Genomic DNA, 57,671 nt, shown 5'->3' with positions numbered 1-57,671 from the left:
TAAATTTGGTAATTCGATGTTATTTTGTTTGATATAATTCCAAACATCTAATTCTGTCCAATTACTAATCGGGAAAACACGAACATTATGTCCTTTTTCAATTTTTCCATTCAAAATATTCCACAATTCTGGACGTTGAAGTTTCGGATCCCATTGACCAAAATCATCTCGAACCGAGAAAATACGCTCTTTTGCACGTGCTTTTTCTTCATCTCGACGTGCTCCTCCGATACATGCATCAAACTCATTTTCTTCGATCACATCTAACAACGCATACGTTTGTAAGGCATTACGAGAAGGAAAACGACCAGCTGTTTCTTTCAGATTATATTTTTTTATAGCATCTTCTACAGAAGCTACTATCAATTTTTCGCCGATTTGGTCGACCAAATAATCTCTAAATTTTATCGCTTCAGGAAAATTGTGTCCTGTATCTACGTGTACCAATGGAAAAGGAAATTTCCCTGGACGAAAAGCTTTCAATGCTAAATGAATCAAAACAATAGAATCTTTTCCTCCTGAAAATAACAACGCTGGACGCTCAAATTGAGCCGCTGTTTCTCTCAAAATGTAGATTGCTTCGTCTTCTAATTGATTTAAATAATTTTTTTCTTGACTTGACATTCTTTTCTAAATTTCTAACTTTCTAACTTATTTTTTGACAATAAAAAACTCCTCAACAAGCTGGAGGAGTTTATGAATTATTATTTTCGTTATTAATACGTCACAACAATTTCCTCCTCTTGCAAAGAGCGACACATATACATTGACATATTAAAGACTAAATTTTTCATTTTTCTTGTTTCATTTCTGACTTCAAAATTATATTATTTTTCTAAATTATTATAATTAATAGGATAATTTAAATAACAAACCTATTTTCTACCTTATTTAAAGAAAAAAATTCTGTATAAATTATTTTAATAAAATAATAATCTATAAAACCGATAGATTTTATGTTGTAAAAATAAAAATTTTATTTAAAATACAACGATCGATTTCAAAAAAGATAAAAAATGAATATTCTACAATTAAACCTATTGTACAGGTTTTATACAACCCATCTTGAAAAAATGAGCTACAGTTTCTTCTTATTATCTTTTTATAAATGATATGAGAAGTAACATTATCTCATCATTTATAACAAAAGCATAACATGAGTTTTATATAAAATAAAAAATTATAAATTCCGATTTATTAAAACGTTAAACACTGAAAAACAATTAATTAAACTAAATTTATATTTAACATCTCTCTCACCATTCAACATAAATCTTCTTATAACACATACAAATCATACTTAATTTTGACAATATTTTTCGCTTATGTTTTAACAAAAGACGAAAACCAACCTAAATTTATTATGATAAAAAAACTTACACTTTTATTAAGTTTTTTCTTATTTGCCTATGCTTATAGTCAAATAGGAATAGAAACAAGTTTCCCTAAAGGAGTTCTACATATTGATGGAAATAAAGATAATCCCAAAGATGCTACTTCGGCAATTTCTAATGTGCAACAATCTAATGACTTCATTATTTCTCAAACCAATGGAAATGTTGGTATAGGAACTACTTCGCCAACTACCAAATTAGAGATTAATAATGGAACGACTAATGGAGCTATTAAAATTACAGATGGAACGGAAGGAGTTGGAAAATATCTTATGAGTGATAATTCAGGTTTAGCAAAATGGATTAAACCAAACTCTTTTAAATCTGCTATAATTTGGACATACAATGGAACACCACAACAAATAACCACTTCACCTGAAGTTGTAAATTCAAAAGGTGAATATTTATCAAATGGGAGTAATCTATATTCTAATCTCTCTCTCACGGGTTTAACTACAGGAAAATGGATTGTAAATATGGGTATAAGATTATCTACATCTAAAAATATTGCAAATGCATTTTGGTTACATGGTAAAATCTCAAGTTCTAATTCTGGTCAAAGTTATGTAGGTTGGAAAAATTTAGGTCCTGCAGGAAATGCTACTGGTTACGCAAGTGTAATCTATGGTGATGGAACAGCGAATGGAAAAGGTTTTTTTACTGGAACAACAATTATAGAAGTAACTTCTACATCTCCTATCAATTTGTATCTATTATTAGAAGATCTTGCTACATGGCAGTTTGATACCTCTTCTCCAGAGAATTATTTTTATGCAATTCCGATTAACTAACCATTAAAATTAAAAAAATGAAAAATAATTTATATTATTTAATCTCATTATGTCTATCTACATTAGTTTTTTCTCAAAATGGAAAAGTTGGAATTGGGACTAATTCTCCGCAACAAGTTTTGCATGTAGATGCATCAAATAACACAATAATAGGTACTCCTTCTACTAATATTAATGATGATGTAGTGATAACATCGCAAGGATATACAGGTATAGGAACACTAACACCAAGTAAAAGATTAGAAATAAAAAGTGCTACCAACGGAGCTATTAAGATTGTAGATGGTACGCAACAACAAAATGCTTTTTTACTAAGTGATGCTAACGGTGTAGGATCTTGGTATGTACAAGGAAGTATAAAGCAGATTGTATTAGGCAATTGGCAAAACATTCCGACAATTGTTTCTGATAATTCTGGAGGTACAAAATATATATCTGTTTCAATAAACCTTACTCCAGGAGTATGGATGGTAAATTTTGGAGGAACTTTTAAAATGAATGATGTTAATACCCCTTATTGGCTACATATTTATTTATCTGACTCTGAAACAAGCAGAACAAATTCAACTTTTGATTTTTTAGGTAGTGGTGGTAATAATACAGGTTACGCAGGATTGATGATAGCGAACAGGACAAGTAGCGTAGGTAATGCAAATCTTATTAGTGGATCTTCTATTATTAGGGTTAAACAAAATACTACAATTAAGGTATTAGTTGAAAATAATCAATCGGATACTGCCCCAAAAAGAAATTGGAATATAACTAATAATAATTGGGAAAACTATTTTTACGCAGTTCCATTAGATAGTAATTAATCAACCATTTTAAAAATGAAAAAAAATATTTTAACTCAAATAACATTCCTTCTTAGCTTTTATACTTTTGGTCAAGTGGGGATAGGTACAACAAATCCACAAGGTACTTTACATATAGATGCTGCAACAAATACAGTTTTAGGAACACCATCAACCCATACTGATGATTTTATAATAACTTCTACAGGAAATGTTGGAATTGGCACACTTGCTCCAAGTACAAAATTAGAGATTAATAGTTCTAGCGCTGGTTCAATAAAAATTGTAGATGGAACTCAGGGTGTAGGAAAAGTGTTAGTAAGTGATGCAACTGGTATCGGAACTTGGCAAGATTTACCTGTATTTAAGTATGTAACAAGTGGTAATTTTAATTCATCTTCTGGTGATATTAATTCGGATACATCTACAACTCCTATCAAATATTCTCAAGCTTCAATCGTATTATCTAAAGGTAAATGGATGATAAATACCGGACTAACAATCATGTTAAGAACTACCAATGCTACAACAAATTTAAACCCATATTGGTTATCATTATATCTGTCATCTTCTCCTACTACAGTATCCAATACTAACTTTACTTATGTTGGTAATGTTGCTAAAAATTTTGGAGGAAATATGATTAAAAATCAAACAGCAAACAATCCTAATTTCATTACAGGTTCAACAATTGTAGATGTTCAAAATGACAATACAACACTATATCTTTTGATACAAAACTTAAGTACTGATAGCAATAATAATGCTGTGGATTGGAAATTCTCTCCAAGTAATTATGAAAATTATTTGAATGCAGTACCAGCAAATTAACATTTTCTTTATTATATAAAACTCGTTTTTTTTAATAAGAAAACACTTATAAAAATTGCATGGACTTCCTTACCTTTGCAAAATGTCAAGAAAAGCGAAACAAAAAATCATATTAAATAATATAGAAGTTTTACGTGCTGGTGCAAAAGGTGTATCAGTTGGTAGAACAGAGGAAGGAAAAACAGTTCTGATAAAAGGTGCGATTCCTGGAGATGTTGTAGATGTACACGTTTTGAAGAAAAAAAGCAGCTATTTAGAGGGACAAGCAATCGAAATTCATACAAAATCTCCTTATCGTGTTCAGCCAGAATGTGAGCATTTTGGTGTTTGCGGTGGTTGTAAATGGCAAGATATGAGCTATGATGCGCAACTTAAATTTAAACACGACGAAGTGGTTAACAATTTGGTTCGCATCGGAGGTTTCAAAGATTTAGAGGCTGAAATTGTTCCAATTTTAGGTTCTAAAGAACAATATTTTTACCGCAATAAATTAGAATTTACTTTTTCTAATGCACGTTGGTTAACATTAGAAGAAATTCAGTCAGGTAAAGAGTTTGACGATCGTGATGTTGTTGGATTCCATATTCCTGGAGCTTGGTCTAAGGTTTTAGATGTTACAAAATGTCACTTACAACGCGATCCTTCGAACGCGATTCGTGTCGAAGCAAAACGTTTTGCACTAGAGCATAACTTAGATTTCTTCGATTTAAAAAACCAAGAAGGCTTATTGAGAACATTAATGATCCGTACTTCTCAGAATGGACAAGTGATGGTTTTAGTTCAATTCTTTCGTGAAGAAAAAGAAAATCGTGAAGCTTTTTTACAAAACTTAAAAGATAAATTCCCAGAAATTACCTCTTTATTGTATGCGATTAATCCAAAACAAAACGATTCTGTTTATGATTTAGACATCGAAGTTTTTGCTGGAGAAGATCATATTATGGAAAAGATGGAAGATTTGAATTTCAAAATTGGTCCAAAATCTTTTTATCAAACAAATCCAGAACAAGCTTACGAATTATACAAATTAACTCGCGATTTTGCCGGATTAACTGGAAATGAGTTAGTGTACGATTTATACACAGGGACTGGAACAATTGCTCAATTCGTTTCGAAAAAAGCGAAAAAAGTAGTTGGTGTAGAATCTGTTCAAGAAGCGATTGATGCAGCAAAAGCGGCAGCAAAATTTAATGGAATTGATAATTGTGATTTCTACTGTGGTGATATGAAAGATGTTTTGAATCAAGATTTCATTAACGAACACGGAATTCCAGATGTTTTGATTACTGATCCTCCACGCGATGGAATGCACAAAAAAGTGGTTGAAAATATTTTGTTCATGAATCCTGAACGTATTGTGTACGTTTCGTGTAATTCTGCAACACAAGCACGCGATTTAGAATTGATGAAAGAGCAATATAAAATTGTTAAAGTTCAGCCAGTTGATATGTTTCCACAAACACATCATGTAGAAAATATTGTACTTTTAGAGCGAATTTAAAATTCAATCCAAAAAAATGAAAAATATTCAACGTTTTCTAACTTATTCAATTTTTGCTTCTATCGTTGCTTTAGCATTCTATAGCTGTGAAGATGATGATATTTGTACAGACGAAGGTGAAGTACCGCGCTTGGTTACTGATATGTATTATACTGGTACAACAACTAAATTAGAAGATACAATCTATTATTGGTCTTATCGTTTAGCTGATACAATCAAAAATTTACCAACAGATACGATAAAAGTAGATTCAGGAAATGTCCAAAACAAAACAACTTTTGGGATGGCATTGCGCAACAATAAATACAAAAAAATGATTTATAAAGTTGCTCAAGGTCGTGATGTTTACGTTAGAGATTCTATTAATAAAGATAAAATCATTAGTGTTAAAAGAGCTAAAAGAGATGTCTTGGTATTAACATACGATGCAATATCAAACAGTTACACATCAAAAGCTTGTGGATTTGGAATTACTTTTTCTGGAACAAAAGTAGAATTAGTAAAACGAAATGGTAATACCAATTGGATAAAAAATATAGAAACTGTAAATACTGAAATTAAAGATGGCTCAACGACTATTATTAAGCTTTTTGCTGATCCTCGTAACTAGTTTTAGTTTCGCGCAAGAAAATAAAACAGATTCGACAAAAGTTTCTGTTTCAGATTCTATTCCGAAGAAAAAGTATCACGATATTTTTGTGGGAGTAGATTTATTTAATCCAATTGTTTCTGCTTTTAATGATAAAAAAGGCGCAAGCGCTTATGCTTCTTATCAAATCAATAATAAGTGGCATGCCGTTGTAGAAGCTGGAATAGAAAAAAATAAGTTCAATGAAATTAATTGGAATGTTGATGTTGATGGCGTTTTTGCAAAGCTTGGTGCAAACTGGTTTGTAACGCAAGATGTAGACAACCATTCGAACGGAATTTACATTGGTGGACGAATTGCTTATTCTAAATATTCGCAAACCATCAATAGTTATCCGATTAGAGATTTACAATCTAATGAGATTACAGGAACAGGAAGTTTGCCAAAAGCAAGTGTAAGCAGTTATTGGATAGAAGCTGTTGTTGGTGGACGTGTAGAGATTTTCAAGAATTTTTATGGTGAATTAGCTTTGCATCCTGCAGCTTATATTGGTGGTAAAAAAGATCAAGGAATTGATCCTTTGGTTATTCCTGGTTATGGAAAATACAATGGACCATTTAATATGCCTATTTTTTGGGGAATTGCTTATAAGATAAAGTAGGGTTAAGAATAGAAAGTATAAAAAAGGAGCTAAAAAATTTAGCTCCTTTTTTATACTTTCTTGACGCGAAGCTGAAATGAATTCAGCTTGACATTTTCTTTTTTATCATTATTAATAACTAAATTAGTTTTTATAACAAAGTCATCCTGAACTCGTTTCAGGATCACATTATGTGTAAGGATTTGTCATGAAAATATATTATGTTTATATACTTACAAACAAATATCGAACTGTTTTCTATATTGGAGTTACAAACAATTTAGTTAAAAGAATAGAATCTCATAAAGAAGGAATGGGTTCAATTTTCACTCAAAAATACAATCTAAAATCACTAATTTATTTTGAAGAATTTACTTCAATTAGCCAAGCTATTTTAAGAGAAAAACAATTAAAAAACTGGAAACGAGAATGGAAAATCAATTTGATTAAATCTAAAAATCTTAATTTAAAAGATATTAATATTTTATAACATACAAAAAAAGGAACTCTAATTGAGTTCCTTTTTTAGTTTTGAGAAGATTTCAGACTAATCCAAAACCTTTGCTCCTTTTACTTTTTGATTTGTTAAAGCAATGTCTAAAACTTCTTTCATTTCTTTTACAAAATGAAAAGTCATTCCTTTCACATATTCTGCTTTAATTTCTTCGATATCTTTTCGGTTGTCTTCGCACAAAATAATCTCTTTGATATTTGCACGTTTTGCCGCCAAAATTTTCTCTTTAATTCCGCCAACTGGTAAAACTTTTCCACGAAGTGTAATTTCACCTGTCATCGCCAATTTTGCTTTCACTTTACGTTGTGTAAAAGACGAAACCAAAGACGTCAACATTGTAATTCCGGCAGATGGTCCATCTTTTGGTGTTGCTCCTTCTGGCACGTGAATATGAACTTTATAATTCTCGAAAACTTCTGGTTTAATACCTAACTCATCCGCATGCGCTTTGATATATTCTAACGCAATTGTCGCAGATTCTTTCATCACAGTTCCTAAATTTCCTGTAATCGAAAGTCCACCATTTTTCGCTTTAGATAAAATAGATTCGATAAACAAAATATCTCCTCCAACACTTGTCCAAGCTAAACCAACCACAACACCCGGAACTTCATTGTTCTCATATTGATCTGGCGTGATTGAAGGTCCTAAGATTTTCGAAATATCTTCGATTGAATATTTAGCATTAAATTCTTCTTCCAACGCAATATGTTTTGCAGCCGAACGAACTAATTTTGCAACTTTTTGATTCAATTTACGAACACCAGATTCGCGCGTATAACCCGTAATCAAATATTCGATTTCTTTTTTACCTAACACAACATCTTTCTCTTTTAAGCCATGTTCTGTTAATTGTTTTGGTAAAAGGTGACGTTTTACGATTTCAGATTTCTCCTCTATTGTATAACCTGCAATATTAATCATCTCCATACGATCGCGCAACGGACTTGGAATATCTCCAATATTATTGGCTGTCGCAATGAAAAATACTTTCGATAAATCGTAGCCAATTTCTAAGAAATTATCATAAAAAGTTGAATTTTGCTCAGGATCTAAAACCTCTAACATTGCTGATGAAGGATCTCCATGTGCACTCGCTGTCATTTTATCAATCTCATCTAAAACAAAAACTGGATTCGAAGATTCAGATTTTTTGATTGATTGTAAAATACGTCCTGGCATCGCTCCTATATAAGTTTTACGGTGACCACGAATCTCAGATTCATCATGTAAACCACCCAACGACATACGTACATATTTTCGTCCAATCGCTTCTGAAATAGATTTCCCCAACGATGTTTTACCAACACCTGGAGGTCCATATAAACAAAGAATTGGCGAACGCATATCTCCTTTCAATTTCAAGACTGCAAGATGCTCCAAAATACGTTCTTTCACATCTTCTAAACCATAATGATCATGATCTAAAATTTTCTTTGCATTCTTGATATCAAAGTTATCTTTCGTTAAGGTATTCCAAGGTAAATCCAACATAAATTCAAGGTAATTGCGCTGAATATTATGTTCTGGCATTTGCGGATTTAGACGAGAAAGACGATTAATTTCTTTATCAAAATGATTGGCTACATCTTCGCTCCAACTTTTCGTTAAAGCACGTTTGCGCATTTCATTGATTTCTTCTTCTGTCGAATTTCCTCCCAACTCCTCTTGAATCGATTTGATTTGTTGATTCAAGAAATATTCTTTTTGTTGTTGATCTAATTCTTTGCGAACTTTATTCTGAATTGTATTTTTCAACTCCAATTTCTGAAGCTCAACATTCATAAAACGCATCACTTCCATTGCGCGAAGTTTCATATCAGAAATCTCTAACAACAACTGTTTTTCATCTAAACTCAACGTCAAATTAGACGCGACAAAGTTGATTAAAAACGTGTTACTTTCGATGCTTTTTATCGCTCCTGCAGCTTCTGAAGGCAACATCGGATTTTCTTCTACAATCTGAAAAGCTAAATCTCTAATCGACTCTATAATTATTGGATACTCTTTGTTGCGTGAAGTCGGAACTTTTTCTGTCAAAATTTCTACTTCAGCCTTGAAATAAGGATCATCTGTGACAAATTCTTTGACTTTGAAGCGTTTCATCCCTTGTAAAATCACCGTAATGTTTCCATCTGGCAACTTTATCATTCGCATGATTTTCGCAACTGTACCAACTGTATACAAATCGTCTTGTGTAGGATCTTCCACAGCAATTTCTTTCTGCGAAAGCACTCCAATAATGCGATCTTCTTTATAAGCTTGTGTTAAAAGTTGTATAGATTTATCTCTACCCGCGGTAATTGGCGCAACCACACCCGGGAATAAGACAGTGTTTCTTAACGATAAAATAGGCAATACCGAAGAAATATCTTGCTTGCTCAGCTTGCTTTCTTCGTCTTTACTCATCAAAGGAATTAATTCGATTTCTTCTTCCATTACTTGTGCTAATGACAAATTGTCTATGTTCATAATTTTTTATACGTTCAAAGTGTCAGTAAAACTATTTTTAACTGACGAAAGCTTTTCATAATACCAGAAAAACTAGGATATAGTTCTTGTTTGAAGCATTTAGAAAAGCGAGTATAAATAAGACAAACGTTGTGCCAATAAAATGTATTGTCAGTTTTTCAATAAAGGTTTATGATAATAAAAAATCGGGATTTACCCGATTTTAGATTTTGCGATAACTTTGCGATAAAGTTCTTCATATTGCGGAAGAATTGCTGTTTTATCAAATCGTATTGCTTGTTCTTTTGCTTGATAACTAAATTCTGCCAAACGCTTGTCGTCTTCTAAGATATAAATTGCTTTTTCTGCCATCATTTCGACATCTCCAACTGGACAAACAAAACCTGTCACACCATCAATATTTACTTCTGGAATTCCACCTGCATTTGATGATATAACAGGAACACTTGCTGCCATTGCTTCAAGCGCTGCCAAACCAAAACTTTCTTGTTCAGATGGTAAAAGGAATAAATCTGCGGCTTTCAAAACATCATTCAAGTCACTTACCATACCTAGACTTTTTACTTTATCTTGAATGCCTAAATCTTGAATCATTTGATCTGCTAGTTCCCATTCAGGACCTTCTCCAGCAATAATCAGCTTTGACGGAATTTGTTTCTGGATCAAATTAAATGTACCAATTACATCCTGAATGCGTTTTACTTTTCTTAAGTTAGACGTATGTAAAATTACTTTCTCCTTTGGTTGAGCTAAATTCGCTCTACAACACACATATTTTTCTGGAGAAAATTGTTCGTTATCAATAAAGTTTGGAATTACTTTTATCTCATTTGTAATGTCAAATGCACAAAGCGTATCTTGTTTCAAACTTTCAGAAACCGATGTTACAGCATCAGATTCGTTGATCGAAAATTCAACAGCCGTTTTATACACAGGATGTTTCCCTACCAATGTAATATCCGTTCCGTGTAAGGTTGTTACAATTGGTAATTTATAGCCTTTTCGCGCCAACATTTGCTTCGTAAAATACGCTGCATACGCATGCGGAATCGCATAATGTACATGAACCAAATCTAATTCGTAATGCAAAACTTTATCATACAAAATTGTACTCAACGCCAAATCATATGGCTGATATTGAAACAATGGATACGTTTCGACATGAATTCGATGAAAGTATATATTTGGTAATTTGATGTTTAATCTCGCAGGAACATTTGTGCTAAAAAAATGTACTTCATGACCTTTTTCCGCTAAATCCATTCCCAGTTCTGTTGCCACAATCCCACTTCCTCCGTAAGTTGGGTAGCATACAATTCCTATTTTCATTTGCGATTTTTATTTAGACAAATTTAAGGTAAAATTGCTTCATAAATGACTTGTCGAATATTTTCTCGCACTTTTTTAATGGAAAGATAATTTGGCTCAACAGTTTCATTGACACGATTCGAAAGAAAAATATACACAATATTATATTTAGGATCAGCCCAAACCATTGTTCCTGTAAAACCTGTATGACCAAAACTTTCGGCTGATGGACCTATTTTAGACGTTGTTTGCATTTTATCAAAGCCAGCTCCACGATGATTCCCTTTGAATTGTTGTTTTGTAAATTCCGCCACCGTTTCTGGCTTCAAATAAACCTCATCACCATATTCGCCTCCATTCAAATACATTTGCATCAATTTTGCCAAATCAATCGAGTTAGAAAATAAACCAGCATGACCAGCAATTCCGCCCATCATTGCAGCTCCTTGATCGTGTACAAAACCATGAACGAGTTGATTTCTGTATGTTTTGTCATATTCGGTTGGAATAATATCTTCTAAACTAAATTTTTCTTTTGGATTGAACGTTGTGCGATACATTCCCAATGATTGGTAAAATTTCTCTTGCGTTAGTTGATTCAAATCTTTCCCAAAATCTTTTTCTAATTTCTTCTTGAAAATATAATAACCTAAATCTGAATATTCGTATGATTTACGACCTAAAGAAGATTTATAAATATCTTCATAAATCGTATCTTTTATAGAATTGATGATAAAAATGTTATCCGTAACTTTTATTTGATGTTCTTCATCTTGCTTTCTCGAATAGAAATCTAAATATAATCGCGCATTTTTTACATTGACGGTTTCATTATAAAAGCCAATCCAAGGTTTAAGACCGGCTTGATGCGCTAATACTTCACGAACTTTTAAAGAAGATTTATTCGAGTTCTTCGCATCATTATCAATTTCTCCAATTGTTTGATCGAGGTTTAACTTGCCTTCGTTAACCTCCAACATCAACAAAGGCAACGTCGCCGTCACCTTTGTTACCGAAGCGACATCATATAAATCTGTCCACTTCACTTTTTTTGAAGAATTTTTATCTTGTGTTCCGAAGCTTTTATCATACACGATTTTCCCGTCTTTAGCGACTAAAATTTGCATTCCAGGCGTGTAATGATTTGCAATTGCTTCTTCTGCAAGTTTATCTATTTCTAAGAGTTTTTTTTTCCTAAATTCACATTTTCAGGCGAAGTAAATCCTAAACGTTTGATATGTTTTGTTACAATTCCTTGTCCTTCTTTCAAATTTTGATTGATATCTACAGGAAACGTTCCATCTGCATCAATTGCTCCAAAAATAACTTGTGCAGCCGCTGCTTGAGCATCTTTTGTATTTTGATAATGAACTGTAACTGCGTCCAAATTTGATAAATCAAGATCTTTCAAACCGTAAGGACTTGTGAATAACGAAAAGATTTTCTTTTTGTCTTTTGGTAACGCTTTCAAAATTGCTTTCGAATTATCTGACAATTTATATGGTTTGTAAACCGTTTCATTCGATAAAAACGCTCCAGAAATAATCACATCATAATCATTTAATAAATTGATTTGATTTGGATTTGAAATTTTTACTAATTCAACATTTGCATATTTTTGTAAATGTGTCAAAAATTGATCATAATCTGTTTGTTCAAGCGGAACGAATGCTATTTTTTGATTCAATTTTTTAATTGGTAATAGTTTGTGTTCATTCTTTACAACCGTCGAAGCTTTCTCAAAAATCTTAGTTGTTAACGCTAAATTTTCAGGAGAATTCAAATCTTCTAACACATTTGTAGGATTTAAAGTTTTAATTTCATTTAAACCTGTGATATATTTCGCCATCAAAATTTTCTTCACACTTTCTTCTAAACGCGCTTCAGAAATTTGACCTTTATTTATTGCATCAATAATTTTTTGTTTCCCAACGTGTACATTTTGAGAAAACAATAAAATATCATTTCCTGCTACAAATGCTCTATAATCCACATCACCAGCAGGAAACATTTTTGCTACTCCATCCATATTCAACGCATCTGTAATTACAATTCCTTTAAATTGTAACTCTCCTTTCAAATAATCTGTAATAATATTCTTTGATAAAGTAGATGGAATTTTAGCATCTGGCTCCAAAGCAGGTACATTTAGATGCGCCACCATAATTGATTGTACACCAGCTTCAATCATTTTTTTGAAAGGTGCAATGTGATATTTCTCTAAATCTGCTTTATTATCTGGAATCAAAGGCAATGTTTTGTGCGAATCTTGGTCTGTATTTCCATGTCCAGGAAAATGTTTTGCAGACGATAATACGTTTTGCGCGCGCATTCCGTCCATATAAGCAATTCCTTTATCTGCAACGCGATCAGGATTTGAACCAAAAGAACGATTTCCAATAATTGGATTATTTGGATTAACATTAACATCAACCGAAGGCGAAAAATTAAACTGAACGCCCATTCTGTTAGCTTGTACACCAATTTGTTTCCCTACTTGATAAACCATTTTATTATCACGCAAAGCGCCAAGCGTCATATTCCAAGGAAAACGTTCTACACCTTTCAAACGCATTGCCAATCCCCATTCTGCATCCATACCAATCAATAATGGAATTTTAGAAATGGATTGAAATTTATTCGTCAACTCAATTTGATGAGCCGCTTGATCTTGCATAAAAATTAATCCTCCGATGTGTTCTTTTTCAATTAATTTTAAAATATCATTTTCGTGAATTGAATCTCTATTAGTATAGGCTGCAACGATAAATAATTGACCAACTTTCTCGTCTAATGACATCGAATTATATTTTTCGTCAACACACTTCATCTGAATTGAATCTTTATATAGAGGAGAAATTTGTTGTGCTCTTGAAGCGATAGGTAAAATAATTGTTAAGATTACCAATTGGATGACTCTTTTCATTCCGGAATAAATTAATTTTGTACGTTTTTTCTTATTAGGAAACATAAATTTAAGGCTAATCGGTTTGGATTGGTAAATTTATAGTAAATTGTGAAATTAAATAAAATTATATGAGTATTTTCAGTGTTGTGCAGGATAGTATGTTAAATCATCCTGGACTAATAACTGTTTTTGGAGTCGCAGTAATTATTATGTTACTGCTTGATTTAGGTGTTTTTAACAAAAATGCACATGCCGTTTCGAACAAAGAAGCTTTAATTTGGACTGTTGTTTGGATTTCTTTGGCAATGATTTTTAGTGGAGTAATCTATTTTGTGTTTAAAGAAGCTGATGGACATGCCTTTGCCATTAATAAATTCTCCCAATTTCAGGCTGCGTATTGGATAGAAAAAGCTCTATCCGTCGACAACTTATTTGTCTTTATCTTGGTTTTTGGGTTCTTCAAAATTCCGAAAGAGTATCAGCACAAAGTTCTTTTTTGGGGTATTTTAGGCGCATTATTTTTCCGTGCAATCTTTATTTTCGCAGGAGTTGAATTAATTAAAATGACTTATTTACCAGCTTTTTCTATTGGAGACTGGCATTTTAATTTAGCCGAAGACGCTGCACACGCTAACTTTGCTACAAAAGAATTTTTTAGACCAAATGTTGTTTTAACACTTTTCGGATTCTTCTTAGTTGTTGCGGGTATCAAATCGTGGAAATCTGATAATGATGAGGATGAGCAAGATTTATCAAAAAATATTGGCGTTAAATTGGTTCATAAATTCTTTAAAGTAACACCAAATTTTGATGGAGATAAATTCTTTTCTGTTCAAAACGGAATTAAAATGGCAACGCCACTTTTTGTTGCTTTAATGGTAATTGAAGTAACCGATTTGGTATTCGCTGTAGATAGTATTCCTGCTATTTTTGCTGTTGCACCAGATGATCCATTTATCCTATATTCATCTAATATTTTTGCAATTTTAGGTTTACGTTCATTGTATTTCTTATTGGCAAACTCAATGGATAAATTCAATAAATTACATTATGGATTGGCTATTATTTTAAGCTTTATTGGTATTAAAATGATTATTATGCCTTTCTATCATTTTGAATCAACAGTATCTCTCTCAATTATTGGAGGAGTTTTATTGATTACAATAGTTTGGTCGCTACTTTCTAATCGATCAGAAACATCAAAATAACTAAAAAGTCGCTCAATGAGCGACTTTTTTATTCAATTTTATAATCCATCGGAACCATGTTGGCAATTTTTTCCCAACTCCAATATCCTTCTACAATCAAATCAGCAGGATGATAATAAGTCCCGTTTTCTTCTATTTTCAATAAATCACTGCGTAACGCAAAAATAGATAATTGGTTGCTTATATATTTCGAGCCATTGTATTTTGCGTAATCCAAATCTTCTTTTTCTCTTTTATACTCAACCGAATACAATCCTTTAAAATTAAGGAATTGATTTTTTCCATCTACAACCTTTAAGCTATCGTATGGTACTTTTTGATTGACCAAATAAGTAATTATTTTTGGAGGAATTTTACCTTCAATCCTACCTCCTAACAACGTCTCTTCTTTAAACTTTACATATTCTGGATTATCTTTTCTTACTAATCGTTTTATATCATACCCTTGTTCTTCAAGTTTATTATCATAAATAGCTTTCATAAAATGATAAACACTTCCCAAATAAGAACTTTTTCTATTCTGATTCCATTTATTCTGCTTTGACGAACTTCCTTTTAATTCAGTAAAAAAAGCAGTTCCGAGCGTTAATACATAGTTAGTTTGATAATTTACATTAAAATCAATCAAATCATATTCAATCTTATAACCTAAATAATTATTGGTAATAATTAAAGGATTGCGCGAACTTGCTTTTAACTCCTTTGTTTGCTTATTATAATTAAATCGTAAGTCTTTTGGATTCTCTATCTTACATTTTTGCGCAGCTTCATTAGAACCTAAAAATAATTTCAAGAAAGTTTGATAAAAAAAAGCCCAATCTTCTTTAGAAATAGCTTGTACAGTAGTTTCTTGTAAAGAAATAACTTCTGTTTCTAAAACTATTTTGTAGTATTGATTTTGATTTGTCTTAATTCCGAGAATAAAGTTTTCGAACAAATCAGCTTTTGCAATTAGATTATATTGTCCGTTTGGAAGATTTAACTCAAATTCACCTTTTTCATTGGTTTTTGTTTGTATCGTAGAACCATCTACATAAATTGATGCATGAATAATTGGTTTTGAATTTTCGTCAACAATACTTCCTTTAATCTTGTTTTGAGAAAATACACTAACGGATAAAAGAAAAACTAACAAAAAGTAAGTTTGTTTAAAATTCATGCTCAAAAATTTTAAACAAGATAATAAAAAAACCGCTTTTCAGCGGTTTTGATTTTATTTTATGAAGTATAAAACACTTAATGATAGCATCGAAGATCTATTTGTTCCGTTATTCCAACGATTATAATCGTAAGTGTCAATCAAACCATATTGGTAACGTAAATTGAACTCTATTTGACGATTGATCGAATAACCACCACCTACATTAAGGGCTAAATCAAAAGATTTAGGAACGTTATTCGTACGCTCTGGCTCGTCTTCATCAAACTTTTCTGAAACTTTGAAACCTAGTTGTGGACCAGCTTCTACAAAGAAATCTTTTCCTTGATCATCAAAATAGTATTTGTACATAATTGGTACATTAACATAATTCAAGAATGCTTTATATTTTTCACCTCCTTCTTTGTACAAAGAAAACTCTCCTTGGTTAGAATATAAAACTTCTGCTTGTAAATAATGATTCTCATTTTTAGTTGTCAATTGATACTTAGCTACAGCTCCACCTGTAAATCCAAATCTTTCTTTTGAAACACCATGAACAACTGTAGTATTACTTAGACCTACACCTCCTTTTACACCAAATTCTATCTGAGCAAAAGATAAAGTAGATAAACTTAAAAGAAATAAACTAAGTAGATTGGTTTTTAAATTTTTCATAAGTTGTTGTATATTTTTTAACAAAATTAAAGATTTTTTTAATACAATTTTCATTCCGAAAAAAAAGCCCTTCACATGAAGAGCTTAATTTATCTAATTAAATGTTATTTACTTAATTGCGGTGGAAATTTAGCTAAAATTTCTTCTATTGCTTTTGGTATTCTTTCTGCTTTTGCACTAACATTACTCAAGTTAAGGTCAGATCCAACTCCTTGCCAAACCAAAATATTTTTTTGATCATCAATAATATCAATGATAATAGTCCCTGCTTGATAAGACGAAACATTAGAACCACCGTAATATCCACCATAATAACCATAAGGTCCGTACCCCCAATTGTTATTATTTACAGAAACTTGTTCTTTAGAACTAGTTAATAAATTAACAACTAAATCAGCTCCAGAAGATACTTTAGTGAAACCTTTTGCTGCCATTTGAGTGTCAATTGCTGTTAACAAACGTTTTTTATCTAAATCATTTACTTTCAGCTTTTCTAAACCTTTTTCGTGATACGAATAGGTTTTATAAGAAGAAAAATTTACTGATCTATCATAATCTGTACTAACTTGTACTGTTCCACAGCTAGTTACAAATAAAGACAACAAGATTATAAAAGTAAAATGTATAATTTTCATGACTTTAAATTTTTATTAAATTTACAATTATTATTACCAATTGTAAAGTTAAATTAAAAAAAAGAAGCTTGAATACCTCAAACTTCTTTTTAACTAATATTTACAATTTTATTTTGCTAATTCTAATTCGTGAACTTTCACTTCAACTATTCCATTGTGATTGATTCTAACCAAATCTACAATTTGCGTTTCGTTAACTAATTCTGGATTAAAATCTGTCTGAACTTTTACATAATTCTCTGTAAAACCAAACATTTTTCCATCTTTATTATCATGTTCCCACAATACTTTTTGAGTCGTATTTAATTGAGATTGATAAAAAGCTTGACGTTTTTTCTCCGATAAAATACGCAACATTTTATTACGACGTTTACGCTCTCCTTGACCCACAACTCCTTCAAATTCGATAGCTTCTGTGTTATCACGTTCCGAATAAGTAAATACATGTAAATAACTAATTGGTAATTCGTTCAAGAAATTGTATGTTTCCATAAATATCTCTTCTGTTTCTCCAGGAAAACCAACAATTACATCCACACCAATACACGCATTTGGCATCACTTCGCGAATTTTTGTAACACGATCTAAATAAAGATTAGATAAATAACGACGTTTCATTTTTTTCAAAATCTCATCGCTACCCGATTGCAACGGAATATGAAAATGTGGAACAAATCGATTACTTTTTGAAACAAAATCAATTGTTTCATTTTTCAATAAATTTGGCTCAATAGAAGAAATTCTGATTCGTTCTATCGCATCAACTTGATCTAATTCTTGCACCAATTCCAAGAAAGTATGTTCGTGTTTTTTATTCCCGAATTCACCTTTCCCGTAATCACCAATATTTACACCTGTTAATACAATTTCTTTGATTCCTTTTTGTGCAATTTCATTCGCATTTTTGATGACATTTTCAACTGTATCCGAACGCGAAATTCCACGAGCCAAAGGGATTGTACAATACGTACATTTATAATCGCAACCATCTTGCACTTTCAAAAAGGCACGCGTACGATCACCAATTGAATAAGAACCAACGTAAAAATCGGCTTCTTCAATCTCACAAGAATGTACAATTGTTTCTTCTTTTTTATTGATATCGTCTAAATATTCAGCAATATTGAATTTTTCTGCAGCTCCTAAAACCAAATCAACACCTTCCATTTCCGCAATTTCTTGCGGTTTCAACTGCGCATAACAACCTACAACGACAACAAAACCTTCTGGATTTGCTTTCATTGCATTTTTCACAATCGTTCTGCACTCTTTGTCTGCATTTGCGGTTACCGAACATGTATTGATTACGTACACATTCGCAGAATCTGTAAACTCAACCTTCTGATATCCATTATCTTTCAAGTTTCTTGCGATCGTCGAAGTTTCAGAAAAATTAAGTTTACATCCCAATGTATGAAATGCAACTGTTTTAGTTTGATTATTCATAGCTGCAAATTTAAGAAATTATCCATAGTTTTGAAACATAAATAAATCAGCTATTCAAAATGACTAAATACTTTATCTACATTATGTTATTCGTTTCAATGTTTTCGTGTTCTAAGAAAATTGAAATCGATGAAAACAAAGTATTTAAATTAAATCGTTACGATAATATTTCTTCTTTAGATCCGATAAATGCGAGAACACAAGCCAATACGTGGGCATGTAATTTAATGTACAACAGTTTGGTAAAAATTGATAACGAATTAGAAATTCAACCCGATATTGCAAAATCATGGACAATTTCAGAAGATGGAAAAACATATTCTTTTACTTTGAGAAATGATGTTTTTTTTCATAAACATGAAGCTTTTGGAAAAGATTCGACTCGAATTGTTACTGCTTCTGACTTTGAATATAGTTTTAATCGTTTAAAAGATCCGAAAGCCGGAGGTTCTGGAGGTTGGATTATGAATAATATCGATTCGTATAAAGCGATAAATGATACACTTTTTGAAATTAAATTGAAAGAAGCTTATCCTGCATTTCTGGGATTAATTTCGATGAAATATGCATCTGTTGTTCCAAAAGAATTATTCAAAAATGGAAACGAAGAATTCTTGAAACATCCAATTGGTACAGGTCCTTTTCAATTCAAAATTTGGGAAGATAATGTGAAAATGGTTTTTAGAAAAAATCCAAAGTATTTTGAGTTTGATGAAAAAGGACAACGTTTACCATATTTAGAAGCGGTTAATTTATCATTTTTACCAGAGAAAAATTCAGAATTTTTAGAATTAATCAAAGGTAATTTGGATATGATGGCAGATTTGGATCCATCTTATAAAGACGAAATTTTAAATCCAATCGGAGATTTGAATCCAAAATATTCAAATATTTTAACGATTCAGAAAGTTCCTTATCTAAGTACCGTTTATTTATGTTTTTACCTTGATGCTCCAAACGCTGTTGATTTGAAATTGCGTCAAGCGTTGAATTATGGAGTTGATAAAAACAAAATCATCAAATATATGATGAAAGGTCAAGCTTTTGAAGCAGATGGAGGTTTCATTCCGAAAGGTTTACCAGGTTATTCGCCAGAAAGTGGTTACAAATATTCTCCCGAAAAAGCACGCGAATTAATCAATAGCTATAAAAAATCGAACGGAAAAATTACACCAATCGAATTGACAACTGTACAAGAATATGTAGATGTTTGCGAATATATTGCGGCGGAAATGGCAAAATTAGGTTTACCAATAAAAGTGAATGTTGTACCTGGACCAACGATGCGTGATGGAAAAGCAACGGGAAAATTTACGTTGTTCCGAGCGAATTGGGGAGCAGATTACCCAGATGCGGAAAACTTTTTGTCCTTATATTATTCGAAAAACTTTGCGCCAGAAGGTCCAAATTATTCACATTACAAAAATGGTGAATTTGATAAAATGTATGAGCAAGCATTTTTAATCAATAATCCAGAAGAACGCGCTAAACTTTATCAAAAAATGGATGCTTTGATGATGCAAAACGCTCCAATCATACCATTATTCTATGATCAGACAACGTTGTTTTTAAATAAAAAGGTTAAGAATTTTTCTATGGGACCAATCAAATTATTGGATTTAACGCGAGTTTACAAAGATGATACGGTTAAGTAAGAAGTCAAAACTTTGAACATCTTTTAAAAAAAACTAAATAATTTTTCATTTTATTTCACGACATTAGATAATTGTTAACTTATTTGAAATAATCGGTTTTCTCTAACGTTTGAAATCAATCTTTTAAAAGAAATAATTTCAGAATTAAAGGCGTTAAACCGAGTTTTTTTAGATATATTTGACACCAAATTTTTAATCAAAATCATTTAAATTTTTACTTATGAAAGTAAGACAGCTTTTCGTAGTAGGATCTATCATTACCCTTGTTGCAATAGGTGTAATTGCTTATTTTTGGCCAGGTATTTTATGGTCTTTAATAATTGTTCTTCCTTTAATAGCCTTAGGAACTGCGGATATTACGCAAACAAAACACGCTATTAGAAGAAACTTCCCTATTGTAGGTCATGGTCGTTATTTATTAGAAAGTATTCGTCCAGAAATTATGCAATACTTTGTAGAAACGGATACAGAAGGAAAACCTATCGATCGTTTGATGCGTAGTATGGTTTACCGTCGTGCAAAAAATGTAATTGACACTGTTCCTTTCGGTACGCAATTAGATGTTTATCAACCTGGATACGAATGGTTAAATCATTCGATGTATGCTGGAAAAATAAAACATGCTGATGATCCACGTGTAAAAGTTGGTGGAAGCGAATGTAAACAACCTTATTTAGCGAGTTTATTGAACATTTCTGCGATGTCTTTCGGATCGTTAAGTGAAAACGCTGTATTAGCAATGAACAAAGGAGCTAAATTAGGAAACTTTGCGCACAATACAGGTGAAGGAGGTATTTCTCCTTATCACTTACAACCAGGTGGAGATTTGATTTGGCAAATTGGTACAGGATATTTTGGATGTCGTGCAAAAGATGGAGGATTTGATCCTGATAAATACGTAGAGCGTGCTACTTTACCAAATGTAAAAATGATTGAGTTGAAAATTTCTCAAGGTGCTAAACCAGGACACGGAGGAATTTTACCAGCCAATAAAAATACACCAGAAATTGCAGCAATTCGTGCTGTAGAACCATATACAACAGTAGATTCACCTCCTTCTCACTCTGCTTTCTCAGATGCTGAAGGAATGTTACATTTCATCAAACAATTAAGAGAATTATCTGGAGGAAAACCAGTTGGATTCAAATTATGTATTGGTATCAAACGTGAGTTTATCGAGATTTGTGAAGCTATGATCAAAACAGGTATCAAACCAGATTATATTGCGATTGATGGTGGTGAAGGTGGAACTGGAGCGGCTCCTGTAGAGTTCTCAAACTCTTTGGGTATGCCATTATTAGATGGTTTAGCTTTTGCAGTTGACACTTTACGTGGTTATGGTCTTAAGAAAGACATTCGTGTTGTAGCTTCAGGGAAAATTATTTCTTCTTTCCACATTGCTCGTGCAATGGCGATTGGTGCAGATTTAGTTTATTCTGCTCGTGCTATGATGATGGCTGTTGGTTGTATCCAAGCTTTACAATGTAATACAAATACATGTCCAGTTGGTGTTGCGACACAAGATCGTGAATTGATGAAAGGTTTAGATGTTGAAGACAAAGCAACACGTATGTATAATTTCCACAAGAAAACAATGCATATTTTATCTGAATTAATTTCGGCTACTGGTGTAAAATCACACAGAGATTTTAACCGTTCTCACGTTAATTTACGTATCGATAATACTAAAGTAATGGCTTATGATCAGTTATATCCAGTTGTAGAAGAAAATAGCTATATTGGAAGAGATGCTGAAGATGTTTTGGCAGAAGTAAGACAAAGAGCTTTATTGAAAAACTAATTTTATTAGAATATAAATAACAGAAAAGCATCTCAAATTGAGATGCTTTTTTTGTTTTAAATCTATAATTTATTCTTTTTAATATAATTAGAAGGTCGGAAACCTGTATGTTCTAAAAAAGCGTCTGAAAATGTTTTTCTCGAATTAAAACCAGTTTCTTCTGCCAATGCATCAATTGTATATTTTTTGATATTAGGTTCATCAACAAAACGCTTTAACAAATGATTAATTCTTAACTCATTTATATATTGATTAAAGTTTTTTGCTCTCGACCTGTTAATATAACTAGACACAATCGTTCGGTTTGAATTAAGCTCTATAACCAAATCATTCAAGGTTATTTTTGGATTGAGAAATAATTCCTTTTCTTCAAATAATAATAAACTATTTTCAAAATTTTCGTCAATTTTATCTAATTTTTCAGGTTGTTTGCTTTTTTTATGATTCAATAAATCATTATGATCCGAATTCAATTCTTCAATTTGAGTCTGTAAAATAAATTTCTTCTTTTTATGATGATGATTGATTTTAAACAAAACGATTCCTCCAAAAACAATCAAACAAACAAATCCTAAAAACATCATATTCTTGATGTCCTTATTCTGCTGATTTAATAAATTGCGCTCCGTTTTAAGGTAAGTATTCTCGTACTTGTCCAAATTAGGTTTTAGAATAGTTTTATCGTTAGCGTAAAACATACTATCAAACGACAACAAGTTATTTACAGAAGCAAGCTTATCTTGCCTATTTCCATTCATTTCATTGTATTCCAAAACTCTCTCATAAGAAAGTCGTAACTCCTCATCTACTAATTTATATTGTTTCGAAAATTCAACAACATTTTCAAAATACTTAAAAGCTTCTTCATTATTATTCTGTTGGTATAAAATTTCACCTAAAAATTGCTCCGAAATTACATACCATTTAATGTCATTTAAATTCCAAAAAGTTCGTTGAGCTTGTTTTAGCGTTACAAAAGCTCTTTTATAATCTTTCTTATAAAAATCGATAATAGCTTTATTTTTTAAAGCATATTGATAATTTACGGTATCTTTTGTTTCTGACAATTCTATTTTATTATAATAATCACTTTTATTTAGTTGATTTACTTTACTATTTAAATAAGATAATTTTCCCAGAATTGCTAAATAAGTACTAAATGATTTTGATTCTTCTTTATGTTTTTCAAAAAAAACTAAACTGTCTTCGTATAACTTAATGGCTGTTTTAATTTCATTTAAATTTTCTTTCGTTTTTGCAATTCCAACTATTGATGAATAATAAATAAAATCATCTTTAATCTCAGTAGAAACTTGCTTTGAAATCGTAAAATTCTTCAAAGCATTGTTGTAATTACGTTGTTCTAAAAAATAATTTCCTTTTTCGATATAAGCTTCACTCAACACCAATTTATCATTCAAACGATAAGCTGTTGCAATAGTAGAATCAATAATTCTTAGATTTTCTTCTACCAAATCATTATTTTTTTGACGAAGAAATTCTGCTTTATCGACTTGAGTTTTACCTAACAAATTTATCGAACTGAATATGAATAGAATAAGACTTATACTTTTTAAAAGTCTATTTTCAGAAATTCTATAATATAACATACTGTAAATCTTTATTTTAAATAAAGTTGTAACCAATGATCATTTAACCCCAAATGGTTGAAAATCATTTAAAAATATAAATTAAAATTGTTTGTACAAAAACTTTTAATCGCAAAACAATTACTAACAATTATTTTATGAAATTTCTACAAATTATTCTCTTCATCATCAGCACTTCCATTTTTGCGCAAGAAAAATATTCAATAACTGGAAATCTAACTTCAGAAAAAGATCAAAAACCTATTCTAGCAGAAATTGTGTTATATGATGATTTGCAAAACATTATTAAAACAACTCATACAGAAAATTCTAAATTCGAATTTAAAGAATTAGAACCAAAAACTTACTCAATTTCAATTATTTACAATAAAACAATTCAAGAAGAAAAACCTTTTTATTTGAATGAGAATAAAACGTTTCAATTAACTTTTAACGAAACAATCCATATCAACGAAGTAATCGTGAAAGGTAGAAAGGAAACATTCAAAATAGAAAACGGAAATCTTATCGTTGATGTAGCAAATTCTACTTTAAATAAAACAACTAATTCTACTGAGTTATTATCAAAACTACCTGGAATTATATTAGGCGCTGACAAAGAATCTTTGACCATGATAGGCAAAGGCACTCCATTATTATATTTGGACGATCAACAAGTTGATTTTTCTACACTATTGGGCTTGGCTGTAGAGGATATAAAATCAATTGAAATTATTAAAAATCCTTCAGCAAAATATGAAGCTAACGGAAAATCTGTTGTAAAAATTAATCTTAAAAGTAGTAAAAAAGAAGGTCTTAAATTAACACTACAAGAAACTGTATCCTTCAAAAGAAAGTTTAATAATTACTTCAATTCTACTTTTCAGTTTCGTAAGAATAAAAGCGAATTCAAAATAAATGCTTCTTATAATCAGCTTAATCCGTGGGAAGGAAATGGGTTTGATTATACTGTAAAAGGTAAAAACATTGCTTCAGATTATCTTATAAAATCTGAAACAAAACGTCCACATTTTATTGTGAATACAAGTTATTTTCAGGAATTAAATGACACTGGAGATTATCTTTCGTTCGCTATTAATTCGAATTTCAGAAAAGATAAAGGTTTGATTGACACCAACACAAACTATACTGAAAATAACGTTAATCAATCAATTCTAACGCTTAATGACAACGAAAATCATCGAAATTTTGTGAATACTTTGATGAATTACAATAAGAATATTAAGTCAATTGACGCAAGTATTTTAACTGGTTTACAATACACTATTTATAACACAGGAACAACGTATGATTTTTATAATAATATAAATGATAAAGGTTTAAGTTATAATCAATCGCGCTATCAGAAATACCGAATCAATGTCGTGGCAGCCAAATTTGATGTAGAAAAGAAATTGGAGTCTGATCAAAAAATTGAGTTCGGTAGCCGATTTACCTACGCTAAAGCAAAAACGAATAATGAAACAATTTTTCAGAACAACCAAACTGAGCACTTTTTATATCATTTCACAGAGCTTAATATTGCAGGTTACACACAATACTCAAAAGATTATGAAGATTGGAATTATAAAGCTGGTTTAAGATTTGAAACAACAAACTCGGAAGGTTTCAACGAAACAAAACAATTAACTGATATTGATAAAAAGTATGTAGATTGGTTTCCAAATGCAGAAATTAATTATAAAATCAACGAAAATAACAATTTGACGTTCTTTTATAAACGCAGCATTGACCGACCAAATTACAGCAATATTTCGTCTGGAAATCTGTACGGAAGTCCGTATATAGAATACAGTGGCAATTTTAATATTTTACCAACCTACACCAATACAATCTCTGCTAATTATGCGCTTAAAAATTGGAGTTTTACAGTGAGTTATTATCAAAGTAAAAATCCATTAGGTTATACTTTGGTTTATGATGATTCAAGAAATATATCAACTTTTACTTCAGTTAATTTTGATAAAGAGAAAAATTATTCGTTCGGAATTGACGCGCCATTTCAGTATAAATTCTGGACCTCACAGACAAGTTTATATCTTATTTACTCAGAAATCGAAGATAAAACGGCTTATTTAAGAAAATCTACACCTTATCTATATCTATATTCTAATCACAATTTTAGAATAGGAAAAGATTTTAATTTTATGCTAGATGGATATTGGTTAACAAAACGAACAGAAGGTATTTACGAACGAAACTCTCAAGTAATCGTTAATCTTGGTTTATCGAAATCTTACAAAAACTTCGATTTTACAGTTCGCTTTAATGATTTATTCAAACAAATGGAATTCCGAGAAGTTTTAGATTACAAACAAATCAATTCTAAAAACGTATTTCATGTTGATAATCAAGAATTTTCTGTCGGAATAAAGTATAATTTTGGACGATTAAACAAATCAATTTCTAAAGAAAGTAAAGTAAACGAAGACGAAAATAGAATTAGATAATATCAAAACCAAAAAAGCCGTTCTTACGAACGGCTTTTAATTTATGGATTGTTAGAACTGTATTTAAATTATAATTCTAAAGCTCTTTTAGCATCACCTCCCATTAATACATTTAATGGATCTTCAACACCTTCTTTAACTGCAACTAAGAATCCTACAGATTCGCGTCCGTCAATAATACGGTGATCATAAGATAATGCAACATACATCATTGGAGCAATAACAATCTGTCCGTTTTTAACAACTGGACGCTCAACGATATTGTGCATTCCTAAGATACCTGATTGAGGTGGGTTAATGATTGGCGTAGACATCATAGATCCAAATACACCACCATTAGTGATTGTAAATGTACCTCCTGTCATTTCATCAACAGAAATTTTACCATCGCGTACTTTGATTGCTAAATCTTTGATAGATTGCTCAACACCACGGAAAGTTAAGTTTTCTGCGTTACGTACAACTGGTACCATCAAACCTTTTGGTCCTGATACAGCTACAGAAACGTCAGAGTAATCAAATTTTACTTGGTAGTCACCATCAATCATAGAGTTTACGTCTGGGTATAACTCTAATGCGCGAGTAACTGCTTTTGTAAAGAAAGACATAAATCCTAAACCAACACCATGTTTAGCTTTGAATTCGTCTTTGTATTGGTTACGTAATTCAAAAATTGCTGACATATCAACTTCGTTGAATGTTGTTAACATTGCAGTTTCGTTTTTAACAGAAACTAAACGTTGAGCAATTTTACGACGTAATGAAGATAATTTTTTCTCTGAAGAAGAACGTACACCTGATACAGGAGCTTGTCCCATAGCTGGAGTGTAACGAACTGCATCCTCTTGAGTGATACGTCCATCACGACCTGTACCTACAACTTGAGAAGCGTCAACTCCTTTTTCATCTAAAGCTTTTTTAGCAGCCGGAGATGGAGTTCCCGTAGCATAAGTTGCAGCTGGAGCAGCAGGTGCTGGTGTAGCAACTGGAGCTGGAGCAGCTTTTACTTCTTCTTTAACCTCAGCTTTTGGTGCTTCTGCAGCTGGAGCACTACCTCCTGCTGGTTTAGCAGCTGATGTATCAATAAGACAAACAACTTGTCCTACTTCTACAACATCACCTTCTTCCGCTTTCAAAGTGATAATTCCACTTTCTTCTGCTGGTAATTCTAATGTTGCTTTATCTGAGTCTACCTCTGCAATTGCTTGGTCTTTTTCTACGTAATCACCGTCTTTTACTAACCACGTAGCGATCTCTACTTCTGTGATTGATTCCCCTGGTGATGGGACTTTCATTTCTAACATATCTATTAGCTTTATTTTTTATTTAAATACTTTATTAATTACCTCTTCGTAAATTGCAGCCCAACGTTTGCTTGAACCTGGTGCTGTAGCAGCACTTTCTACTGGAGAAACAACGTCGAATGGATATTTTCTTAACTTACGTAAGATATATGTCCAAGCTCCCATGTTCTCTGGCTCTTCTTGTGCCCAAATCAATTTAGCTTTACCAAATTTAGAGATGATTGCATCTACTTTCTCTTCGTTTAATGGATATAATTGCTCTAAACGAATAATTGCAGTTTCTGTATCTCCTAATTCTTGGCGTTTTTTGTCTAAATCGTAGTAGATTTTTCCTGAACAGAAAACTACTTTTTTCACTTTTTTCGCATCTACAGTTACATCTTCGATAATCTCTTGGAATCCTCCGTTAGAAAAATCTGTTAATGAAGATACAGCTGATGGATGACGCAATAATGATTTTGGAGACATTACAACCAATGGTTTACGATAGTCTGTTACAACCTGTCTTCTTAATGCATGGAAGAAGTTAGCTGGAGTTGTGATATTTGCAACAAACATATTGTTACCAGCACACAATTGTAAGAAACGCTCTAATTTAGCTGAAGAGTGTTCTGCTCCTTGTCCTTCATAACCATGAGGTAATAACATTACCAAACCGTTTTGTAATTTCCATTTATCTTCTGCTGCAGAAATATACTGATCGATCACGATCTGCGCTCCATTCACGAAATCACCAAATTGTGCTTCCCAAATAGTTAATGCTTTTGGATTAGCCATTGCATATCCGTAATCAAATCCTAAAACTGCATATTCAGATAATAATGAGTTGTAGATTCTTAATTGACCTTGCTCATTATTGATATGGTTTAATAAAATAATTTCTTCTTCTGTGTCTTCAGTTTTAACAACTGCATGACGGTGAGAGAAAGTACCACGTTCTACATCTTCTCCAGATACACGCACGTTACGTCCGTCTGTTAAGATAGAACCGAAAGCTAAAGCTTCTCCTAATCCCCAGTCGATTTTATCATCTTCAATCATTTTTGCACGTCCTTCAATTAAACGTGAAACTTTCTTGATTAATTTTTTACCTTCTGGTACAGTAGATACTGCTTTTGCAATTTCTTTTAATTTAGCTTCGTCGTAAGCTGTATTTGCAGTTTCAAAAACTTTCGCTTCATCAGCAATTTCATAACCTTCCCACTCTTCCGGTATAAAAGGGAAAATGTGATTACGTTCGATTTCTTTAGATGCTTCGAAATTTGTTTCTAATAAAGCTTTAAATTCAGCTTCTTTTTGCTTAACGATTTCTTCACCAATTACACCTTCTTTTAATAATTTATCCTTGTAAATTTCACGAGGATTAGGGTGTTTAGCGATTAAGTTATATAATTTAGGTTGAGTGAATTTTGGTTCATCACCTTCGTTATGTCCATATTTACGGTATCCTAATAAATCGATAAATACATCAGAACCGAATTGTGCGCGATAATCTGCTGCGAAACGGAAAGCGTGTACTACAGCTTCTACGTCGTCAGAGTTAACGTGCATAACAGGAGACAATGTTACTTTTGCAACATCTGTACAGTAAGTAGATGTACGTGCGTCTAAATAATTAGTTGTAAATCCAACTTGGTTATTTACCACAACGTGTACAGTACCACCTGTTTTATATCCGTCTAATCCAGCCATCTGAACAACTTCGTAAACGATTCCTTGTCCAGCTACTGCTGCATCTCCATGAATTAAGATAGGAATAATTTTAGAGTAATCTTCGTTATAATCCTCTTCAGCTTTAGCGCGCGTAATACCTTCTACAACTGCATCAACTGTCTCTAAGTGAGATGGATTTGGTGCTAAGTTGATACGAATATCTTTCCCGTTAATTGCTTTGATTTGATTAGAAGATCCCATGTGATACTTAACATCACCAGCCATTAAATCTGTATCAAATGCTTTTCCTTCAAATTCTGAGAAAATTTGAGAATAAGATTTTCCAAAGATGTTAGCTAATACGTTAAGACGTCCACGGTGAGCCATCCCCACAATAACTTCTTCTACTCCATGCTCTGCAGACTTGTTAATTAACGTGTCTAATGCAGGAATCAAAGACTCGTTTCCTTCAACAGAAAAACGTTTTTGTCCTACATACTTTGTGTGCATAAAGTTTTCAAAAGCTGTTGCTTCGTTTAACTTCTCTAAAACTCTTTCTTTTTCCTCTTTCGATAATTTTGGTTGATTCAAGTTTTGGTTTAACCAATTCTGAATCCAATTAATTCTTTGAGGTTCTCTTACATACATATACTCGATTCCGATAGACTCGCAGTACATGTTTTCTAAGTGGCCAATAATCTCACGTAATGTGATTGGACCACCAATTCCTAAAATTTCACCAGCGTTGAATGTTAAATTCAAATCCGCATCAGTCAATCCGAAGTTTTTGATATCCAATGAAGGTTCAAAAGTTCTACGTGCTCTAACTGGGTTAGTCTTAGTAAACAAGTGTCCACGTGTACGGTAAGCATCAATCAAATTGATCACTTTAAATTCTTTCTGTACATTTTCAGGAACTTGAGCTGCAACAGTTGGATTAACTACTGCTTGTACTGATTGACTAGCTCTTGCTGGAGCTGACTGAGCTGCTGGTGCAAATAATGGCTCTCCATCATATGTTGCATTCGCAAAATCATATCCTTGGAAAAAAGCTTTCCAACTTGGTTCAATACTATCCGGGTATTGGATGTATTGATCATATAAGTCGCCTATAAACTCTAAATGAGCGGCATTTAAAAACGAAAAACGATCCATAAATTTTACTCTCTATGAGATTTTAGCTACAAAAATAAACTATTTAAGACTTTAAAAAAAATTACTTTCATCATATTTATTCTATCACGCCATAAAAATATATTATAATCAAATATTTGTTACATTTGATATAAATTTAAGAAAGATTTTACATTTAGATGAGAAATTTTCTAACAAAAAAAATAAATAACCGTTGGATTGGCTTCTTTATTATTTTCACCATTTTTATCCTAACAATTTGGTCAAGTAACAAAGTTGTACAAGAATTAAAACATGAAGAACATAAACGGATTGAAAACTATGCAAAAGCATTAGAATTAGTAAGTTCATCAGAGTTTTTAGATTCAAAAACGCAAGATTTTTTGTTCAAATTAATCGAAGACAACAAAACAATTCCGGTTGCATTAGTCGATGAAAAAAATATGATTGTTGACACCAAAAATATTGACGAATCGATAACCAAAGATTCTGTTCAATTAAACAAGTATGTTACGAACATGAAACGCTCTGATCAAATCATCGAAATTGAGTTAATTGGTAGCAAAAATTACATTTATTTTAAAAATTCAAAACTTCTTAATCAATTACAATATTATCCTTTTATCATCATTTTACTTGTTATCGCCTTTTTTGGTTTTGCTTATTGGTATTTCAAAACAATTCGTGATACCGAAAAAAGTTATTTATGGGCTGGTATGGCAAAAGAAACTGCTCATCAAATCGGGACACCACTTTCATCTTTGATGGGTTGGGTAGAATTATTGAAATTAGAAGAAATAGATCAAACTTCGGTTATAGAAATTGAAAAAGATGTTGACCGATTGAAACATATTGCCGAACGTTTTTCTAAAATTGGTTCGACTTCTGAATTAAAGCAAACCGATATTATTTCGACTTCGAAACAAACTGTTGATTATATTTCGCAACGTATTTCTAAAGGAATTGAGGTTAATTTTAAAGCTGATGTAGATGAGTTTAATATTAATCTTAATGCATCCTTATACAGTTGGGTGGTAGAAAATTTAATGAAAAATGCCGCCGATGCAATGCAAAACAAAGGCGTTTTAGATATTTCAATTACAACTAAGAATAAATTTGTCGAAATTTCTATTGCTGATACAGGTTCTGGAATTCCGACCAAGTTACAGAAAAAGATTTTCGAACCTGGATTTACAACCAAAAAACGTGGTTGGGGATTGGGATTATCGTTAGCTAAACGAATTATTAAAGAATATCACAAAGGAAAAATATTTGTAGCAAAATCTTCTAAAGAAACGGGAACTGAATTCAAGATTTTGTTGAGGAAATAATCGAAAATATCACATAAAATCTTAATACTATATAAGGTATACTTTTTGTAACTTTGTTAGAACGACATCTGTTTTATAAAATCTATAAATATGAATGCAACTACTATTGAACAAGTGAATTTGAAATTAAAGCAACTTCCTGAATCACTTTTGGAAGAAGTTGAGCGTTATATTGATTTTCTGACTTTTAAACATAATCAAGAAACTGAATTTGAATTAAGTGACGAACAAAAAGAAATCTTGGATAATCAAGAAAATTTGCCTTTAACTCAATACCAAAACAATGCGGATTTTTTAGCAGAAGTTAAAAATGAATACGGATTATAAAGTTAGTATTTCTCCTATTGCAAAAGCAAATATTAAAGAGGCAATAACTTATTACAGGGAAAATACAACACTAAAAGTTGTGCAAAGCTTTTTGAAAGATTATGAAATAAATGTTGAAATTATTAGACAAAATCCATTTTACAATGTTTATTACAAAAATTTTAGAGGTAAACCAATGAAGAAGTTTCCTTATATTATTTTTTACACGCTAGATGAGAAACAAAAAATGATTCTTATAAAAGCAGTTTTTAATACGCATAGAAACCCTACAAAATATCCAAAATAAAAGATGAACTGAAAGTTTTTTCAGCTCATCTTTTTAATATTGTTTTCTTATATCTAAATTCTAGCGTTTCATTACTAATTACTATTCTTTCACACCAATATAAATCTCAATCTCTGCATCTTCAGGATTTTGAGCTTTTTCTGTGTACAATTCGTAATCATAAATATAGGTACGATTAAGATTTGCATCATCGTTCCAAATTTCTGTCCAAGTTCTTCCTACTGCTTCGTGCAATTCTCCTTTTGCTATATATTTTTTGAATGTTTGCGGTTCAAATTCACGACCAATCATTCCTTCTGGAATTTCATCTAACGAAGAAACTTCACAACCAATTATTGTCGTATACTTCCCTCTAAAATCACTTTCGTAATCCGTATAAACTGAATAAATATCTGAGCTAATTGCATTTGGAATTTTAGCTATGATATTATCTCCGAAAAATTGCGCCCACAATTTACCCAAATCTTCAATCGCTTGCCCATCATTATTAGAAGTTTGAGTTGCAATTCCTATTATTTTTAAAAATTTCATAATTTCTTATATTAAAATCCTAAAATCATTTTCGCAATAGAAAAGTAGATTAACAATCCAAAGATATCATTACTTGTTGTGATAAATGGACCTGTAGCAATTGCAGGATCTACACCATATTTATTCAACATGATTGGAATAAAAGTACCTATCAAACTTGCTAAAATCATTACAATAACCAATGCTAAAACTATTGTTGAAGAAATTTCGTAACTCGTACTCATTAAAAAATGCGTCGCTAACAAAAGTACAAGTGCTAATAAAGTACTATTTAACAATGCTAATAACATTTCTTTACCAAGTCTTTTCCAAATAGAACCTGTAATATTACTATTTGCCAAACCTTGTACAATAATTGCAGAAGATTGTACACCGACATTTCCTGCCATGGCTGCCACAAGTGGTGTAAAAAAGAATAATTGCGGATACAAGTTCATTGCATCGCTAAAACTCTGCGAAACATTAACTGCCACAAAACTACCTACCAAAGCTAACAAAAGCCATGGTAAACGAGCTCTTGTTAATTTCCATATATTATCATCAGAATCTACGTTCTGAGTAATACCGGCTGCTAATTGATAATTTTCTTCAGCCTCTTCTCGAATTACGTCGATAACGTCATCTACCGTAATCACACCAACTAAACGCATTAATTCGTCTACAACCGGAACCTCATACAAGTCATATTTTTCTATTACTTTCGCAACCTCCATGTCACTTGTATAAGTTTTTACATATTGAATTTTTTCGTTAAAAACATCAGCTACTTTTGTATTAGCAGACGTTGTTAACAAGCGTTTTAAACTTAAAGTTCCTAACAACTTATCTGCTTCATCTACAACATAAATCGAAAAAACTTCTTCAAGATCTTCTGCCTGTTTTCGCATCTGTTTGACAGCTGTAATTACTGACCAATCTTTGTTGACCTTAATCAACTCTTTTCCCATTAAACCTCCCGCTGTATCTTCGTCATAGCGTAAAAGATCTACAATTTCTCGAGCATGTTCTTGGTCTTCTAATTGAGCAATAACCTCGTCTTTCTTCTCATCAGAAAGCTCATTAATAACGTCAACTGCATCATCAGTATCCATTTCGGTGATGACATCTTCGGCAATTTCTTTTGCGGTAAGCGTTTTAAGGAATTTACGTCGATCGTCCTCTTCTAATTCAAGTAGGATATCGGCGGAAATTTCATTATCGAGTAAATCAATTACAAAAGATTGTTCTTTGGTCGAAAGTTCGTCAAACAATTCAGCAATATCGGCAGGGTGCAAATCTTGCAACATTTCCTTAACCTCTTTTGCATTTTGTTCATTAATTCTCTCATTTAATAACTCAATAAAATCTTTTGTAATTTTCAACTCCATAATCTATTTCATTCTTTTCGTTAACTCAATAAAATCTTCGACAGATAATTGCTCAGCGCGCATATTCAAAAACTCGTGATCATTTAAATCTTCTGGTATACCAAGAGATTTTAATGCATTACGAAGTGTTTTTCTTCTTTGTCCAAAACCAGCTTTTACTACTTGAAAGAATCTTTTTTGTTCTATTCCTTCAATTTCGGTACGATAACGTTTCATAATAATTACACCCGATTTCACTTTTGGTGGTGGTGTAAAAACGTGTTCTGGAACAGTAAACAAATACTCGCAATGATAATAAGCCTGTGCTAACACAGAAAGTATACCATAATCTTTTGTACCTTTTTTTGAAGCGATGCGCTCTGCAACCTCTTTCTGAAACATTCCGCAAACTTCAGGAACTGTATATCGTTCTTCTAAAGCTTTAAAAATGATTTGTGATGAGATATTATACGGAAAATTTCCGAGAATTGCAATTTGTTCATCAAACTTTGATGAAAAATCCATTTTCAAAAAATCTTCAGAATGTATTTTAAATCCTGGATAAAATGGTTGATAATATTCTTTAAGATACTCAACTGACTCTGTATCAACCTCAACAACTTCAATATTCTTCTTCGCTTGTAAAATATATTTTGTCAACACTCCCATTCCAGGTCCAATCTCCAATACACGATCGTATCCCTCCCAAGTAAGACCCTCGGCGATATCACGTGCAATATTTTCGTCATTCAAAAAATGTTGACCTAAATGTTTTTTAGCTTTTACTTTCAAAAATTCTAAATTTTAAGTTTTCTTTAACCAACTATTCGCAGAATATCTATCGTAATATGTGTCTTGCGAAATAAGTTTTTTTTATCTTAGCCCCAAAATTAACCCAAATGTCAAAAACGAACGATAAATTTGAGAAAAAAAGACTGCGATCTTCTAACATTACTGTTGTAATTAGTATTTCGCTTGTTTTATTTCTATTAGGTATTTTCGGCTTAATTGTCATTAATGCTCAAAGTTACGCAGAACATCTAAAAAGAGAATTAAAAATCGAGGCATATTTTAAAGATGTCGAAGATCCGAAATTAAAAGATAAGGAACTTGATTTGCAAAAATCTTATATCGATTCGTTAAAAGTTAAATATCCGTTTGTTGAAGCTACGCAGTATGTAAGCAAAGAAGATGCAGCTAAAATTGCTAAAAAAGACTTGGGTACAGATGGAAGTGATTTCTTCGAAGAAAGTATTTTCCCTGCTTCAGTTCAAATTACATTAAATCCTGCTTTGATACAATCTGTTGAACAAATTGATTCTATTAATAAGGTATTGGCAAAAAATCCAATTGTAGATGAAGTAAAAAGTGATAAAGAAGCAATGGTTACAATTTATCATAGTATCAACAAAATCACTTTTTGGATCATGATTTTTGCAGTAATTTTCTTAATTATTGTAGTTGTATTAATCAACAATTCTATCCGTCTTAAGATCTATGCAAAACGTTTTAGCATCAAAACAATGCAATTAGTTGGTGCTCGTCGCCGTTTTATTGTAAAGCCATTCTTAATAGAAGCCGCTATTCTTGGTTTCTTCGCAGCTCTTGTTGCAGTTATAGGATTAGGTTTCTTATGGTACATATTAGCAACAAAAGTTGGGCTTGTGTTATGGAATCCTAACTTCACTCCTTTAATTCTTATATTAATCGGAATTGGAGTAATTATCGCAGTATTCAGTACATTATTTGCTGCATGGCGTTATTTAAGATTAAAAACTGATCAACTTTATTAATGAAAACAAATTCTATCGATACAACAAAAAAATCAGCATCTACTAAAGATGCTGGTTTTACTTTTTTATTCGGCAAAAGAAATTACATATTTATGGCAATTGGTGTTGCACTAATTGGTCTTGGATTTTTATTAATGACAGGACATGATGCGAACACTCGTCCAGATGGAACTTGGGATGCAAATTATTGGAATGACGAAATCTATTCTTTCCGCAGAATTAGATTAGCTCCTTTCTTAGTTGTTGTAGGGTTTATCGTAGAGATTTATGCCATTTTAATCAATCCGAATAAAGAAAAATAATGAATACTTTACAAGCAATTATCATTGCTATTATAGAAGGATTGACAGAATATTTACCAATTTCTTCTACAGCACATATGGGATTCACAGCTGCTTTGATGGACATCAGCGATCAAGAATTCTTAAGTATGTTTCAAGTTTCTATCCAATTTGGAGCAATTTTATCAATCGTTGTTCTATACTGGAAAAAATTTTTTGACTTTAAAAATTTTGATTTCAAATTTTATATCAAATTAGCATGTGCGGTTGTACCTGCTTTAGTATTGGGATATTTATTTGACGATAAAATTGAAGCTGTTTTAAAAGAACAAGTATATATTTCAGGCATGTTAGTTTTTGGAGGTATCATTTTACTATTTGTTGATAAATGGTTTAAGAATCCAAAGATTGATGATGAAAAAGAAATTACGTTAAAACAAGCAATTATCATTGGTTTTTGGCAATGTTTAGCGATGATGCCAGGAACATCTCGTTCAGCTGCCTCAATTATTGGTGGAATGACGCAAGGTTTAACTCGTAAAGCTGCTGCTGAGTTTTCATTCTTTTTAGCAGTTCCTACCATGTTAGCTGTTACAGTTTATTCTGTTTTTTTGAAAACATGGGGCAAAGATGGACCAACACCAATGAAAGGTTATGAAATGATTTTACAAGACAATCATCATATTATGTTATTTATTGTTGGTAACCTTGTTGCATTTATTGTTGCCTTGATTGCTGTAAAAACTTTTATTACAGTTTTAACAAAATATGGTTTCAAATTTTGGGGTTGGTATCGTATAATCATCGGAATTATATTATTAGTTTACTTTTCATATAATCCTCCAAAAACTGAAAAAGACAACGCAACTTCAGTAGAAACTACAATGATTCAGCACAAATAAGATGAACGTAGAAAAAATACAAGAAGGTCACGTTTTTTTGATTGACAAACCACTTGATTGGACTTCATTTGATGTGGTAAACAAAATTCGTTGGAATATCAGAAAATCATACGATTTAAAGAAAATAAAAGTTGGACATGCTGGGACTTTAGACCCAAAAGCAACTGGACTTTTATTGGTTTGTACAGGTAAATGGACAAAACGTATTGATGAATTTCAGGCGCAAGAAAAAACCTACACAGGTACAATCAAATTAGGTGTTACAACGCCTACGTATGATTTAGAGTCTGAGGAAGATCAAACTTTTCCTACAGAACATTTGACACAAGAAATAATCCACGAAGCGACAAAACAATTTATTGGAGAGATTGAACAATTTCCACCTATGCATTCTGCGATTAAAGTTGATGGAAAACGTTTGTATGAATTAGCTCGCGAAGGTCAGGAAATAGAACGTAAAGCTCGTAAAATTACCATTCACGATTTTAAAATCACGAAAATAGATTTACCTTTTGTAGATTTCGAAGTAAATTGTAGCAAAGGAACCTATATTCGTTCGTTAGCTTTTGACTTTGGAAAAGCAGTCAATTCTGGCGGATATTTAACTGCATTAAGAAGAACAAAAATTGGAGATTTCGATATTATTAATGCTGAAAATTTAGCTTTAGAAAAAAGTTACTTTGAGAATAATAATGCTACAGACGAACTATAAACTTCCATTTATTTAGATAAAAAGAAAGCCGAAAATATAAATATTTTCGGCTTTTTATTATACTAGCTCTATCAAACTTCCTCGCTCCTCGTCTTTTGTGATTTGCAAAGCAACTGGAATTCTATCTTTTAATTCGTCAACGTGAGAAATAATACCGACAATTCGGTTCTCTTTCTGTAAACTCATCAACGTTTCAAACACGATATTCACAGCGTCTGCATCTTGTGTTCCGAAACCTTCGTCAATAAAAAAGAAGTTCTTTTCCGATTTTGCACTTGTTTGCACACTTTCTGCCAAAGCCAAAGCCAAACTCAACGAAACTTGGAAAGATTGTCCACCAGAAAGCGTTTTCACACTACGTGAACGACCTTCGTTCAAATAATCAATAATCTCAAACTCATTGTTGTCATTCATTTGCAAACTCAATTGATTTCTCGTCATTCGATGAAATCTAACATTTGCGTTATCACATAACTGTTTCAAATAAATTGACGAAACATATTGTACAAAACCCGCTGAATTAAACAAATTTCGCATCGTTTGTAAATTTGATGCGCGCTTTTGCAACTTCTCAAATTCAATCAAAAGATCTTTCTTTTCAGTAAAAGATTTGTTCAATCGCTCAATTTCAGTTTTTGTTTTAGTTACAATTTCGGTCGCTTCTTTCAACTGATTTGCAACAAAAGATAATTTCTCTTCTTGTGCTTTAAAAACGGTTTCATCAAAAGAAACCTCTGATAATTTTTGTTCTAATTCATGAATAAAACTTTTCAACGTTTCGAATAAAACTCTAAAATCCTCTAACTCTTTTCTGATTTTCGTAACATTAAATTGCTGATTTAAAACCAATTGAACTTCTTCAATATTTTGTATTTGATGTTTTTCTAAAGCTTTTTTTAGTTGATTTTGATTAATATTTAGTTCCTCTTTCAGTTCAATAAGTTGTTTTTCAAGCAATTCTATTGACGTTTTTTGAGAAGCTAATTTTGGATTCAGTTGATTCAAGCTTTCTGTAAATTGAATATAATCTTGTTCAATTTTTGTATTATTTAACTTTAAATCATTCAAATTATGCAATACATTTTCTATTGTTTGATTTTGAAAATTTTCAAACTTCAACACTTTCAAATTTGCTTGATTTTGCTTGATTTGCGAAGCTTTTTCAGTTTCTTCTAATCTAAATTTTTCTAAAAATTCTTTATATTTTGATAAGTTTTGACGTTCTTTTTCTAAAGTTTCTCGATAAATTTCAATCTCTTTAGTTTTATCCGAAATTGTTTTATCCAAAGCAATAGCTGCTATCTTTTTTTCTTCAAATAATTCAACATTTTTCTGATCAAAATCTTTCCAAACAAACAAATTCAAATGATTTTCTTCTTGAGTTTTTAACTCATTTAGAACTTGATTTTCTTGTTCAATTTGTTTTTCAATAAACTGTTTTTGATCAACAATTTTCTGAACTTCATTTTGCTTTTTCTGAAGCGATTTTAACTTTTCATCAATTTGATTTAATTCATTATTTACAACTTCAAATTTCGATGAAACATCACCTATCTCAACAATGTTCGGATGTTCTAATGCGCCACAAAGCGGACAAGATTCACCATCATGTAAATTATGTGCGAAATGCGCCAACTTTTGTTGAACTTCTAATTCAGACTTCTGTTTTTCAATTGATTTTTTAGTTGATTCAAGCTTTTCAAATTCAGAACTAAACCAATTTTCAAAACTTGAAATTTCAATATTTTCTGTTTTTAATTGAGTTTCAAAAAGATTAATTTGTTGCTTTTGTTCCTCTATTTTAGATTGCTGTTTCTGAATAGATTGTTGCAAATTTTGATTCTGAATAAACCAATTTCCAACTTCCATCAAAGTCTGAGAATCAATTTTTGATTCAGCTAAAGTTTTGACTTCTTTTTCAGATGATTTGATTAAAGCTTCAATTTTTTGTTCATTCTTCTGAACTTCGTCAACTTCTTTCAAGCCTTTTGCTGTTCTCGCTTTTAACTTTTCTATTTCCTCTGAAAAAGTTAAAATCTGAACAATCAATTCTAAATCAGTTTCTTCTTTTCGTTTTATTGGTAAAGCTTCATAATCGTTTTTAATTGCTTCAATTTGAGTTGAAATTTCTTTGATTTGATTCTCGATTAAAGCCAGTTGTTTTTGTTGATTCTCAACTGAAATTGACTTTTCTTCAATCTCATTTGAAACTTTTTTATTATTTTCTAAAAGCTGAGAAAATGCATTAAAAATCAATTCATAACGTTCAATTTCAAGTTTTCGTTGATCCATTTCATTTTTCTGAACTGAAACTTTTTCAAAATCAATTTTCTTTTGTTTTAACGTCTCAAAATCTGATTTCAACGCTTTTAAACGTTGAAATGATTCATTCATTTGATTGTATTCTTCTTGAACATGATTGGTAACTTTTGTTTGCTCAATCAAATTATCTTCAAGCTCTTTTATTTTTTCTTCCGAAACTTCTTCAAAACCAGATAATTTTCCCTCAAGTTGATTCAGATTCGTTAAGTTTTGAGAATTTAAAGCTGCAACTTTATCTTGTAAATCATAACGATGAAGTCCAAAAATTTCCTTCATCATTTGCGTACGAGCAGTTGGTTTTAACTCAATAAATTCCTTGAATTGTCCTTGAGGAATAATAATAGTTCTCCTAAAATTTTCTGAACTTAAGCCTAAAATTGGTTCTATATCAGAGCTTTCTTGCGGAATCCATGCCTGATCAAATTTGTATAAAACAACTCCAGAATTAACAATTTTATCAAAATTCTTTCCGTTGCGTTTATATTCTCTTGTTATTTTATAATGAACATTTTCCGCATTATGAAATTCGAATTCTATAAATAATTTATTCGACTTCAAATTCATCATATTATATGCAAAATCTTTCGCTCCTAACCGATCAGAATTTCCATACAAAGCAAATGTTATCGCTTCCAAAATAGATGATTTTCCGGAACCTACATTCCCGAAAATCCCAAATAATCCCGCTTCTGTTAAATCAGAAAAGTCAATTGTTTGTCGCTCTTGGTATGAATAAAGTCCTTCTATGGTTAATTTTACTGGAATCATTATGAATTCAAAATTTCGTTAAACAAATCCTTTATTTCGTCATTTGGTTCTTGATTTCCATTCTTCGATTTGAAATAATCTGTAAACAATTCTTTCATATCTTTTGTTTGATCTGCAAACTTATATTCAACCGTTTCAATTGCTTGATTTTTAACTTTCGGAATCAAATGGATAATTCCTGAATGAGATTGATAAATCAATTTTCGTTCATCAGCTTTCAAAAAAGAATCACTTTCTAAAGTCAATTCTACCAACGCATTTTGATTTTCATTCAACCATGCTACAGCTAGATTTATATCATCAAAAGTTTTGCGAACAAGCGGTTTTCCGTTCTTTAATTCTATTTTATGATAAGAAATAGTTTGATTTGGTTCAGCTTCTATTATCGAAACATATTTAGTTTGACCAGCTTCGGAAAAGCTATAACACAAAGGAGAAGAACTGTACACAACAGGTTTTTCTTCTGTTCCTATATTCTTGAAACCATGCAAATGTCCAAGAGCTGTATATTGAATTTGAGGCGGAATAGCTTCAGAAAAAATCATATCTGCATTTCCAATTTTAATTGGTTTTTCACCTTCTGGTTCTTCTAAAATTTCAGCACCTTTTTGGTTCATATACAAATGCGCCATCAACAAATTAACACCATTTGCATCACAATATTCGTCCGAAATATTTTTCCAATTTGTCGCTAAAACTTCATTCAAAGCTTCTTCTTTATTCTCTCCAAAATATTGTTTCAAACGGATTTCGTTTGCATAAGGCGTATGAAGAATTCGGATTGGGAAATCTAAAGAATTTAATTTCAATTCAATCATTCCTTCTGTTGATTTCGAAATTTTGAAATCATTCAATTCAAATTCCTGAATTTTTGCATTTGGATATCCAATCAAAATAATTCCACATTCGCGTGCCAACGGATCTGGAGCATCAATCAAACTTGGCGAATCGTGATTACCAGAAATCGCTACAACAGGACGTTTTCCGTTATTCGAAAGTCTTTTTAATGTTTTGTAAAATAACTCTACAGCTTCTACACTTGGATTAAAATTATCAAATAAGTCGCCCGCAACAAGAACTAAATCAACCTGTTCTTGTTCTGCTATCTCGACAATTTCATTCATCACTAAAATTTGTTCTTCTAATCGAGAAAAACTATCTAATTTTTTACCCAAATGCCAATCGGCTGTATGTAGAATTTTCATTATTTATTCTTCCAAATTTTGTTTATCCTTTTCGTTAAACTGTTTATTAATCGCTTTTAACCTAGCTTTACGCTCAGCTTCAGCATCTTTCACTTTTTTTCTTTTTTGCGCTTTTTTAGCTTTTACAGCTTTTTTATTTGCATCTGTATTTCTACTCATTTTCTCTGTTTAAAAATATTCTATATCCGCGTCAAACAATGTCGCAAAGTTAATTGAAATCATAAAGAATTGTCAATCTTTTGTCCAACTAAATTGAATTCGTTAACTTGGAAAGAAAGTAATCGAATTTATTAATTTTAAAACATTTATTAATGGGAAAAGGAGATAAAAAATCGAAAAGAGGAAAAATTGTAAATGGCTCTTATGGTGTAAGGCGTCCGAGAAATAAGTATTATTACGAGGATGAAGTAGTTGAAGAAAAACCAACCAAAAAAGCTAAAAAGTAATTTTTTGAAGCTGAAAATCAGGATTGATTTTCAGCTTTTTTTATTTTCTACATTTCTTCAATTTCTTAAAATCTACTTCATTAATATTAAAAAACTTATTGTATTCGGGATCAACCATACTTTCTTCAAAAGCAATTTTATTAATAGTACTAATCGTAAACCAATTGGCATTATAATCGCGATCTGGATAATGTTGCACTAAAACAAATCTGTAAATATGATCATCGGTATCTACAACTTGTAATCCATAATGAGTTCCTCCATTTTCTTTGATCAATTTGTTCCAATCTTTCGTTAAATTCTTGACATAAGTAGAATTATATAATGCATTTGCAGCAAGTACTTCGCACTTTGAAGAAGTTTGTGCAAAAATTTGCATTTGAAATAGAAGAAAGATAAACGTTAAATACTTCATAGTTAATGTATAAAATTTGTTCTCTAATAATTATAATGAGATTTCTAACCTACAAAATATATTTTTAAAAAATTATGTTTTAGCTTTGAAACCGCTTTAATACTCAGTCTTAGGCAAGATGAAACATAATGATTTGGAAATTAATCGCTTAATTGAGCGATTAGAAAATTTAGGAATATTAGTCGATAAAATAGAATCTTCTGGTTTTGGGAGTATGTTAAATTTTGAGATGAGTTATCAAATTCCGGATCAAAATATATCAAGCATAATTAATTTTAGACGGTTTGATATACAAGATGTTTACTTATATTTTAAAGATACTATTGACCAAAAAGGAACTATACTATTTGTTGAATAACATCTAAAGTATAGCTTTTTTATAGTTTTTCTAAATCAGAAACTGTATAAAAATTCATGTTATTATCTTTAACAAATTTGCATATTTGTTCTAAAGTATTAAACTCTGTTTCATATTCTTTTGTTGCTTTAGGAACAGTTTTATGTGCATAAAAAATGACTACTTTATTATGTTCTTTTGCATATTGCAACAATGATAAATAGTAGGATAAATTAAAATGCTGGTAACTATTATCTAATCCCAAACCATAAATTAATGGCTCTTTTTTATAATAACAATTTTGAAGATTTGGGGCTGAATTACCATAAGTAGTTCCACGAATTGTTTTGAAATATTTCAGTAATAATTGATCTGATTCCACATCTCTATTTCCATAAGGATAAGAAAAATCTTTTGCATTAAAACCTTTTTGTTTCATCAGATCTAACATCGGTGTAATTTCTTGACGAATAAAATTATCTCCTCCGTTTTGTTTGATATAATCTACCGTTTTAACATGATTTAATCCGTGTGCAGCAATTTCATTTCCATTCTTTTGTAGGTATTTCAATTCTTGAATTTGATTATCCGTTAGCTTATCAAAATGCGTTACATAAAAAGTACCTTTCCATTTATATTGTAGCAATTTAATATTTACATTAAACCATTCGTCAACATAATCATCATCAAAAGTTAAGACAACTCCACCACGAGTATTTATTTTTTTAGGTTCTTTAATTGAATCTTCTTCTTGTGTACAAGCATTCAAGAAAAAAATAACGAAAAAGCAAGTAAAATAAAAGGTTATTTTTTGCATCAATTAAGTTTTAGGTTTCTAAAATAAAAATACATAAAAGATGATTATAATTTTGCAACAATATCAGATTTAAGGAAATCTTAATTTTATTTATCACATTCAAAAACTAAAAAACCACTCAAAATTGAGTGGTTTTCAAAATACTATATTGTAATTTATATCTGTTGATACATAAAATTTTCACCAAGATAAACACGACGAACGTCTTCATCATTTGCTAGTTCTTCTGGCGAACCTTCTTTCAAGATTTTACCTTCGAACATAATATAGGTTTTATCAGTAATTGCAAGTGTTTGCGATACATTGTGATCGGTAATTAAAATTCCGATGTTTTTATCCTTAAGCGAACGAACAATCTTCTGAATATCTTCTACCGCAATTGGGTCTACTCCAGCAAAAGGCTCATCTAACAAAATAAAGTTAGGTTCTGTTGCTAAACAGCGCGCAATTTCGCAACGACGACGCTCACCTCCCGATAGTAAATCTCCACGATTGGTACGTACATGCTCTAAAGAAAACTCTTCTATCAAAGCATCTGTGCGCATTTGTTGTTCTTTCTTAGAATGTTTTGTGAATTGTAAAACAGACTTAATATTATCTTCAACAGAAAGTTTACGAAAAATAGACGCTTCTTGCGCTAAATAACCAATTCCTTTTTGCGCACGTTTGTACATTGCGTCACCAGTAATATCATGTTTATCCATGAAAACTTTTCCTTGCGTCGCTTTTACTAAACCAACTATCATGTAGAAAGAAGTTGTTTTACCAGCACCATTTGGTCCTAACAATCCAATGATTTCTCCTTGTTCTACCTGAAAAGACACATTTTTTACAACGTGTTTTTTACCATAGTCTTTTACTAAATTTTGTCCTTTTAATACAATTCCCATATCACTTCAAAGATAGAAAATTTGTTATTTAATTGCATTGATAATATCATATTTTGTAATGATATGATATTTACCGTTCTCTAATTCGATTAAAACTGCTTGATTATCTTTTGTAATCAATTTCGAAACTTCTTCAATAGATGTATTCGCTTTTACGATAGGAAAAGGTTTTCCCATGATTTCGTGAACTGGTTTGTCCGCTACATTGCGGTCTTCCATAAACGCCTGAAATAAATCCGATTCATCTAACGATCCTACAAATCCGTTAATGTCCATTACTGGAATTTGAGAGATTTTGAAACGACGCATACGATCAATTGCATGAGAAGCTAACTCCTCTGTACGAACTGTTAACAATGGTTTATCTACATGTTCTTTTATTAAATCTACTGCCGTTTTTACTTCTTCCTCTAAGTAACCTCTGTCACGCATCCAATCATCATTAAAGATTTTTCCAACGTAACGAGAACCTGAATCGTGAAATAAAACAACCACAACATCATCAGGACCAAATTCGTCCTTCATTTGTAACAATCCTTTGATTGCAGAACCAGAAGACATACCTACAAACAATCCTTCTTCTAATGCTAAACGACGTGTATAAACTGCTGCATCTTTATCAGTAACTTTTGTAAATCCATCAATAATATCAAAATCTACGTTTTCTGGTAAAATATCTTCACCAATACCTTCTGTTACATAAGAATACACTTCATTTTCGTCGAAAATTCCTGTTTCTTTATATTTTTTGAAAACTGATCCGTATGTATCAACACCCCAAATTTTTACGTTCGGATTTTTCTCTTTCAAGTATTTTCCAACTCCAGAAATTGTTCCTCCAGTTCCAACACCAACAATAAAATGTGTTATTTTTCCTTCTGTTTGTTCCCAAATTTCTGGTCCAGTTTGCTCATAATTTGCTTGCGCATTTGATGGATTATCGTACTGATTAACATACCAACCGTTAGGCGTTTCTTCTGCCAAACGTTTCGAAACTGAATAATAAGAACGAGGATCTGTTGGCTCAACATCCGTAGGACAAACGACAACTTTTGCACCAACAGCGCGCAAAATATCCATTTTCTCCTTCGATTGTTTATCTGTAATTACACAAATCAATTTATAACCTTTGATCACCGCTGCCAAAGCCAATCCCATTCCTGTGTTACCAGAAGTTCCTTCGATAATTGTACCACCAGGAACTAAACGACCATCTTTTTCAGCATCTTCTACCATTTTAAGCGCCATACGATCTTTACAAGAAGAACCTGGGTTAAAATATTCTACTTTTGCTAAAACAGTACATGGTAAATCTTTTGTAATGTGATTAATTTTAACCAAAGGTGTGTTACCAATCGTTTCTAAAATATTATTTGCGTATTTCATTTTTTCTATTTTTTAATTTAAACGATTAAATTTTATCTAAAATTAATTGCTTTTGCAGGAGTAATTTTAGAAATCATATACGATGGCAAAAGTAAGACAATTGCGCAAACTAATAAAGCACCAACGTTTAATAATGCAATCGATCCAAAATCTAAATAAACTGGTGCAGTTGATAAATAGTAATTTTCGGGCGGAAGTTTTATAATTCCGAAATATTTTTGAATGAATAATAATCCAAGTCCAATTACATTTCCTGCAATTAATCCAGGTAACATAATAAATAAAGCGTAATTAATGAATAATTTTCGGATTCGCCAATTTGTTGCTCCAAATGCTTTTAAAATTCCGATTGAATGAGTTCTTTCTAAAATCAATATCAACAAAACCATTACCATGTTTATTACCACGACAAAAAGCATAATAAACACGATAATCATAATATTTTTATCAAAAATTGTAATCCAATCATTAATCTGAGCAAAAGAAGCCGTTGCAGATTCTGATGTTAAATTGTAAGGAATTGCCTCGTTAACTCGTTTTGCAACAGGATCAATATTTTCTACATCATTTACAAATAACTCGAAACCACCAACCGTTGTAGAATCCCAATGATTAAGACGCTGAACGTGCTTTAAATCGCCTAACATAATAACATCATCAAAATTTTTGATGTCCGTCTTATATAATCCAGAAATAGTAAAACGTCGATAAATAGGTTTTGTATCCTCTTGTATAAAATACATCACAAACGAACTATCAACATCTAATTTTAACTCATTTGCTATTTTCTGCGACAATAAAACTTCGTCAACAATCGAATCTTTATTCACTTTTGGAAAATGTCCTTTCACCAAAAACTTCTCAAAACGAACTGTATCATAATCAGTTCCAACTCCTTTGAAAACAACTCCACTAAAATTTTCTTTTGTTCTAATTACACCACTTTTGTTTGCAATTGCCTGAACATGTTTCACTTCTGGAATCTCCTTAAATGTTGGATAGAAACTCTGATTAATTGATATAGAATCCGAGTTTAATGATGTATTGCTGTTGTAATTACGAATGGTAATATGCCCATTGAAATCGGCTAATTTTTCTTTAATTGCAATTCGCGCTCCAACACCAGTAGAAATGGTGATTAAAGAAACAATCAAACCCAATGCTACTGCAACTTGACCAATTCGAATGATGATACTCGAAAGGTTATTTTTCGTATTTTTACCAAGCGCAATTTTTTTGGAAAACCACCAAGAAAAACTCAATATTTATAATTTTTATAAGATTAAAACTAATTTTTAGGCTTATTTTTCGCCTGAATTCAAATCATTCAAAACGATATGAAAAACTTTGTCAAATATACATCAATTGGTTTACTTCTATGCATTCCTTTATTTACGATTGCACAAACTTTTGAGCAAAATTCTCAAACTAAAAATAATCCCGAACTTTTGAATAATGATAATGGACTTTCTATTGGTTTAGGTGCAGAAAATGTTATGCAATATTTACCACAATTAAAAGGTAAAAAAGTTGGCCTTGTCTCTAATCAAACTGGAATCGTAAGAAAAATTCTTAGAAAAAATCCTTCTGATTATGAATACAAAAACACAAATCATACCGTTGATTTATTAATCTCAAATGGGATAAATGTTGTAAAACTTTATTCACCCGAACATGGTTTTCGTGGAGATGCAGATGCTGGTGCAAAAGTAAAATCTGGTGTTGATGCAAAAACTAACTTGCCAATTATCTCACTTTATGGCGATAATAAAAAGCCAAAAGCAAGTCAGATTGCAGATGTAGATGTTTTGGTTTTTGATATGCAAGATGTTGGCGTTCGTTTTTACACTTATATTTCTACTTTGCATTATGTTTTGGAAGCTGCTACTGAAAATGGTAAAAAAGTAATTGTATTAGACAGACCAAATCCAAACGGACATTATGTGGATGGACCTGTGATGAAAAATGAGTTCAAATCCTTTGTTGGAATGCACAATGTTCCGATTGTTTATGGAATGACGATTGGCGAATATGCACTAATGATTAATGGAGAAGGTTGGTTAGCAAATGGTGTAAAAGCAGATTTAGAAATTGTACCATTAACTAATTATACTCATCAATCGAAGTATAGTTTGCCTGTAAAACCATCGCCAAATTTACCAAATGCACATGCTATTAATTTGTATCCAAGTACATGTTTATTTGAAGGAACAAATGTCAATGAAGGTCGTGGAACGGATATTCAGTTTCAGGTATATGGTTCACCATTTCTCAAAAATATGCCTTTTCAATACACACCAACTTCAAAACCAGGTGCAACAAGTCCAAAATTTAAAGATGAAGTTTGTTATGGAGAAGATTTATCGGATGTTCCGTATCAATCTGCCATCAATTTGAAATGGTTAATCAATGCGTATAAAAACAATACGAAGCAGCCTTTTTGGACGATGAATGGTAAAAAATTGTGGATTGATCAACTTTCTGGAACTAGTGAATTGCGTAAACAAATAGAAGCAGGTTTGTCAGAAGCAGAAATAAAAGCAACTTGGCAAAAGGATTTGGAAGCTTTCAAGAAGATTAGAGTAAAATATTTGATTTATAATTAAATTAATGCAAGTTAAAAGAAGCGTTCTTCAGAAACTGTCTACAAATGAATTAAATTCTTACATCAAAGATGATTCTAGATTTATTCCTGAAGCAATAGAGATGGCTTTCGAAATTTTAAAAAATGAACGAAATGTTCAGTTTTCTGAAATTGAAACAACTCGAATTAAAAATTTAATTTCATCTAAAATTATTTATCACGAGAACGAAGAAAAGAAAAATTCTTTCGAACCTAATTTAGTTGAAGATATCGAGGAAAATAATGAGGTTCCGAAACTTCATACTAAAACTGAAATTGTTTTTCATTCAAGTGTATTTTTTTCTTTTATTGGAGCTGTATTATTGTATAAAAATCTAAAAAAAATTAAAGACATAATGCTCTTTCATTATGTTATTTTAGCTCTTTTTAGCCTTTCGATGTTAGTTTTTGATTATTATTTATACGAATATATTGTTAATCATCAAGAAGAATTATCACATATTAAATACAAACGTTTTGGTAATTTCGGGATATTTATAACAATTCGTGGAATAGCAAATTTTATTCTTATTAGCTTAATATGGAATTATTTTTTTGGAAAAGATTTTAAGTATAGAGAATTAAAATAATATAAAAACGGAAGCCAAATTTGGCTTCCGTTTTTATGTTTTAGAATGATTATTTTTCTCCGACAACCGCAGAAATAGATTCACCCAATTCTTTTACTTTTTCATATAATTTTGTAGAACCTTTTTCAAACTCTATCGAAATTTTTCCTTCACGTGCCTTTATTTCTAACGAATCTCCTTCTCGCCAAACATAGTTTTTTCCTTCTGTCGTTGGCTTACCAAAAGCTTTCTCAATTTCATTTATTGCAGCTTTAGACTTTGGTTTATCAAAAATTGCAGAATATGAATAAACTTCGTTACTATCGCTCACATTGATAGATGTATTAGAATGCGTTGTTGATCCAGATGATTTTGCTTTAGAAAATGCTGTTGCTGTTTGTGCATTGCACGTGAATGCTGTTAGCAAAATTGCTCCTATTAAAGTTAACTTTTTCATGTTTTAAATTTTAAGTAAAACTCTGAAAAAAAATAATTTATAATGGTTAATGAACGGTTAACGATGCGTTAACGCAACTATTTGATCACTTTTGTAATTCTGTTTCCTAAATTTTTAATTTTAAGATACAAATCGTTATTATCGTTACTTTTTCCGAAATTAATCGCTACACTCCCGTCTCTCAAACTCACTTCGTAACTTCCATTCCATGTCCAGATCAAATCTGTATCATTACTTTTTGGCTCACCAAATTGGTTGGTGATAATTTCTCTTACAGCAGAAGTTTTAGACATACTAAAATCAGCTTTGTACGAATATGACTCACTCGTATCACTGACATAAAGGTTTTTCGAATTTTTTGTTTCTTGTCCAAAAACAAAACAAGTAATAGTTAAATAAATAATTAGTAAATATTTTTTCATAAGGTTTAGATTTATCTCTTAAATTTCATTAAAAAATAATTCTAAAACATTTATTAAATATTTATTTAATTAGAAATACTTAATTAAGGATAGAAATAATTTCGTTTCCTAATGTTTTGACTTTGTTATAATAAAATTCATCATCACTACTTTTACCATAATGAATTTTCGCTACACCATCCAAAAGCTCAATATTATAATTTCCATTATCATTCCAGACCAATTTATTTCCGTCCGTTTTTGGCTTTCCAAACTGCAATTCAATTAACTCTTTTACAGTTTCATTTTTACGATTATGAAACACAGCTTTCAATGAATAAAGAGTTGCATTATCGTTCAGAATATATGATTTTGTCGAAACAGCAATATTTTTTGGTCCAGGGTTATCTAAAATAAAAATCAATTCTTTTTCTAACTCCTTCATTTTGTAGTAATAAAACTCAGCATCATTGTTTTTTACCAAATTTGCTTTTACTTCACCTTCTTTTAAACTAATTGTATAATTTAAATTGCTCCAAACAGTTTCACCTTGATAATATTTGGGCAAACCAATAATTTGCTCAATTTTCGATTTAATTGATTCTCTTTTATTTAATGTGAAAACGCCTCGAAAAGAATAAGTTTCTTGTCTATCATTAATTACATAATTCTTGGTAGAAACTGCTCTATTTTTAAAACTTGAATGAGTTGTTGTAGATTGCGCCATTCCATTTACAGAAAGCATAAAAAGGGCAAGAAGTAAAATTTTATTCATTGTACTAACATAATATTGGATAAATATCCTAAAAATAAATAATATATAAGAGATAATTGTTGGACTAAATTTTAGAAATCTCAACGTACAACATTTCTCCTGTCATAGAATCAAATGAAACAATTACATTTCCTGAAACATAATCATTTGTAAGACGATTTGGATCCGAATTTGGACTTCTTTTATAATCCGCAATCCTTGTAATTCTTGTTTCATCAATAATCGGAGAAAGCTCGTTAACCACTTTTCCTTTGTACGTTTGACAAATTGGATTGGGCGATAAATAAAATTTAACCGAAACAACCTCCTCATTTAAGATGTTCAAATAGATTCCTTTCTCTTTATACAACAAATCATAATCATACTTTTTTGAAGTTGAATTATTTGTATTTTCTCGACGGATTATTGCCGAATCAAATTCTGATTGAAATTGTTTAAATAATTGATTTTCTGTATTAATTCCTAATAAATCAAAAAAAAGAGACGGAGTGGCTTGAAAAGAATTCATTGCATTAAATTTAGGTTTGAAGATACAAAAAAACCTTCCTATAATATAGAAAGGCTTACAATTTATATTGATTAGATTTTACTAATTCTCTTTTACAAAAACACCATCAGCTTCAAAATTATACTGTAACTGAGGTTTTGTAATTTTTGCAATTTCATCTTTAGATTTACCTGCATCTTCTGCATAATGACGTAACTTTTCTACAGAAACTTCACTTACAAATGCTTTTCCATGTACAATAACATTTGCTTTTTCGCCATCTAAAGGCATAAAAAATCCGTAATCTTTGAAACGAACAAAAGATTGCTCCTCTCCTTTTCCAAGATCAACTTTCATCCAACAACCTTTCTTTTTACAAACTGATTGAATTGTCGATACAAACTGAACATTCTCTATAGAATCTCCACTTTTCATGTTCTCGTACAATTTTCCAATTTCACTTGTTGTTAATGTATTTTTAAGATCAAATGTTTCTCCGTAAACTTGATACGCGTACATATCATCAACTTTTGCAGAACCATTCGCCAAAATCTTAGCTTGTGGTTTTGTTACTTTTTCTACTTGTTGTTTTGCTTCTTTTTTTGATTGAGCATTTGTAACACCAGCAAAAGCTAAAACTGTGCAAAATCCTAGTATATATTTTTTCATTGTTTTCTTTATTTATTCCAAATTTAAATAATTATCCATTAATAATTTAATATTAGGATAAGAATTTTCTAATAACTGAGGAATTTCGCTTACTTTTTTCCACTCAACTGTTTCTATCCCTTCCTCGGTTTGTGGTAAAGGTAATTCTACTCCATCATAAAAAACTTCGAACCAATAAGTTTCTTTAATCACATATTCTCTCAAATAATAAATATGAAAAGTTGGCATCAAAAATCGTTTCAATTCTAGATTTGTAATACTGCATTCTTCTTCAATCTCTCTAATTGCAGATTCTTCTTTTGATTCTCCTTCTTCCATTTTCCCTTTCGGTAAATCCCATTTTCCTAATCTAAAAATGAAGAGAATATCGTCTTGCGGATTACGAACGATACCACCAGCTGCTTTTATATGTTTGAAATAATTTAGGAAACTCGCCCAAACTGCATCAATATCATCACTAAAAATATTTACAAATTTTGACGTATTTGTAGACAATAAATGAAAAGCTTCATCGAATTGTGTTTCGTGATGAAACAAAATATTTTTTGCTTCTGAATTGGATTGATTGCTGAAAGTTAGCTGACTTTCATTAAAAAAAACTTTGTACATTTGAACGATTTGTTACAAATTTATAAAAAAACTCACAAGGATATGAAGGTAAATACAAATAAAGTACGCTTTGCAAAAAATCAACAAGATGCATTTAACTTTTTGTTGGATATGAAAAATTATGAGCAATTAATGCCTGCTGACACAAAATCATTTGAAATTCACGAATCTGGAAAAGGTTTTACAGTTGGTGTTGGAGCTTTACCAAAAGTTGGAATGCGTTTAAAGGAAACTGTTGAACCATCAAAAATTGTTTTTGAATCACCAGCTCCTGCTTTTGAATATACATTAACGATTTCTATTGATGCTGTTGACGATAACTCTTCTGATGTAACATTAGATTTTGATGGAAATTTTAATATGATGATCGAAATGATGGCAAAGAAACCATTAACATCTTTCATCGAAACGATTGCAGAAAATTTAGGAAAGATTGCTTAAGTAGCTTTTTTTCAGAATAACGAAATAAAAAAAACCAGAAGTTTAACTTCTGGTTTTTTGTTTTAATAATATTTGATTATAATCCTCTCATTCTTATAACAGGATTTAAGTAAACACCACCACAAGCGTCTAATCTTACTTGTAAAGCCAATCGTTCTGTAGATTCGCAAGCCATTCCACTACCACTATCATATTTACGAGCAACATAATATGTTGTTCCGCTTGTTATAACTGTAGTTAAAGGTAAAGCTGTAGTTGCTGTATCTGAATTATACCAAACTAAAGTAGATCCTGGTAATTGAATATCACCTAAAGTAACCACCTTATTTTTACAGAATTTATCATCTGATAACTCAGTTGGTTTTGTTGGAAAAGAATTAATTATAATTTGATCCGTAATAATACATGAACCTGCAGTAGTTGGATCATAATTAATCTCTAACTTATATGTACCATAACCATACAAAGATAAGTCGATATCTTTAGTTGTTGCTATAGGTGTTGTTGGATCTGCATGATCGCCAGTTAACTTATACCATTTAAATGTTGTAAATGCATTTGGGTAAAATCCATCTGCAGATAAAATTGATGATGTAGCTAAATCTCTACAAGCAGATACTGCCCCAAAACCATAAGTAGAATTATCTTGCGTTTTATCCAAAAATGTAACATAGCTTGTATTGTTACCTCCATTTGTACTATAAGTACCAAAAACTAGAATTTGATAACTAGAGTTTGCGTCAATATCCTTTACTGTTAAGTAATCAAAATTAGTAGGACCATTTGTTATCGTAAATTTAGCTCTAGTTCCGGCTACAGAAGATACGATAGAACGTGTCACATCACAAGCTGTTCCACTTAGATTGGCTTGTTGAGTAACTTTTAACTCTTTCCCCGCTGCGATAGAAACCTTATTACTTAACGAGTTTAACACCTCTGTTGTAATACTTGAATTTGCATTAAATGTTACTCCTCTTGTTGTTATACTTTTTATAAGTAATACTGAAGAAGATGAACCTGCAACAGTATTTGCTGAAGTATTAGCCTGAGTAAATTCTAATGTAGCGGTATTAAAAGCTGTTGTGCTATTTGTTGGATTAAAGTAATAAAAATTAGATGAAGAATTTGAAGACAACTTAATTATAGCATTATCTGCAGTTACTAGAAAACTTGGAGATTGACTATCAAAATTACCTGTCAAATTAACTTTCGAATTATTTATATTTAATTTACCTGTTGAAATTGGATTATACGCAGAATTAGAAATACTTTGTAAATTCATTGTAATATTAGACGCATCAAGATCAGAAGTTCCCGTCATATAAATATCAGAACCTGTATTCTTAAAATCATCAACAAGTTTATAATACGAACCATCTTGTACATTAATTCGCATTTTAAGATCAGTACCTCTTAACTGAATTTTATGTCTTGCTGTACCATCATAAGTAGCATCAGTTTGTTTACCAGAAGTAAGTATACGGCTAAGCCCTGTAATTGTATTATTGTTTAAATACATAGAACCTGATAAATAAATATCTTTAGATCCATTTCCTTTCAGCGACATATTTGCTGGAGAATCATTTTCAAAAACAATGTTATTAATATAAATATCATTGTTTATCGCAACTTCATTTCCTTTTGCTTTAGAATATGATTTAAAGTGAGCATTATCAAATTTTGTTGGAGAACATGAAGACGCATTAGGCGTACCATTTGCATTTGTAGTCCAGTTGATTGAGTTATGCCACTGATTTGTTGTAGAAGCACTACCTATCCAATATAAATCTACAGGTGTTGCTGACACTAATTTTGTATATCCAGTAGTCGCTGCATCTGCACTTCCGCTAATATTTATTGTATATGACGCACTTTTCCCAAATTTTATATTCTTAACATCATAACTATTCAAAGTTAATAGATTAGGTGTATTAGTAGCATCTGTAACAGTTGGCGATATGTTAAAATTGACTGTATTTGTTTGACCATCTAGAATTGTAACCAATTGACAAGTCCCTGTAGAAATGGTTTGATATTTGTCAATAATATTTATTCTATAATTTGATTCGAAGGCAATTAAATTACCTGCATACACTTTTAACTCATTGACATTAATTTGATTTGTTGCTGTAGAAAATATCCCAGCCCCAGGAACACTTAAATATGTGTTTGGCTCTAACTCTAAGTAAGCAGCATCAAAAACACCAAACATACTTTGTCTTATAGAACTGTTAGAGTCTTTTAATACAATTTTATTGTATTTTAATTTATTATCAATCGTATAATAACTAGTATCACCAGCCGCATTAAAGATTAGAAAAACGTTAACTGTACTTGTTCCTCCATCTAAAGTAAATTGATTATTTAAGTTTGTATTGTTAATGTTGTTATATGTCCAGAATTTTGTATTTATAATACTATTCTTTAAATACAAATTCGTTTTAAAAGAAGATCCTCTTTCTATTACTCCCTTAAATTCGTTGAGATTTATCGTTGGAGCATCAAATACTAATGATCCATTTTCTAAAACAAATGTATTTCGACCTAAATCTGATTCATTGTAATAAGTAAAATTTGATCCTTTCAAACTTAATGCTCCTCCTCCTGTAACAACTAATCTATTACCTTCATTTAAAGACCCTTTTAGGACACCTTCATTTAGCGTAATAGTTTCTGGTGAATTTAAATTAGTTGACTTTGGCACAAAAAATAAATTCTGAATACTAAGCGTTGCTCCTTTCTGTAGTTCTAAAGAACCTCTTATTGTAAATGAATTATTTGTTATGCTAAATATTTCAAAACTTTTCCCAATAAAGTCTGGTAATACAGTAAAATTATGAATATCTATTACTCTATCAATATCTATTCTTCCAGAAATAGTAGAATTTGTATTAAAAAAAACATTATCATTTGACGTAGGTAAATTAGCCACTGCAACTTGAGCTGTCCCACTAGAACTCCAGTTACCTAGATCTGTCCACGTTTTTCCATCACTTTTTCCTCCCCAAAAATAATCAACAGCAACTCCACTAGTCACATTTATATTTTTATTCAAATTCTCTAGAACTGAATTAGTAAATGTTACTACATTCTTAGAATAAATACCATTAGCAACCATATTACTATATGCTGGTGTTGATACAACAGGTATATCTAAGTATGCTAAAGTATTGTCATTTGACAAATAGGATTTAAATTTAGTAGTACCAGATGATAATGGATTATAATTAAACGTAGTAACTGCTACATTTGGGCTTGCACTAGGCGTAGTTTGTGTTGATGTACCATAAAATCTATAATCAAATCCTTTGTCTATTGTTAAATTACCAACAGATAAATTTGCTGTATCAAAATAAGTATTGGTATTTTTTATAGTCAAATCTGTAATTGATAAACTATTATTATTAATTATAGTACAAGTTCTTCCTGTATAATTATTTGCATTATCTATAATAACTTTTGGTAAAACAACTCCAGCTTTCTCTACTATCAACCCTCTGTATAAAGGAACTGATGTTGTATTATGTGCCAAATTATTTGACTGAGTTGATCCTCCATGAATATACAATGTAGAATTTGTAAAATTGTAATCTTCCCTAAAAACCGGACCGTTTAAAAATATAGTTTATTAACTTAGGGATAATTATGAAACAGAGCAATTTTACAGAAGTTCAGATCGTCAAGATCTTATCAGAACAAAATCAAGGCAAAACAGTCAATGAAATTTGTCGTGAACATGGAATAAGTCAACCCACTTTTTATAAATGGAAGAGTAAATATGGCGGAATGGAAGCCCATCAATTAGCTCAATTAAAAGAACTAGAGAAGCAATTGTCCCAATATAAAAAAATTGTAGCAGAGCTTACTTTGGAAAACGTAGTTTTAAAAGATGTTATCGAAAAAAAGCTATAACGCCTTGTGAAAAACGAGAGTTGGTGTTGTATTCAAAAGAAAAACATCAGCTAAGTTCTCGCAGGGCTTGTCGTCTATTTAGCTTAAGAACATCCGTTTTTTATTATCAAAAAGTACGTAAAGATGAGGATGATAAAATACGTTTTCAATTGATAGCGCTATCCAACGAGCATCAAACT

The 57,671-nt window shown here is 31.2% G+C and carries 54 protein-coding genes (1 of these 54 running past the window's edge); 24 read left to right on the top strand and 30 right to left on the bottom strand.

The genetic code is table 11. The features are described 5' to 3' along the window. On the bottom strand, window positions 1-624 hold the 5' portion of the coding sequence (gene cysD, locus QHG34_RS02535) for a sulfate adenylyltransferase subunit CysD (RefSeq protein ID WP_282628575.1). Its footprint begins 285 nt before the window's first position; only the first 624 of its 909 coding nucleotides appear in the window; the start codon lies at window positions 622-624; the stop codon falls past the left edge of the window. 739 nt (window positions 625-1,363) lie between these two features. On the opposite strand from cysD, the gene QHG34_RS02530 reads away from it, so the two are divergent. The 7 genes from QHG34_RS02530 to QHG34_RS02500 all read left to right on the top strand — a co-directional run bounded on the left by QHG34_RS02530 (window position 1,364) and on the right by QHG34_RS02500 (window position 7,030). Beyond that, the gene (locus QHG34_RS02530; RefSeq protein WP_282628574.1) at window positions 1,364-2,185 is read left to right on the top strand and encodes a hypothetical protein; all 822 of its coding nucleotides are present in this window, start codon (window positions 1,364-1,366) and stop codon (window positions 2,183-2,185) included. A 17-nt stretch (window positions 2,186-2,202) separates the two neighbouring features. Then, a complete protein-coding gene (locus QHG34_RS02525; protein WP_282628573.1) occupies window positions 2,203-3,000 on the top strand; it encodes a hypothetical protein in 798 nt (265 codons plus the stop codon). A 75-nt stretch (window positions 3,001-3,075) separates the two neighbouring features. Beyond that, a complete protein-coding gene (locus QHG34_RS02520; RefSeq protein WP_282628572.1) occupies window positions 3,076-3,810 on the top strand; it encodes a hypothetical protein in 735 nt (244 codons plus the stop codon). 82 nt (window positions 3,811-3,892) lie between these two features. Next, window positions 3,893-5,311, top strand: coding sequence for a 23S rRNA (uracil(1939)-C(5))-methyltransferase RlmD (gene rlmD, locus QHG34_RS02515; protein ID WP_282628571.1), 1,419 nt, complete (start codon window positions 3,893-3,895; stop codon window positions 5,309-5,311). 16 nt (window positions 5,312-5,327) lie between these two features. Then, window positions 5,328-5,921 carry a DUF6452 family protein gene (locus QHG34_RS02510; RefSeq protein WP_282628570.1) on the top strand — a complete coding sequence of 198 codons (594 nt, stop codon included), beginning with the start codon at window positions 5,328-5,330 and terminating at the stop codon, window positions 5,919-5,921. Continuing rightward, window positions 5,875-6,561: a DUF6048 family protein gene (locus QHG34_RS02505; RefSeq protein ID WP_282628569.1), complete on the top strand. Its 687-nt coding sequence runs from the start codon at window positions 5,875-5,877 to the stop codon at window positions 6,559-6,561. The genes QHG34_RS02510 and QHG34_RS02505 overlap by 47 nt, the downstream gene beginning before the upstream one ends. Before the next feature lie 187 nt (window positions 6,562-6,748). After that, window positions 6,749-7,030: a GIY-YIG nuclease family protein gene (locus QHG34_RS02500; protein WP_282628568.1), complete on the top strand. Its 282-nt coding sequence runs from the start codon at window positions 6,749-6,751 to the stop codon at window positions 7,028-7,030. A 57-nt stretch (window positions 7,031-7,087) separates the two neighbouring features. On the opposite strand, the gene lon is transcribed toward QHG34_RS02500, so the two are convergent. The 4 genes from lon to QHG34_RS02480 form a co-directional block, all read right to left on the bottom strand. After that, the gene (gene lon, locus QHG34_RS02495) at window positions 7,088-9,526 is read right to left on the bottom strand and encodes an endopeptidase La (RefSeq protein ID WP_282628567.1); all 2,439 of its coding nucleotides are present in this window, start codon (window positions 9,524-9,526) and stop codon (window positions 7,088-7,090) included. A gap of 192 nt (window positions 9,527-9,718) precedes the next feature. After that, window positions 9,719-10,855, bottom strand: coding sequence for an N-acetyl-alpha-D-glucosaminyl L-malate synthase BshA (gene bshA, locus QHG34_RS02490; protein ID WP_282628566.1), 1,137 nt, complete (start codon window positions 10,853-10,855; stop codon window positions 9,719-9,721). 23 nt (window positions 10,856-10,878) lie between these two features. Beyond that, window positions 10,879-12,009, bottom strand: coding sequence for a serine hydrolase domain-containing protein (locus QHG34_RS02485; RefSeq protein WP_282628845.1), 1,131 nt, complete (start codon window positions 12,007-12,009; stop codon window positions 10,879-10,881). 2 nt (window positions 12,010-12,011) lie between these two features. After that, the gene (locus QHG34_RS02480; RefSeq protein WP_282628565.1) at window positions 12,012-13,760 is read right to left on the bottom strand and encodes a glycoside hydrolase family 3 protein; all 1,749 of its coding nucleotides are present in this window, start codon (window positions 13,758-13,760) and stop codon (window positions 12,012-12,014) included. Between the two features lie 110 nt (window positions 13,761-13,870). Here QHG34_RS02480 and QHG34_RS02475 point away from each other — a divergent pair, with 110 nt between their 5' ends. After that, the gene (locus QHG34_RS02475; RefSeq protein WP_282628564.1) at window positions 13,871-14,950 is read left to right on the top strand and encodes a TerC family protein; all 1,080 of its coding nucleotides are present in this window, start codon (window positions 13,871-13,873) and stop codon (window positions 14,948-14,950) included. 28 nt (window positions 14,951-14,978) lie between these two features. Here the strand turns inward: QHG34_RS02475 and QHG34_RS02470 are convergent, their stop codons facing one another. The 4 genes from QHG34_RS02470 to mtaB form a co-directional block, all read right to left on the bottom strand. Beyond that, window positions 14,979-16,109 carry a carboxypeptidase-like regulatory domain-containing protein gene (locus QHG34_RS02470; protein ID WP_282628563.1) on the bottom strand — a complete coding sequence of 377 codons (1,131 nt, stop codon included), beginning with the start codon at window positions 16,107-16,109 and terminating at the stop codon, window positions 14,979-14,981. A 54-nt stretch (window positions 16,110-16,163) separates the two neighbouring features. Continuing rightward, window positions 16,164-16,766: a porin family protein gene (locus QHG34_RS02465; RefSeq protein WP_282628562.1), complete on the bottom strand. Its 603-nt coding sequence runs from the start codon at window positions 16,764-16,766 to the stop codon at window positions 16,164-16,166. 104 nt (window positions 16,767-16,870) lie between these two features. After that, entirely contained in the window at window positions 16,871-17,401 is a 531-nt protein-coding gene (locus QHG34_RS02460; protein ID WP_282628561.1) for a DUF4136 domain-containing protein, read from the bottom strand. 108 nt (window positions 17,402-17,509) lie between these two features. Then, on the bottom strand, window positions 17,510-18,847 hold the full coding sequence (gene mtaB, locus QHG34_RS02455) for a tRNA (N(6)-L-threonylcarbamoyladenosine(37)-C(2))-methylthiotransferase MtaB (RefSeq protein ID WP_282628560.1): 1,338 nt from the start codon (window positions 18,845-18,847) through the stop codon (window positions 17,510-17,512). Between the two features lie 59 nt (window positions 18,848-18,906). Here mtaB and QHG34_RS02450 point away from each other — a divergent pair, with 59 nt between their 5' ends. Further along, window positions 18,907-20,502: an ABC transporter substrate-binding protein gene (locus tag QHG34_RS02450; protein ID WP_282628559.1), complete on the top strand. Its 1,596-nt coding sequence runs from the start codon at window positions 18,907-18,909 to the stop codon at window positions 20,500-20,502. Window positions 20,503-20,722: 220 nt separating this feature from the next. Beyond that, on the top strand, window positions 20,723-22,303 hold the full coding sequence (locus QHG34_RS02445) for an FMN-binding glutamate synthase family protein (RefSeq protein ID WP_282628558.1): 1,581 nt from the start codon (window positions 20,723-20,725) through the stop codon (window positions 22,301-22,303). Between the two features lie 62 nt (window positions 22,304-22,365). Here the strand turns inward: QHG34_RS02445 and QHG34_RS02440 are convergent, their stop codons facing one another. After that, entirely contained in the window at window positions 22,366-23,913 is a 1,548-nt protein-coding gene (locus tag QHG34_RS02440) for a helix-turn-helix domain-containing protein (RefSeq protein WP_282628557.1), read from the bottom strand. Between the two features lie 137 nt (window positions 23,914-24,050). On the opposite strand from QHG34_RS02440, the gene QHG34_RS02435 reads away from it, so the two are divergent. Further along, window positions 24,051-26,363 carry an outer membrane beta-barrel family protein gene (locus QHG34_RS02435; RefSeq protein WP_282628556.1) on the top strand — a complete coding sequence of 771 codons (2,313 nt, stop codon included), beginning with the start codon at window positions 24,051-24,053 and terminating at the stop codon, window positions 26,361-26,363. 68 nt (window positions 26,364-26,431) lie between these two features. Here the strand turns inward: QHG34_RS02435 and odhB are convergent, their stop codons facing one another. Then, window positions 26,432-27,673 (bottom strand): 2-oxoglutarate dehydrogenase complex dihydrolipoyllysine-residue succinyltransferase, encoded by a 1,242-nt coding sequence (gene odhB, locus QHG34_RS02430; RefSeq protein WP_407080897.1) that lies wholly within the window; start codon window positions 27,671-27,673, stop codon window positions 26,432-26,434. Between the two features lie 12 nt (window positions 27,674-27,685). After that, on the bottom strand, window positions 27,686-30,475 hold the full coding sequence (locus QHG34_RS02425) for a 2-oxoglutarate dehydrogenase E1 component (RefSeq protein WP_282628554.1): 2,790 nt from the start codon (window positions 30,473-30,475) through the stop codon (window positions 27,686-27,688). 158 nt (window positions 30,476-30,633) lie between these two features. Between QHG34_RS02425 and QHG34_RS02420 the strand changes: the two genes are divergently transcribed. The 3 genes from QHG34_RS02420 to QHG34_RS02410 all read left to right on the top strand — a co-directional run bounded on the left by QHG34_RS02420 (window position 30,634) and on the right by QHG34_RS02410 (window position 32,398). Further along, entirely contained in the window at window positions 30,634-31,785 is a 1,152-nt protein-coding gene (locus QHG34_RS02420) for a sensor histidine kinase (RefSeq protein ID WP_282628553.1), read from the top strand. A gap of 90 nt (window positions 31,786-31,875) precedes the next feature. Then, complete coding sequence (locus QHG34_RS02415; protein ID WP_282628552.1) at window positions 31,876-32,112, top strand: hypothetical protein; 237 nt, start codon at window positions 31,876-31,878, stop codon at window positions 32,110-32,112. Then, window positions 32,096-32,398: a type II toxin-antitoxin system RelE/ParE family toxin gene (locus QHG34_RS02410; RefSeq protein WP_282628551.1), complete on the top strand. Its 303-nt coding sequence runs from the start codon at window positions 32,096-32,098 to the stop codon at window positions 32,396-32,398. Before QHG34_RS02415 ends, QHG34_RS02410 begins: the two co-directional genes overlap by 17 nt. Window positions 32,399-32,479: 81 nt before the next feature. Here QHG34_RS02410 and QHG34_RS02405 read toward each other — a convergent pair whose 3' ends face one another. From QHG34_RS02405 to rsmA, 3 genes are read right to left on the bottom strand one after another with little or no spacing between them, the layout of a single operon-like run. Further along, window positions 32,480-32,929: a GyrI-like domain-containing protein gene (locus QHG34_RS02405; protein WP_282628550.1), complete on the bottom strand. Its 450-nt coding sequence runs from the start codon at window positions 32,927-32,929 to the stop codon at window positions 32,480-32,482. 11 nt (window positions 32,930-32,940) lie between these two features. Then, complete coding sequence (gene mgtE / locus QHG34_RS02400; protein ID WP_282628549.1) at window positions 32,941-34,296, bottom strand: magnesium transporter; 1,356 nt, start codon at window positions 34,294-34,296, stop codon at window positions 32,941-32,943. A 3-nt stretch (window positions 34,297-34,299) separates the two neighbouring features. Next, entirely contained in the window at window positions 34,300-35,067 is a 768-nt protein-coding gene (rsmA, locus tag QHG34_RS02395; protein WP_282628548.1) for a 16S rRNA (adenine(1518)-N(6)/adenine(1519)-N(6))-dimethyltransferase RsmA, read from the bottom strand. 107 nt (window positions 35,068-35,174) lie between these two features. On the opposite strand from rsmA, the gene QHG34_RS02390 reads away from it, so the two are divergent. Genes QHG34_RS02390 through truB form a run of 4 tightly spaced genes read left to right on the top strand, consistent with a single transcriptional unit; the run spans window position 35,175 to window position 37,963 of the window. Continuing rightward, on the top strand, window positions 35,175-36,068 hold the full coding sequence (locus tag QHG34_RS02390) for a cell division protein FtsX (RefSeq protein WP_282628547.1): 894 nt from the start codon (window positions 35,175-35,177) through the stop codon (window positions 36,066-36,068). After that, window positions 36,068-36,370, top strand: coding sequence for a DUF3098 domain-containing protein (locus QHG34_RS02385; RefSeq protein WP_282628546.1), 303 nt, complete (start codon window positions 36,068-36,070; stop codon window positions 36,368-36,370). Before QHG34_RS02390 ends, QHG34_RS02385 begins: the two co-directional genes overlap by 1 nt. Beyond that, on the top strand, window positions 36,370-37,251 hold the full coding sequence (locus tag QHG34_RS02380; protein WP_282628545.1) for an undecaprenyl-diphosphate phosphatase: 882 nt from the start codon (window positions 36,370-36,372) through the stop codon (window positions 37,249-37,251). The genes QHG34_RS02385 and QHG34_RS02380 overlap by 1 nt, the downstream gene beginning before the upstream one ends. A gap of 1 nt (window position 37,252) precedes the next feature. Then, complete coding sequence (gene truB / locus QHG34_RS02375; RefSeq protein WP_282628544.1) at window positions 37,253-37,963, top strand: tRNA pseudouridine(55) synthase TruB; 711 nt, start codon at window positions 37,253-37,255, stop codon at window positions 37,961-37,963. Window positions 37,964-38,020: 57 nt separating this feature from the next. Here truB and QHG34_RS02370 read toward each other — a convergent pair whose 3' ends face one another. The 3 genes from QHG34_RS02370 to QHG34_RS02360 are packed head-to-tail and all read right to left on the bottom strand — an operon-like array spanning window position 38,021 to window position 42,417. Further along, complete coding sequence (locus tag QHG34_RS02370; RefSeq protein WP_282628543.1) at window positions 38,021-41,053, bottom strand: AAA family ATPase; 3,033 nt, start codon at window positions 41,051-41,053, stop codon at window positions 38,021-38,023. Continuing rightward, window positions 41,053-42,258, bottom strand: coding sequence for a metallophosphoesterase family protein (locus tag QHG34_RS02365; protein WP_282628542.1), 1,206 nt, complete (start codon window positions 42,256-42,258; stop codon window positions 41,053-41,055). The genes QHG34_RS02370 and QHG34_RS02365 overlap by 1 nt, the downstream gene beginning before the upstream one ends. A 3-nt stretch (window positions 42,259-42,261) precedes the next feature. Next, window positions 42,262-42,417: a hypothetical protein gene (locus tag QHG34_RS02360; RefSeq protein WP_282628541.1), complete on the bottom strand. Its 156-nt coding sequence runs from the start codon at window positions 42,415-42,417 to the stop codon at window positions 42,262-42,264. 152 nt (window positions 42,418-42,569) lie between these two features. On the opposite strand from QHG34_RS02360, the gene QHG34_RS02355 reads away from it, so the two are divergent. After that, complete coding sequence (locus QHG34_RS02355; RefSeq protein WP_282628540.1) at window positions 42,570-42,704, top strand: 30S ribosomal protein THX; 135 nt, start codon at window positions 42,570-42,572, stop codon at window positions 42,702-42,704. Between the two features lie 40 nt (window positions 42,705-42,744). Here the strand turns inward: QHG34_RS02355 and QHG34_RS02350 are convergent, their stop codons facing one another. Beyond that, a complete protein-coding gene (locus QHG34_RS02350; protein ID WP_282628538.1) occupies window positions 42,745-43,119 on the bottom strand; it encodes a hypothetical protein in 375 nt (124 codons plus the stop codon). A gap of 118 nt (window positions 43,120-43,237) precedes the next feature. Between QHG34_RS02350 and QHG34_RS02345 the strand changes: the two genes are divergently transcribed. Beyond that, window positions 43,238-43,477, top strand: coding sequence for a hypothetical protein (locus QHG34_RS02345; RefSeq protein WP_282628537.1), 240 nt, complete (start codon window positions 43,238-43,240; stop codon window positions 43,475-43,477). A gap of 19 nt (window positions 43,478-43,496) precedes the next feature. Here the strand turns inward: QHG34_RS02345 and QHG34_RS02340 are convergent, their stop codons facing one another. The 4 genes from QHG34_RS02340 to QHG34_RS02325 all read right to left on the bottom strand — a co-directional run bounded on the left by QHG34_RS02340 (window position 43,497) and on the right by QHG34_RS02325 (window position 47,811). Beyond that, on the bottom strand, window positions 43,497-44,273 hold the full coding sequence (locus tag QHG34_RS02340) for a polysaccharide deacetylase family protein (RefSeq protein ID WP_282628536.1): 777 nt from the start codon (window positions 44,271-44,273) through the stop codon (window positions 43,497-43,499). 155 nt (window positions 44,274-44,428) lie between these two features. After that, a complete protein-coding gene (lptB, locus tag QHG34_RS02335) occupies window positions 44,429-45,157 on the bottom strand; it encodes an LPS export ABC transporter ATP-binding protein (protein WP_282628844.1) in 729 nt (242 codons plus the stop codon). 30 nt (window positions 45,158-45,187) lie between these two features. After that, on the bottom strand, window positions 45,188-46,549 hold the full coding sequence (locus tag QHG34_RS02330; protein ID WP_282628535.1) for a pyridoxal-phosphate dependent enzyme: 1,362 nt from the start codon (window positions 46,547-46,549) through the stop codon (window positions 45,188-45,190). A 32-nt stretch (window positions 46,550-46,581) separates the two neighbouring features. After that, the gene (locus QHG34_RS02325; RefSeq protein WP_282628534.1) at window positions 46,582-47,811 is read right to left on the bottom strand and encodes an ABC transporter permease; all 1,230 of its coding nucleotides are present in this window, start codon (window positions 47,809-47,811) and stop codon (window positions 46,582-46,584) included. Window positions 47,812-47,886: 75 nt separating this feature from the next. On the opposite strand from QHG34_RS02325, the gene QHG34_RS02320 reads away from it, so the two are divergent. Together QHG34_RS02320 and QHG34_RS02315 are read left to right on the top strand one after the other, a co-directional pair. Further along, the gene (locus QHG34_RS02320) at window positions 47,887-49,155 is read left to right on the top strand and encodes an exo-beta-N-acetylmuramidase NamZ family protein (protein WP_282628533.1); all 1,269 of its coding nucleotides are present in this window, start codon (window positions 47,887-47,889) and stop codon (window positions 49,153-49,155) included. A gap of 4 nt (window positions 49,156-49,159) precedes the next feature. Continuing rightward, window positions 49,160-49,762 carry a hypothetical protein gene (locus QHG34_RS02315; protein WP_282628530.1) on the top strand — a complete coding sequence of 201 codons (603 nt, stop codon included), beginning with the start codon at window positions 49,160-49,162 and terminating at the stop codon, window positions 49,760-49,762. A 49-nt stretch (window positions 49,763-49,811) separates the two neighbouring features. Here the strand turns inward: QHG34_RS02315 and QHG34_RS02310 are convergent, their stop codons facing one another. From QHG34_RS02310 to QHG34_RS02285, 6 genes are all read right to left on the bottom strand, one after another. Beyond that, window positions 49,812-50,198, bottom strand: coding sequence for a hypothetical protein (locus tag QHG34_RS02310; protein WP_282628529.1), 387 nt, complete (start codon window positions 50,196-50,198; stop codon window positions 49,812-49,814). A 77-nt stretch (window positions 50,199-50,275) separates the two neighbouring features. Next, a complete protein-coding gene (locus tag QHG34_RS02305; protein ID WP_282628528.1) occupies window positions 50,276-50,620 on the bottom strand; it encodes a hypothetical protein in 345 nt (114 codons plus the stop codon). A 79-nt stretch (window positions 50,621-50,699) separates the two neighbouring features. Then, window positions 50,700-51,374, bottom strand: coding sequence for a hypothetical protein (locus QHG34_RS02300; RefSeq protein ID WP_282628526.1), 675 nt, complete (start codon window positions 51,372-51,374; stop codon window positions 50,700-50,702). A 64-nt stretch (window positions 51,375-51,438) separates the two neighbouring features. Then, the gene (locus QHG34_RS02295) at window positions 51,439-51,882 is read right to left on the bottom strand and encodes a hypothetical protein (RefSeq protein ID WP_282628524.1); all 444 of its coding nucleotides are present in this window, start codon (window positions 51,880-51,882) and stop codon (window positions 51,439-51,441) included. Between the two features lie 81 nt (window positions 51,883-51,963). Next, window positions 51,964-52,530 carry a DUF4920 domain-containing protein gene (locus tag QHG34_RS02290; RefSeq protein WP_282628523.1) on the bottom strand — a complete coding sequence of 189 codons (567 nt, stop codon included), beginning with the start codon at window positions 52,528-52,530 and terminating at the stop codon, window positions 51,964-51,966. 12 nt (window positions 52,531-52,542) lie between these two features. Continuing rightward, window positions 52,543-53,139, bottom strand: a complete 597-nt coding sequence (locus QHG34_RS02285) for an NUDIX hydrolase (protein ID WP_282628522.1) — start codon at window positions 53,137-53,139, stop codon at window positions 52,543-52,545. 42 nt (window positions 53,140-53,181) lie between these two features. Here QHG34_RS02285 and QHG34_RS02280 point away from each other — a divergent pair, with 42 nt between their 5' ends. Beyond that, window positions 53,182-53,580, top strand: a complete 399-nt coding sequence (locus QHG34_RS02280; RefSeq protein ID WP_282628521.1) for a hypothetical protein — start codon at window positions 53,182-53,184, stop codon at window positions 53,578-53,580. A gap of 76 nt (window positions 53,581-53,656) precedes the next feature. Here QHG34_RS02280 and QHG34_RS02275 read toward each other — a convergent pair whose 3' ends face one another. Beyond that, the gene (locus QHG34_RS02275) at window positions 53,657-57,112 is read right to left on the bottom strand and encodes an autotransporter outer membrane beta-barrel domain-containing protein (RefSeq protein ID WP_282628520.1); all 3,456 of its coding nucleotides are present in this window, start codon (window positions 57,110-57,112) and stop codon (window positions 53,657-53,659) included. Between the two features lie 113 nt (window positions 57,113-57,225). On the opposite strand from QHG34_RS02275, the gene QHG34_RS02270 reads away from it, so the two are divergent. Then, the gene (locus QHG34_RS02270) at window positions 57,226-57,492 is read left to right on the top strand and encodes a transposase (protein WP_038336637.1); all 267 of its coding nucleotides are present in this window, start codon (window positions 57,226-57,228) and stop codon (window positions 57,490-57,492) included. The last annotated feature ends 179 nt before the right edge of the window (window positions 57,493-57,671 follow it).

It is taken from the genome of Empedobacter sedimenti (genome assembly GCF_030005555.1).
Lineage (GTDB): Bacteria > Bacteroidota > Bacteroidia > Flavobacteriales > Weeksellaceae > Empedobacter > Empedobacter sedimenti.
This window is presented reverse-complemented; position numbering and strand designations above follow the sequence as displayed.

Excerpts from the sequence above, each read along its gene's own strand:
- QHG34_RS02310 (WP_282628529.1), bottom strand. The coding sequence starts at position 50,198 with ATGAAAAAGTTAACTTTAATAGGAGCAATTTTGCTAACAGCATTCACG.
- QHG34_RS02380 (WP_282628545.1), top strand. The coding sequence starts at position 36,370 with ATGAATACTTTACAAGCAATTATCATTGCTATTATAGAAGGATTGACA.
- truB (WP_282628544.1), top strand. The coding sequence starts at position 37,253 with ATGAACGTAGAAAAAATACAAGAAGGTCACGTTTTTTTGATTGACAAA.
- QHG34_RS02460 (WP_282628561.1), bottom strand. The coding sequence starts at position 17,401 with ATGAAAATTATACATTTTACTTTTATAATCTTGTTGTCTTTATTTGTA.
- mgtE (WP_282628549.1), bottom strand. The coding sequence starts at position 34,296 with ATGGAGTTGAAAATTACAAAAGATTTTATTGAGTTATTAAATGAGAGA.
- QHG34_RS02425 (WP_282628554.1), bottom strand. The coding sequence starts at position 30,475 with ATGGATCGTTTTTCGTTTTTAAATGCCGCTCATTTAGAGTTTATAGGC.
- QHG34_RS02415 (WP_282628552.1), top strand. The coding sequence starts at position 31,876 with ATGAATGCAACTACTATTGAACAAGTGAATTTGAAATTAAAGCAACTT.
- QHG34_RS02440 (WP_282628557.1), bottom strand. The coding sequence starts at position 23,913 with ATGTTATATTATAGAATTTCTGAAAATAGACTTTTAAAAAGTATAAGT.
- QHG34_RS02340 (WP_282628536.1), bottom strand. The coding sequence starts at position 44,273 with ATGCAAAAAATAACCTTTTATTTTACTTGCTTTTTCGTTATTTTTTTC.
- QHG34_RS02280 (WP_282628521.1), top strand. The coding sequence starts at position 53,182 with ATGAAGGTAAATACAAATAAAGTACGCTTTGCAAAAAATCAACAAGAT.
- QHG34_RS02270 (WP_038336637.1), top strand. The coding sequence starts at position 57,226 with ATGAAACAGAGCAATTTTACAGAAGTTCAGATCGTCAAGATCTTATCA.
- QHG34_RS02410 (WP_282628551.1), top strand. The coding sequence starts at position 32,096 with ATGAATACGGATTATAAAGTTAGTATTTCTCCTATTGCAAAAGCAAAT.
- QHG34_RS02360 (WP_282628541.1), bottom strand. The coding sequence starts at position 42,417 with ATGAGTAGAAATACAGATGCAAATAAAAAAGCTGTAAAAGCTAAAAAA.
- QHG34_RS02315 (WP_282628530.1), top strand. The coding sequence starts at position 49,160 with ATGCAAGTTAAAAGAAGCGTTCTTCAGAAACTGTCTACAAATGAATTA.
- QHG34_RS02465 (WP_282628562.1), bottom strand. The coding sequence starts at position 16,766 with ATGAAAAATTTAAAAACCAATCTACTTAGTTTATTTCTTTTAAGTTTA.
- QHG34_RS02510 (WP_282628570.1), top strand. The coding sequence starts at position 5,328 with ATGAAAAATATTCAACGTTTTCTAACTTATTCAATTTTTGCTTCTATC.
- QHG34_RS02530 (WP_282628574.1), top strand. The coding sequence starts at position 1,364 with ATGATAAAAAAACTTACACTTTTATTAAGTTTTTTCTTATTTGCCTAT.
- QHG34_RS02480 (WP_282628565.1), bottom strand. The coding sequence starts at position 13,760 with ATGAAAAGAGTCATCCAATTGGTAATCTTAACAATTATTTTACCTATC.
- QHG34_RS02345 (WP_282628537.1), top strand. The coding sequence starts at position 43,238 with ATGAAACATAATGATTTGGAAATTAATCGCTTAATTGAGCGATTAGAA.
- QHG34_RS02525 (WP_282628573.1), top strand. The coding sequence starts at position 2,203 with ATGAAAAATAATTTATATTATTTAATCTCATTATGTCTATCTACATTA.
- lon (WP_282628567.1), bottom strand. The coding sequence starts at position 9,526 with ATGAACATAGACAATTTGTCATTAGCACAAGTAATGGAAGAAGAAATC.
- QHG34_RS02300 (WP_282628526.1), bottom strand. The coding sequence starts at position 51,374 with ATGAATAAAATTTTACTTCTTGCCCTTTTTATGCTTTCTGTAAATGGA.
- mtaB (WP_282628560.1), bottom strand. The coding sequence starts at position 18,847 with ATGAATAATCAAACTAAAACAGTTGCATTTCATACATTGGGATGTAAA.
- QHG34_RS02405 (WP_282628550.1), bottom strand. The coding sequence starts at position 32,929 with ATGAAATTTTTAAAAATAATAGGAATTGCAACTCAAACTTCTAATAAT.
- QHG34_RS02320 (WP_282628533.1), top strand. The coding sequence starts at position 47,887 with ATGAAAAACTTTGTCAAATATACATCAATTGGTTTACTTCTATGCATT.
- QHG34_RS02330 (WP_282628535.1), bottom strand. The coding sequence starts at position 46,549 with ATGAAATACGCAAATAATATTTTAGAAACGATTGGTAACACACCTTTG.
- QHG34_RS02385 (WP_282628546.1), top strand. The coding sequence starts at position 36,068 with ATGAAAACAAATTCTATCGATACAACAAAAAAATCAGCATCTACTAAA.
- QHG34_RS02505 (WP_282628569.1), top strand. The coding sequence starts at position 5,875 with ATGGCTCAACGACTATTATTAAGCTTTTTGCTGATCCTCGTAACTAGT.
- QHG34_RS02355 (WP_282628540.1), top strand. The coding sequence starts at position 42,570 with ATGGGAAAAGGAGATAAAAAATCGAAAAGAGGAAAAATTGTAAATGGC.
- QHG34_RS02350 (WP_282628538.1), bottom strand. The coding sequence starts at position 43,119 with ATGAAGTATTTAACGTTTATCTTTCTTCTATTTCAAATGCAAATTTTT.
- QHG34_RS02365 (WP_282628542.1), bottom strand. The coding sequence starts at position 42,258 with ATGAAAATTCTACATACAGCCGATTGGCATTTGGGTAAAAAATTAGAT.
- QHG34_RS02500 (WP_282628568.1), top strand. The coding sequence starts at position 6,749 with ATGAAAATATATTATGTTTATATACTTACAAACAAATATCGAACTGTT.
- QHG34_RS02285 (WP_282628522.1), bottom strand. The coding sequence starts at position 53,139 with ATGTACAAAGTTTTTTTTAATGAAAGTCAGCTAACTTTCAGCAATCAA.
- QHG34_RS02450 (WP_282628559.1), top strand. The coding sequence starts at position 18,907 with ATGACTAAATACTTTATCTACATTATGTTATTCGTTTCAATGTTTTCG.
- QHG34_RS02295 (WP_282628524.1), bottom strand. The coding sequence starts at position 51,882 with ATGAATTCTTTTCAAGCCACTCCGTCTCTTTTTTTTGATTTATTAGGA.
- QHG34_RS02390 (WP_282628547.1), top strand. The coding sequence starts at position 35,175 with ATGTCAAAAACGAACGATAAATTTGAGAAAAAAAGACTGCGATCTTCT.
- QHG34_RS02475 (WP_282628564.1), top strand. The coding sequence starts at position 13,871 with ATGAGTATTTTCAGTGTTGTGCAGGATAGTATGTTAAATCATCCTGGA.
- QHG34_RS02470 (WP_282628563.1), bottom strand. The coding sequence starts at position 16,109 with ATGAATTTTAAACAAACTTACTTTTTGTTAGTTTTTCTTTTATCCGTT.
- QHG34_RS02435 (WP_282628556.1), top strand. The coding sequence starts at position 24,051 with ATGAAATTTCTACAAATTATTCTCTTCATCATCAGCACTTCCATTTTT.
- QHG34_RS02420 (WP_282628553.1), top strand. The coding sequence starts at position 30,634 with ATGAGAAATTTTCTAACAAAAAAAATAAATAACCGTTGGATTGGCTTC.
- QHG34_RS02305 (WP_282628528.1), bottom strand. The coding sequence starts at position 50,620 with ATGAAAAAATATTTACTAATTATTTATTTAACTATTACTTGTTTTGTT.
- QHG34_RS02445 (WP_282628558.1), top strand. The coding sequence starts at position 20,723 with ATGAAAGTAAGACAGCTTTTCGTAGTAGGATCTATCATTACCCTTGTT.
- QHG34_RS02370 (WP_282628543.1), bottom strand. The coding sequence starts at position 41,053 with ATGATTCCAGTAAAATTAACCATAGAAGGACTTTATTCATACCAAGAG.
- bshA (WP_282628566.1), bottom strand. The coding sequence starts at position 10,855 with ATGAAAATAGGAATTGTATGCTACCCAACTTACGGAGGAAGTGGGATT.
- QHG34_RS02290 (WP_282628523.1), bottom strand. The coding sequence starts at position 52,530 with ATGAAAAAATATATACTAGGATTTTGCACAGTTTTAGCTTTTGCTGGT.
- rlmD (WP_282628571.1), top strand. The coding sequence starts at position 3,893 with ATGTCAAGAAAAGCGAAACAAAAAATCATATTAAATAATATAGAAGTT.